52 protein-coding genes and 3 pseudogenes (1 of these 55 only partly in view) are annotated in these 55,919 nt (G+C 70.8%); 25 read left to right on the plus strand and 30 right to left on the minus strand.

All coding sequences use genetic code 11. From position 1 onward, the window contains the following. Window positions 1–31 precede the first annotated feature (31 nt). A complete protein-coding gene (locus AC5L3C_RS06260) occupies window positions 32–1,165 on the minus strand; it encodes a hypothetical protein (RefSeq protein WP_493647478.1) in 1,134 nt (377 codons plus the stop codon). A 227-nt stretch (window positions 1,166–1,392) separates the two neighbouring features. Between AC5L3C_RS06260 and AC5L3C_RS06265 the strand changes: the two genes are divergently transcribed. The 3 genes and pseudogenes from AC5L3C_RS06265 to AC5L3C_RS06275 all read left to right on the plus strand — a co-directional run. Continuing rightward, window positions 1,393–1,704, plus strand: coding sequence for a transposase (locus tag AC5L3C_RS06265; protein ID WP_493647480.1), 312 nt, complete (start codon window positions 1,393–1,395; stop codon window positions 1,702–1,704). Window positions 1,705–1,745: 41 nt separating this feature from the next. After that, window positions 1,746–2,621 (plus strand): IS3 family transposase, encoded by an 876-nt coding sequence (locus AC5L3C_RS06270; protein ID WP_493653755.1) that lies wholly within the window; start codon window positions 1,746–1,748, stop codon window positions 2,619–2,621. Window positions 2,622–2,650: 29 nt separating this feature from the next. Next, a pseudogene (locus AC5L3C_RS06275) lies at window positions 2,651–2,797 on the plus strand (bacteriocin immunity protein); the annotation flags it as partial. Window positions 2,798–2,806: 9 nt separating this feature from the next. Here the strand turns inward: AC5L3C_RS06275 and AC5L3C_RS06280 are convergent. Continuing rightward, a pseudogene (locus AC5L3C_RS06280) lies at window positions 2,807–3,738 on the minus strand (IS5 family transposase). 629 nt (window positions 3,739–4,367) lie between these two features. On the opposite strand from AC5L3C_RS06280, the gene AC5L3C_RS06285 reads away from it, so the two are divergent. Together AC5L3C_RS06285 and AC5L3C_RS06290 are read left to right on the plus strand one after the other, a co-directional pair. Continuing rightward, window positions 4,368–4,817, plus strand: coding sequence for a DUF1931 family protein (locus tag AC5L3C_RS06285; RefSeq protein WP_125503135.1), 450 nt, complete (start codon window positions 4,368–4,370; stop codon window positions 4,815–4,817). 82 nt (window positions 4,818–4,899) lie between these two features. Then, window positions 4,900–6,093, plus strand: a complete 1,194-nt coding sequence (locus tag AC5L3C_RS06290; protein WP_493647482.1) for a PP2C family protein-serine/threonine phosphatase — start codon at window positions 4,900–4,902, stop codon at window positions 6,091–6,093. Here AC5L3C_RS06290 and AC5L3C_RS06295 read toward each other — a convergent pair. From AC5L3C_RS06295 to AC5L3C_RS06355, 13 genes are all read right to left on the minus strand, one after another. Continuing rightward, window positions 6,056–6,544 carry a DUF2267 domain-containing protein gene (locus AC5L3C_RS06295; RefSeq protein WP_125503139.1) on the minus strand — a complete coding sequence of 163 codons (489 nt, stop codon included), beginning with the start codon at window positions 6,542–6,544 and terminating at the stop codon, window positions 6,056–6,058. The genes AC5L3C_RS06290 and AC5L3C_RS06295 overlap by 38 nt on opposite strands. 34 nt (window positions 6,545–6,578) lie before the next feature. After that, window positions 6,579–6,971: a DUF2267 domain-containing protein gene (locus tag AC5L3C_RS06300; protein WP_493647484.1), complete on the minus strand. Its 393-nt coding sequence runs from the start codon at window positions 6,969–6,971 to the stop codon at window positions 6,579–6,581. Window positions 6,972–6,991: 20 nt separating this feature from the next. Continuing rightward, complete coding sequence (locus AC5L3C_RS06305; RefSeq protein WP_125503142.1) at window positions 6,992–8,923, minus strand: MFS transporter; 1,932 nt, start codon at window positions 8,921–8,923, stop codon at window positions 6,992–6,994. Between the two features lie 458 nt (window positions 8,924–9,381). Further along, complete coding sequence (locus AC5L3C_RS06310; RefSeq protein ID WP_411573087.1) at window positions 9,382–9,870, minus strand: Hsp20/alpha crystallin family protein; 489 nt, start codon at window positions 9,868–9,870, stop codon at window positions 9,382–9,384. Between the two features lie 47 nt (window positions 9,871–9,917). After that, window positions 9,918–11,699, minus strand: coding sequence for an FAD-dependent oxidoreductase (locus AC5L3C_RS06315; protein WP_493647486.1), 1,782 nt, complete (start codon window positions 11,697–11,699; stop codon window positions 9,918–9,920). Next, window positions 11,699–11,962: a UBP-type zinc finger domain-containing protein gene (locus AC5L3C_RS06320; RefSeq protein ID WP_125503148.1), complete on the minus strand. Its 264-nt coding sequence runs from the start codon at window positions 11,960–11,962 to the stop codon at window positions 11,699–11,701. The genes AC5L3C_RS06315 and AC5L3C_RS06320 overlap by 1 nt, the downstream gene beginning before the upstream one ends. 6 nt (window positions 11,963–11,968) lie before the next feature. After that, window positions 11,969–12,427, minus strand: a complete 459-nt coding sequence (trxA, locus tag AC5L3C_RS06325) for a thioredoxin (protein WP_125503150.1) — start codon at window positions 12,425–12,427, stop codon at window positions 11,969–11,971. Further along, a complete protein-coding gene (gene clpB, locus AC5L3C_RS06330; protein WP_493647489.1) occupies window positions 12,424–15,063 on the minus strand; it encodes an ATP-dependent chaperone ClpB in 2,640 nt (879 codons plus the stop codon). Before clpB ends, trxA begins: the two co-directional genes overlap by 4 nt. Continuing rightward, complete coding sequence (locus tag AC5L3C_RS06335; protein ID WP_125503154.1) at window positions 15,054–15,461, minus strand: chaperone modulator CbpM; 408 nt, start codon at window positions 15,459–15,461, stop codon at window positions 15,054–15,056. The genes clpB and AC5L3C_RS06335 overlap by 10 nt, the downstream gene beginning before the upstream one ends. Further along, window positions 15,461–16,408 carry a DnaJ C-terminal domain-containing protein gene (locus AC5L3C_RS06340; RefSeq protein ID WP_125503156.1) on the minus strand — a complete coding sequence of 316 codons (948 nt, stop codon included), beginning with the start codon at window positions 16,406–16,408 and terminating at the stop codon, window positions 15,461–15,463. Before AC5L3C_RS06340 ends, AC5L3C_RS06335 begins: the two co-directional genes overlap by 1 nt. A 6-nt stretch (window positions 16,409–16,414) precedes the next feature. Continuing rightward, entirely contained in the window at window positions 16,415–17,032 is a 618-nt protein-coding gene (locus AC5L3C_RS06345) for a nucleotide exchange factor GrpE (RefSeq protein ID WP_125503158.1), read from the minus strand. 9 nt (window positions 17,033–17,041) lie between these two features. Continuing rightward, a complete protein-coding gene (gene dnaK / locus AC5L3C_RS06350; protein WP_125503160.1) occupies window positions 17,042–18,946 on the minus strand; it encodes a molecular chaperone DnaK in 1,905 nt (634 codons plus the stop codon). Window positions 18,947–18,997: 51 nt separating this feature from the next. Continuing rightward, entirely contained in the window at window positions 18,998–19,486 is a 489-nt protein-coding gene (locus AC5L3C_RS06355; protein ID WP_493647491.1) for a YflT domain-containing protein, read from the minus strand. A gap of 222 nt (window positions 19,487–19,708) precedes the next feature. Here AC5L3C_RS06355 and AC5L3C_RS06360 point away from each other — a divergent pair, with 222 nt between their 5' ends. Continuing rightward, window positions 19,709–21,481: a PucR family transcriptional regulator gene (locus AC5L3C_RS06360; protein ID WP_493647493.1), complete on the plus strand. Its 1,773-nt coding sequence runs from the start codon at window positions 19,709–19,711 to the stop codon at window positions 21,479–21,481. A gap of 368 nt (window positions 21,482–21,849) precedes the next feature. Here AC5L3C_RS06360 and AC5L3C_RS06365 read toward each other — a convergent pair whose 3' ends face one another. After that, window positions 21,850–22,422 (minus strand): TetR/AcrR family transcriptional regulator, encoded by a 573-nt coding sequence (locus tag AC5L3C_RS06365; RefSeq protein ID WP_125503166.1) that lies wholly within the window; start codon window positions 22,420–22,422, stop codon window positions 21,850–21,852. 76 nt (window positions 22,423–22,498) lie between these two features. On the opposite strand from AC5L3C_RS06365, the gene AC5L3C_RS06370 reads away from it, so the two are divergent. Continuing rightward, on the plus strand, window positions 22,499–23,194 hold the full coding sequence (locus tag AC5L3C_RS06370; RefSeq protein ID WP_125503168.1) for an alpha/beta fold hydrolase: 696 nt from the start codon (window positions 22,499–22,501) through the stop codon (window positions 23,192–23,194). Window positions 23,195–23,306: 112 nt separating this feature from the next. On the opposite strand, the gene AC5L3C_RS06375 is transcribed toward AC5L3C_RS06370, so the two are convergent. The 3 genes from AC5L3C_RS06375 to AC5L3C_RS06385 are packed head-to-tail and all read right to left on the minus strand — an operon-like array spanning window position 23,307 to window position 25,916. Then, window positions 23,307–24,206 (minus strand): enoyl-CoA hydratase, encoded by a 900-nt coding sequence (locus tag AC5L3C_RS06375; RefSeq protein WP_493647495.1) that lies wholly within the window; start codon window positions 24,204–24,206, stop codon window positions 23,307–23,309. Between the two features lies 1 nt (window position 24,207). Continuing rightward, window positions 24,208–24,858: an FMN reductase gene (gene msuE, locus AC5L3C_RS06380; RefSeq protein WP_493647497.1), complete on the minus strand. Its 651-nt coding sequence runs from the start codon at window positions 24,856–24,858 to the stop codon at window positions 24,208–24,210. Further along, a complete protein-coding gene (locus AC5L3C_RS06385; RefSeq protein ID WP_493647499.1) occupies window positions 24,855–25,916 on the minus strand; it encodes an LLM class flavin-dependent oxidoreductase in 1,062 nt (353 codons plus the stop codon). Before AC5L3C_RS06385 ends, msuE begins: the two co-directional genes overlap by 4 nt. 211 nt (window positions 25,917–26,127) lie before the next feature. On the opposite strand from AC5L3C_RS06385, the gene AC5L3C_RS06390 reads away from it, so the two are divergent. After that, complete coding sequence (locus AC5L3C_RS06390) at window positions 26,128–26,598, plus strand: MarR family winged helix-turn-helix transcriptional regulator (protein WP_493647501.1); 471 nt, start codon at window positions 26,128–26,130, stop codon at window positions 26,596–26,598. Between the two features lie 188 nt (window positions 26,599–26,786). Here the strand turns inward: AC5L3C_RS06390 and AC5L3C_RS06395 are convergent, their stop codons facing one another. Beyond that, window positions 26,787–27,557, minus strand: a complete 771-nt coding sequence (locus AC5L3C_RS06395) for a TetR/AcrR family transcriptional regulator (protein WP_493647502.1) — start codon at window positions 27,555–27,557, stop codon at window positions 26,787–26,789. A 243-nt stretch (window positions 27,558–27,800) separates the two neighbouring features. On the opposite strand from AC5L3C_RS06395, the gene AC5L3C_RS06400 reads away from it, so the two are divergent. The 5 genes and pseudogenes from AC5L3C_RS06400 (at window position 27,801) to AC5L3C_RS06420 (ending at window position 32,831) form a co-directional block, all read left to right on the plus strand. Then, window positions 27,801–28,436 (plus strand): (2Fe-2S)-binding protein, encoded by a 636-nt coding sequence (locus AC5L3C_RS06400; RefSeq protein ID WP_493647504.1) that lies wholly within the window; start codon window positions 27,801–27,803, stop codon window positions 28,434–28,436. Next, window positions 28,433–29,416, plus strand: coding sequence for an FAD binding domain-containing protein (locus AC5L3C_RS06405; RefSeq protein ID WP_493647506.1), 984 nt, complete (start codon window positions 28,433–28,435; stop codon window positions 29,414–29,416). Before AC5L3C_RS06400 ends, AC5L3C_RS06405 begins: the two co-directional genes overlap by 4 nt. Continuing rightward, the gene (locus tag AC5L3C_RS06410) at window positions 29,413–31,623 is read left to right on the plus strand and encodes a xanthine dehydrogenase family protein molybdopterin-binding subunit (RefSeq protein ID WP_493647508.1); all 2,211 of its coding nucleotides are present in this window, start codon (window positions 29,413–29,415) and stop codon (window positions 31,621–31,623) included. Before AC5L3C_RS06405 ends, AC5L3C_RS06410 begins: the two co-directional genes overlap by 4 nt. Window positions 31,624–31,796: 173 nt before the next feature. Next, a pseudogene (locus AC5L3C_RS06415) lies at window positions 31,797–31,874 on the plus strand (hypothetical protein); the annotation flags it as partial. Window positions 31,875–32,216: 342 nt separating this feature from the next. Beyond that, window positions 32,217–32,831, plus strand: a complete 615-nt coding sequence (locus AC5L3C_RS06420) for a hypothetical protein (RefSeq protein ID WP_125503179.1) — start codon at window positions 32,217–32,219, stop codon at window positions 32,829–32,831. A 28-nt stretch (window positions 32,832–32,859) separates the two neighbouring features. On the opposite strand, the gene AC5L3C_RS06425 is transcribed toward AC5L3C_RS06420, so the two are convergent. Beyond that, window positions 32,860–33,669 (minus strand): helix-turn-helix domain-containing protein, encoded by an 810-nt coding sequence (locus tag AC5L3C_RS06425; RefSeq protein ID WP_125503181.1) that lies wholly within the window; start codon window positions 33,667–33,669, stop codon window positions 32,860–32,862. A 110-nt stretch (window positions 33,670–33,779) separates the two neighbouring features. Here AC5L3C_RS06425 and AC5L3C_RS06430 point away from each other — a divergent pair, with 110 nt between their 5' ends. Then, window positions 33,780–34,634: an oxidoreductase gene (locus AC5L3C_RS06430; protein ID WP_125503183.1), complete on the plus strand. Its 855-nt coding sequence runs from the start codon at window positions 33,780–33,782 to the stop codon at window positions 34,632–34,634. A gap of 149 nt (window positions 34,635–34,783) precedes the next feature. On the opposite strand, the gene AC5L3C_RS06435 is transcribed toward AC5L3C_RS06430, so the two are convergent. The 6 genes from AC5L3C_RS06435 to AC5L3C_RS06460 form a co-directional block, all read right to left on the minus strand. Then, window positions 34,784–37,393: a DUF7824 domain-containing protein gene (locus AC5L3C_RS06435; protein WP_125503185.1), complete on the minus strand. Its 2,610-nt coding sequence runs from the start codon at window positions 37,391–37,393 to the stop codon at window positions 34,784–34,786. Next, window positions 37,393–38,805, minus strand: a complete 1,413-nt coding sequence (locus AC5L3C_RS06440; protein ID WP_493647511.1) for an SWIM zinc finger family protein — start codon at window positions 38,803–38,805, stop codon at window positions 37,393–37,395. The genes AC5L3C_RS06435 and AC5L3C_RS06440 overlap by 1 nt, the downstream gene beginning before the upstream one ends. A gap of 230 nt (window positions 38,806–39,035) precedes the next feature. Beyond that, the gene (locus tag AC5L3C_RS06445; protein ID WP_125503187.1) at window positions 39,036–39,656 is read right to left on the minus strand and encodes a DoxX family membrane protein; all 621 of its coding nucleotides are present in this window, start codon (window positions 39,654–39,656) and stop codon (window positions 39,036–39,038) included. A gap of 151 nt (window positions 39,657–39,807) precedes the next feature. Next, the gene (locus AC5L3C_RS06450; RefSeq protein ID WP_185930949.1) at window positions 39,808–40,347 is read right to left on the minus strand and encodes a NifU family protein; all 540 of its coding nucleotides are present in this window, start codon (window positions 40,345–40,347) and stop codon (window positions 39,808–39,810) included. A 6-nt stretch (window positions 40,348–40,353) separates the two neighbouring features. Continuing rightward, entirely contained in the window at window positions 40,354–42,306 is a 1,953-nt protein-coding gene (gene feoB / locus AC5L3C_RS06455) for a ferrous iron transporter B (RefSeq protein WP_493647513.1), read from the minus strand. Next, the gene (locus AC5L3C_RS06460; protein WP_125503192.1) at window positions 42,303–42,617 is read right to left on the minus strand and encodes a FeoA family protein; all 315 of its coding nucleotides are present in this window, start codon (window positions 42,615–42,617) and stop codon (window positions 42,303–42,305) included. The genes feoB and AC5L3C_RS06460 overlap by 4 nt, the downstream gene beginning before the upstream one ends. Window positions 42,618–42,970: 353 nt before the next feature. Between AC5L3C_RS06460 and epsC the strand changes: the two genes are divergently transcribed. From epsC to AC5L3C_RS06485, 5 genes are all read left to right on the plus strand, one after another. Next, the gene (epsC, locus tag AC5L3C_RS06465) at window positions 42,971–43,558 is read left to right on the plus strand and encodes a serine O-acetyltransferase EpsC (RefSeq protein WP_493647515.1); all 588 of its coding nucleotides are present in this window, start codon (window positions 42,971–42,973) and stop codon (window positions 43,556–43,558) included. Then, window positions 43,555–44,493, plus strand: coding sequence for a cysteine synthase A (gene cysK, locus AC5L3C_RS06470; protein WP_125503196.1), 939 nt, complete (start codon window positions 43,555–43,557; stop codon window positions 44,491–44,493). The genes epsC and cysK overlap by 4 nt, the downstream gene beginning before the upstream one ends. Window positions 44,494–44,648: 155 nt before the next feature. After that, the gene (locus tag AC5L3C_RS06475; RefSeq protein WP_493647518.1) at window positions 44,649–45,494 is read left to right on the plus strand and encodes a class I SAM-dependent methyltransferase; all 846 of its coding nucleotides are present in this window, start codon (window positions 44,649–44,651) and stop codon (window positions 45,492–45,494) included. Window positions 45,495–45,628: 134 nt separating this feature from the next. Next, entirely contained in the window at window positions 45,629–46,384 is a 756-nt protein-coding gene (locus tag AC5L3C_RS06480; RefSeq protein ID WP_493647519.1) for a hypothetical protein, read from the plus strand. Window positions 46,385–46,598: 214 nt separating this feature from the next. Further along, window positions 46,599–46,784 carry a hypothetical protein gene (locus AC5L3C_RS06485; protein WP_185930948.1) on the plus strand — a complete coding sequence of 62 codons (186 nt, stop codon included), beginning with the start codon at window positions 46,599–46,601 and terminating at the stop codon, window positions 46,782–46,784. Window positions 46,785–46,819: 35 nt separating this feature from the next. Here AC5L3C_RS06485 and AC5L3C_RS06490 read toward each other — a convergent pair whose 3' ends face one another. Then, complete coding sequence (locus AC5L3C_RS06490; protein ID WP_125509968.1) at window positions 46,820–47,269, minus strand: peptidoglycan-binding domain-containing protein; 450 nt, start codon at window positions 47,267–47,269, stop codon at window positions 46,820–46,822. Between the two features lie 194 nt (window positions 47,270–47,463). Here AC5L3C_RS06490 and AC5L3C_RS06495 point away from each other — a divergent pair, with 194 nt between their 5' ends. After that, window positions 47,464–48,129: a hypothetical protein gene (locus tag AC5L3C_RS06495; protein WP_125503201.1), complete on the plus strand. Its 666-nt coding sequence runs from the start codon at window positions 47,464–47,466 to the stop codon at window positions 48,127–48,129. A gap of 73 nt (window positions 48,130–48,202) precedes the next feature. Here AC5L3C_RS06495 and AC5L3C_RS06500 read toward each other — a convergent pair whose 3' ends face one another. Both AC5L3C_RS06500 and AC5L3C_RS06505 read right to left on the minus strand, forming a co-directional pair. After that, on the minus strand, window positions 48,203–48,385 hold the full coding sequence (locus tag AC5L3C_RS06500; RefSeq protein ID WP_125503203.1) for a hypothetical protein: 183 nt from the start codon (window positions 48,383–48,385) through the stop codon (window positions 48,203–48,205). A 26-nt stretch (window positions 48,386–48,411) separates the two neighbouring features. After that, complete coding sequence (locus AC5L3C_RS06505) at window positions 48,412–49,455, minus strand: LacI family DNA-binding transcriptional regulator (protein WP_125503205.1); 1,044 nt, start codon at window positions 49,453–49,455, stop codon at window positions 48,412–48,414. A gap of 219 nt (window positions 49,456–49,674) precedes the next feature. On the opposite strand from AC5L3C_RS06505, the gene AC5L3C_RS06510 reads away from it, so the two are divergent. The 5 genes in view from AC5L3C_RS06510 to AC5L3C_RS06530 are tightly spaced (at most 39 nt apart) and all read left to right on the plus strand, a layout consistent with a single transcriptional unit that may run on beyond the window. Continuing rightward, window positions 49,675–50,967 (plus strand): ABC transporter substrate-binding protein, encoded by a 1,293-nt coding sequence (locus AC5L3C_RS06510; RefSeq protein WP_125503207.1) that lies wholly within the window; start codon window positions 49,675–49,677, stop codon window positions 50,965–50,967. 6 nt (window positions 50,968–50,973) lie between these two features. Continuing rightward, entirely contained in the window at window positions 50,974–51,876 is a 903-nt protein-coding gene (locus AC5L3C_RS06515) for a carbohydrate ABC transporter permease (RefSeq protein WP_493647521.1), read from the plus strand. Then, window positions 51,873–52,817, plus strand: coding sequence for a carbohydrate ABC transporter permease (locus AC5L3C_RS06520; protein WP_493647523.1), 945 nt, complete (start codon window positions 51,873–51,875; stop codon window positions 52,815–52,817). The genes AC5L3C_RS06515 and AC5L3C_RS06520 overlap by 4 nt, the downstream gene beginning before the upstream one ends. 39 nt (window positions 52,818–52,856) lie before the next feature. Beyond that, entirely contained in the window at window positions 52,857–54,119 is a 1,263-nt protein-coding gene (locus AC5L3C_RS06525) for a glycoside hydrolase 5 family protein (RefSeq protein WP_493647524.1), read from the plus strand. After that, window positions 54,116–55,919, plus strand: the 5' portion of a protein-coding gene (locus AC5L3C_RS06530) for an endo-beta-N-acetylglucosaminidase (RefSeq protein ID WP_493647526.1). It continues 218 nt past the right edge of the window; 1,804 of the gene's 2,022 nt are visible here — the first part of the coding sequence; its start codon is at window positions 54,116–54,118; the stop codon falls past the right edge of the window. Before AC5L3C_RS06525 ends, AC5L3C_RS06530 begins: the two co-directional genes overlap by 4 nt.

Genomic DNA, 55,919 nt, shown 5'->3' on the forward strand with positions numbered 1-55,919 from the left:
CGGTCCGGGAGCCAGTCGTGCCGGTGTCGGTTCACTTCGAGGGCTGGTCACCGCGATCGTTTTGGAGCGTGTGGCGACGTTCCTGTTCACGCTTGGAGTAGGCGGCTGCCCGGATCGCCTCGTCGCTCTCCAAGCCCGATCCCAGCGCGCCGCCCACGGTGGCGACCGAAGCGACGAACCACGACAACGTCAAGTACTCCTCGGCGTGCAGTGGGTTTCGTGTCACGGAAGCGAACACTTGGTCGTTGATGATGAACAGCGCCCACACCCAGTTGATGACCAGCAAACCCACGTAGCAGACGAGCACGCCGATACCCACGGTCACGACCGTCGAGGCGTTGTACAGCCGCGCCCTCTGCCTCGCCTCCGGCGAACTCTCCGTTGATCGATGCCACAGCTCCGCGTCTATGATCAGCCAGCCGCTCATGATCGCGACAGATCCGACCGTGGCAATCACGAGGCGTGGCGTGCTGAGGGACGGGGCCAGGGTCCAGACGGTGGAGTTCACGGTGGCGATTGCTCCCGTGGCGAGTGCGGCCGCCAGGGCTTTCGACAAGCCCGGCACCAGTCGCCACGGCCGGTTGGCGCGGACCATGCCGGCGAGCACCCGCAGGTAACCGCGCGGCCCGCTGACTGCGTACCGAAGATCGTCGGTCTCCTTTTCATCGGTTCGGCCCGGACGAACAGGCGCGAGACGATTGACGAAGGGCCCCGGAAGCGGCTGACTTCGTGGAGATCCTTCAGCCTCAGTGGTTCGCGAACCCGCCAAGCCGAGCACGGCTTCTTCGACGGCCCGCCGGGCCCTCGTCTGCAGCCGCAGGCCTCCCAGCGAAGGGAGAAAGAACAGCGCCAAGCCGTGTTCATGGTTCAGATCCACAGCGAGCTTGCGCCGGTGTGAGTGCAGCGGAAGGTCGGTGAGGGCCACGACGATGTCCCAGTTCTCCGCACTCCCACGGTCCATGATCCGGCGCATCAAAGTGGGCGGGTCCTCCGTCCCGGAGGTGAAGGGCTCACTGACAACCTCGACGTCGAACCGACGCCCTTGGCCCGACTTGTCGGCGAGCCGAGCAGGAAGCGTCCGGGCCATGCGCTGCGCGATCTCCGTCGGCGCGTCCGGATCCGCCAGGAGAGCCACGACCGTAACGCCCTGAGACGACACCCGCATGAGCGGATCCTCCTAGGAGCTGTCCGGGCGATCACGCGTCCCGTTAGGGTGAGTCGGCGGAGGGACGTGATGGGTGCTGTGGAGATGACTCGCGCGGAGGCGGTCGCGCTCGTGCAGCGGATCATGGAAGCGGACTACGCCTCTGACGACGAGGTGGATGAGGTTCCCCCGAGATGCGGCGGATGGTGACAGAGGGTCGGATGGGTCTCATGAGAGGAGCCCATACGATGCCCGCACCGAGGAAATACCCGCTGGAGTTGCGTGAGCGTGCGGTGCGGATGTACCGCGCTTCCGAGCCGAAGCCGGTGATCCGCCGTCTGGCCGAGGAGCTCGGCGTGCACCACGAGGCCCTGCGGGGCTGGATCCGGCAGGCCGAGGCCGATGCCGGTGAGCGGGGCGACCTGCTCACCACTGCCGAGCGGGAAGAGCTGACGGCGCTGCGTAAGGAGAACGCCCAGCTCAAGCGGTCGAACGAGATCCTGAAAGCTGCCTCGGCTTTTTTCGCCCAGGAACTCGACACGACCCGGCGCAGGTACTGACGTTCGTCGACGAACACAGTGACCTCGGTGTCGAGCCCGTCATCCGGGAACTCTCCATCCCCTCGTCCACCTACTACCGCTGGCGCCGCGCGCAGAAGGAGCCGTGCGAGCGCAAACGCCAGGACGCAGAACTGACCGAGAAGATCCGCAAGGTCCACGCCGACTCCGGCGGGATCTACGGATCCCCACGCGTGCATGCCGTCCTCGCACGCGGAGGCGTACGCATCGGCCGCAAACGCGTCGAGCGGCTGATGCGCGAGGCCGATCTGGCCGGCATCAGCCCACGCCGTCCCGGCAAGGGGTTCACCCGCCGCGATCCGGACGCCGCCCTCGCCCCGGACCTGGTGCAGCGCGACTTCACCGCGAGCGAGCCGAACCGGCTGTGGGTCACCGACCTCACCATGATCCCCACACTGGAAGGGCCGCTGTGGCTGTCGGCGATCCGGGACGCCTTCTCCCGCCGGGTGGTGGCCTGGGAGACCTCCGCCCGCGCCGACGCGGACCTGGTCCTCACCACGCTGGAGTACGCCCTCGCGTCCCGCGAGGTCGAACCCGGCACGCTCATTCATCATGCGGACCACGGCTGCCAGTACACGTCCATCAAACTCACCACTCGCTTACTCCGGGCGGGAGTTGAGGCATCCATGGGGTCGGTCGGGGACTCGTTCGACAATGCCCTGGCGGAGAACCTGTGGATGCTGGTGAAGACCGAGTGCATCCGCGGCCGGGTATTCACCACCCGGGCCGAGGCGAACCTCGCGCTCTTCGAGTACCTCGACGGGTTCTACAACCCCCGCCGCATCCAGAAACGACTCGGTTACCTCAGTCCCATCGAGTTCGAGGAAAAGCACTACGCCGATCAGGCAGCGGCCGAACCAGTGAACCTGAAACCCCGCCAACCCCTCCTGACCAGCTAGTCAGCACCTCCCGCACAACGGGGGAAGCTCAGGACGGCTGGTTGGACAGGCTCGACAGAGCCCTGGCATGTCCGTCCGGTTATGTCAGCGACTTGATCTTCTGGCCGCCGGAGCGGGAGCTTTCGGCTGATGAGGTAGTCGGTCAGGCCCTGGCGTACCGGCCGATCGCCTTGTGAGGTCGGGACTCAGCCCCGAAGCCAGATGAGTAGAGCCGCGGTGGTGGCAGTGCCGAGGAAGATGTAGCCGCGCTTGTCATAGCGGGTGGCCACGGCCCGGGACTGTTTCAGCCTGTTGATCGCTCGTTCGACGGTGTTGCGCTTCTTGTACCGCCCTTCGTCGAAGCCGGGTGGCCGTCCGCCGCGTGAGCCTTTGCGCAGGCGAGCAGCCTGGCTGTCGGTCTTCTCCGGGATCGAGTGCCGGATACCACGGCGCCGCAGGTACTCGCGGCACGGGCCGTTGCTGTATCCCTTGTCGGCCGCGAGACTGTCGGGCTTCGTGCGCGGCCGTCCCGAACCGACCCGAGGAACCCGGATCTTGGCCAACACTGCTTGGAACTGGGTGCAGTCCGCCCGCTGTCCGCCAGTGACGACCAAAGACAGCGGGCGGCAGCGGCCGTCGGCGCTCAGGTGGAGTTTGCTGGTGAACCCGCCCCGCGAGCGGCCCAGGCCCTCACCTCCCGCACCACCTCCACCAGCCGGGCGAGCAGGCTCTGCCACGGCGTTTCGCCCTGATGTTCTGCCGCTTCGGCCCCCTTTGACGCGGGTGCCGGCGGCGGTCCGGTCCGGGCACCGGCCGCGTGCTGATGGGCGCGCACGATGGTGGAGTCCACCGAGACGTCCCAGTCGATCTCGCCCGCGATGTCGGCGGCGGCCTGGACCTGCTGCAGCAGACGCTCCCACGTGCCGTCGGCCGACCACAGCCGGTGGCGTTCATAGACGGTCTTCCAGGGGCCAAACCGCTCTGGAAGATCCCGCCATTGCACCCCGGTCCGCACTCGGTACAGAATCCCGTCGATCACCTGTCGGTGATCCCGCCACCGGCCACAACGTCCATTACTCACCGGCAGGAACGGCCGCAGCCGTTCCCACTCCGCATCCGTCAGATCGCCCCGCCCCATGCCCGCAACAACGAACCAGGCACAGAGCGGTCACATGATCGCCCGGACAGCTCCTAGTCGGCTGTCCCGCGGTCCCGAGTGCCCATAGACGCCGCCGAGGTAACGTCGACGCCGCGTGACACGCCTGCCTCCGCCAGCAGGCGGCAGGCAGTACGGCCGGACCGCCTCGTCTTCTCGACACAGGGCCTGCTCCCACCACCGGGCCGGCATCAAGTGTGCCGCCGCGAACACCCGCTCCGGCACGCACTGCACGCCGCACCATCGACCACCCGCTTCTCCGTTCCCGGCCCCGGAGCCGGAGGCCGGCAGAGCCCTGCCACGCGGGAAATCCAGAGCGCCTGCGAGGCACAGCAATACGTCCTGCCCGCTCGGGGCGGCCGGTGGGTGGGATGAGTCAACCTGCCCTGGCTTGCAGCTCACCGGCCTCTCCGGAGCGGGCTCCGACCCTGCGCCGGGTCCGCACGCCCGTCCAACAACCCGGGCTGTCGGACGCCTGGGCCTGGCAGGGCAATACAGGAAGGCTAATTGGGCCCGACATGTGCATGCGTTCGCGTGCCCCCGTCGGCCAGGCTGGCTGGGAAGCCCAGGCGCCGGGAGCCACCCGGCGCCCGCAGCCGGAGGTTACCGTCATGACCGTGATGTCCATCGCCAGGTTCGAGAGGTTCTTCCGTACGGCCGCAGGGCTGGACGTCGACAAGAACGATCTCAAGCGTTACAGCGACTTCGTCGACGCCAAGCTCTACGATCTGCTGACCGTCGCCCAGGCCACGGCCAAGGCCAACGCGCGCGACATCGTCCGAACCTCAGACCTGCCGATCACGAAAGGCCTGCAGGAGAGCATTCATCGCTTCCGGAATATCGACGAGGAAGTAGAACTCAAGCCGATCCTGGAACAGCTCGCCACCCACCCCCCTCTCGACCGCACGCCCGACCCGGACACCGAGGCGGCCTACCCGGAGATCATCGGCGGACTCAGCCTCGCTCTTGCCGAGAGCTTCAAGATTCTCCACCCCGATCTGAAGAACCCCCAGACCCGGCACTGGGACGAAGCCCGAGCTGTCTTCGACCTGCTTCTGTAAGGGGCGGTTGCGACCCCGCCGGCTGCTGCGGCCGACCGGTGTGCGGCTTGCGCGGCTCGTCGTCTCGGGAATCATCGAATGCATGGACAGGAACGCGTCCGTCGGGTCGGCGGAACTGATGCTGGAGGAATTCGTCAGGGCGTCCCAGGCGGCATCACCCGCGGAATTGCCCATCGTCCTGAACCGGTACGCCGAGGCCATGGGCCTGGGGACAGCAGCGATCTATCTGGTCGACCTCCAGCAAAGACTGCTGGTGCCGTTTGTCGAGGGCGAGCCCGATCTGGATCTCGGGACGTCCCTGGCGGGATGGACGTACCGCACCAACTCACTCCGAGTGGAGGAAACCCCGTCCGATGAGCTGAACGTTTGGCTGCCCCTGGCCGACGGAGCGGAGCGGCTGGGCGTTCTGAAATGGACTATGGGCACCCTCGACGGGCTCACATTGCGGCGCTGCCGCACGACGGCGATGCTCCTCGCACTGATCATCACATCCAAGCGCACCTACAGCGACACCATCGCGCAGCGCATGCGTACCAGGCCGATGCATCTGCACACGGAGATGGTGAGAGCCTTTCTCCCTCCCCGGTCGATCGGCACCGGGCGGGTTGTTTCGACGGCGGCTCTCGAGCCTGCGTACGAATTGGGCGGCGATGCCTTCGATCACGTATTCACCGAGGACATCCTGCACACCACCATCCTCGACGGCATGGGGCACGATCTGGCGTCCGGACTGACCACCGCTGTCGCCATGGCGGGCTGCCGTAATGCCCGACGCAGCGGGGCGGGCCTCAACGAACTCGTGGGCACAGTGGACGATGCGCTGGCGAAGTGGCTTCCGGAGCAGTTCTGCACGGGTGTCTTCACGCAGTTGCACATGCGCACCGGCGTGCTGACATGGTGCAACTGCGGTCATCCAGCTCCGTTGCTCATCCGTCACCACCGTCTGCTCGACAAGGCATTGGAGCGGTCGGCTGAGCCTCCGCTGGGGCTGCCTGCGCGTCTCGCCGAGACCGACCGCCAGGTGCACGAGGTCGGCCTCGAACCCGGTGACCGCATACTGCTCTACTCGGACGGCGTCGTGGAGTCACGCAACGAGGCGGGCGAGGAGTTCGGCCTGGAGCGCTTCACCGACTACATCATCCGGTCGACCGCAGCGGGGCAGAACGCCCCGGAAGTGCTGCGCCTGCTGATCCATGCCATCCTCGATCACCGGCACAACAAACTCACCGACGACGCCACTATTCTGATGTTCGAGTGGCAGCCCCCTGATCCGTGACCAGCTCCTCCTCCTTCTCCACGTCGGGCATGAGCGCGCCGAACGAGTCCGGCACCCGGCTTTTGAGGTGCTCCCATTCGCCGGTGCTCACGTGCAGCGCCAGAGTGTGCAGGGTGGTGCGCACCAGCCTCTCGGTGCCACCCACGACCGCATAGGGGAATTCCTGCCGGACTCGTGCGAGGAACTCGTCATTGTGCATCTTTACGGGCACTTCGGCTGGTTTCCAACCGTCGTAGTAGATGCCCCTGATGATGGTCGGCAGCTGGGCGCCGAACTGTACGGCCGTATCCACCGGGAGACGGTCCCGGAGCGGGTGCAGCACGGCCCGCAGCGCCGCGTACGACTGCCTACGCCGTTCCTTGGGCCATCCGAAGGCTTCCTCGATGTCCCTGAGGAGCCGATTGGCCTTGTCCACCATGGTGTCGAACGAGGAGAAACCCGTGTCAACCATTTCTGTGACCTTTCGTTCCAGGTGCCTCACGGCCTCAGTCCGCCAGGTCGGCCTTGCCGAACAGGGCCGCGTAGCCTGAGGGGAGCTGGCTGATGATCTGATTCAGTTCTCCGCCGGTGACAGCGTCGGCAACGGTGGTCAGGACAGCGCTGGCGTCCCACTGCGCCGTACGTGGCCGGGCGTTGGTGCGCTCGGCGACCCGGCGGTAGAATTCTTCGATCCCGAAGCTCTCAGCCTGCGCCGGCCTTGCCCGCAGCAGGACGTCTCCCAACGGGCCGGGCAGCTGGGATGCGAGATCCTCGACCTCGCCCGGGCTGATCCGTTGGGCCAGCACGTCCAGCACGGCGTTGGTGACGCCTTCGGCTTCGTTCCTGTCCTCGTATTCGCCTCGCTCACGTACACGGGCCAGGAATGCGTCGTACTTCATCGCTGTCTCCTTCTGCCCGGTCACCGCTGGTCTCGGGGTCCCTCTTGGGTGCTCTCGGGCCGGTCGGATCCGTCCCCCGGCGCGTACCTGCCGTTCGCAAGGACCTTGACCCGGTGCTCCCGCTCGGACTCACGCAGGGCACGGCGGAAGCGTCCGGGGCCCCAGGAACGGCCGCGCACGGACTGTTCGAGTTGGTCGCGGCTCGTCGGACCGGATTCCCGGAGCGAGTGGGCTATCTCCTCGACCTCGTTGTCGAGGCTTTGGTCGGCCATGGCGGACGTACGGCTTGCCGTGCCCGCGGTGCCGGCCATCCCCGGCGAGTACATCCTGCTGCCCGGTCCGGTGCCCGGACGGTAGCGGCGGGCTCCAGCGCTCTCCCGCTCCCGGCGGCGGGCGGTGCGGTCGTCGATCCGCTGTTTCCGCTCCTCCGCGGCCCGCCGAACGTGCTCGGGCCGGCTTCGGTCCCGTACGTCCTGAGGCGCGGGCTCGTTGCGCCAGGCTGCGTCGGCTTCCTCAGCGGTGAGCGGCCGGGCGATGTTCTCCAGAGACTGCTGTTCGGCCCGGACACCGAAGAAGATCTCGGCCAGCCCACCCAACGCCATGGCTGCCGCTCCGACCAGGAATCCGATGGCCACCAGATCCGCGTTGCCACTGTGAATCAGATGGCCGAACAGCAGCGGGCCGGTGATTCCGCCCACGGCCGTGCCGATCGCGAAGAACAGTGAGATGGACAAGGCCCGGGTCTCCATGGGGAAGACCTCGCTCACCGTCAGGTAGGCCGAGCTCGCTCCCGCGGACGCCACGAAGAAGGTCAGCGAGACCAGCAGGAAGAACCACCATGCCGTCAAGGAGCCGCTGATCAGCAGGATGGCGAGGAGGGTCGCCACGACTGCCGAGCCCAAGTAGGTGCCCGTGATCATCGGCTTCCTGCCCACGGTGTCGAACAGCCGACCGAGAAGGAGTGGTCCGAGGAAGTTCGCGATGGCGAAGAGCGTCATGAAGTAGGGGATCGAGCCGGAGCCGATGTCGAAGAAGCCGTTCAGAATCGTGCCCAGGTCGAAGACGATCGCGTTGTAGAGGAACGCCTGTCCGACGAAGAGCGCCAGACCGAGAACGGCGCGACGCGGGTACCGCCGCAGAGCCGTGCCGGCGATCTCCCTGAACGGGATGACGTCGCGCTGCCGTACGGTCACCGCCTCGCCCGGTTCCGGCAACTCGCGGCCGGTCTCCTGGTGCACCTCGGCCTCGATCCGGTCGACGATGCGTTCCGCCTCGTCTTCACGCCCGTGGATGAACAGCCAGCGTGGGCTCTCCGGCACATGACGGCGTACCAGCATGATGCCCAGGCCCAGGACCCCGCCCAGGCCGAAGGCCAGCCGCCAGCCGAGGTCGGCTGCCAGCAGACTCTCGTTGAGAAGCAGCACGGCGACCAGGCTGCCGAGCGCCGCACCGACCCAGTAGCTGCCGTTGATGGCCAGATCCACCTGCCCGCGGTTGCGGGCCGGAATCAGTTCGTCGATGGCCGAGTTGATCGCCGCGTACTCTCCGCCGATGCCCATCCCGGTGATGAAGCGGGCGAGATAGAGGTACCAGGCGTCGTGGGCGAACGCTGTCGCGACGGTGGCGAGGATGTAGATGCCGAGCGTGAGCATGAACAGCTTCTTGCGCCCGTAGCGGTCGGTGAGCCTCCCGAACAGGAGAGCGCCCGCACATGCGCCTGCCACGTAGATGGCTGCGGCAGTCCCTATTTGGGCGCTGGTCAGGCTGATGCCGCTGCCCGGCTCGGTCATGCGGGCGGCGACTGCCCCTACGATCGTGACTTCGAGTCCGTCCAGAATCCAGACGGTGCCCAGACCGATGACGATCCGCCAGTGGAATCGGGACCACGGCAGCCGGTCAAGCCGGGCGGGGACCTTGGTGGTGACGACACCAAGCTCGGCGGTGGTGGTCATGCCATGCCTCCTCGTTCAGCGCCACGGGCTGTTGCCGGGAGTGGAGCAGAACAGGCCGGAGTGGGCCGGTCCGTCTAGGGTGTCTTCTGTGCTGCGCTGCCGCCTTCTCGGACACCGTTATCGCTTTCTCAACGAGGGCGACACGATGGTCTGGCACTGCGCGCGGGAGTGCGGAGCCAAGGGAAGCAAGCGGTATCCCACGCCCCAGGACGCCGAGCGTTACGCACGGGCATTCGACCGCGAGGATTTGGCGGACCTGGGCCGGCGAGCACCGCTGGGCCTGCTCCCCCTCCGGCTGGTGCGCGCCTGGCGCCTGCGGCACCGCAAGCGGGCCGGTGGCGCATCTCCACCGCGTGAGGGCTCCTGACACAGGACGTCATGCACGACTCACCCCGGATGTCGCGGCCCGCCGGCCCGGCCGCGGTTCCGGACGGGTGTCCGGAACCGCGGCGTGCGCGTCAGCCGCTGCGTTCGCTCGTCTCGCTGATCTCGACGTGCCGGGGCCTTGCGACCTCGGCCTTGGGGACGGTGATGGTGAGCACCCCGTCCGACATCTGCGCATTGATCTTGTCCGTGTCGACCTCTCCGGGCAGCCGCAGCCGGTACTCGAAGGCCCCGGTGCGGCGGGTGCTCCGGCGCAGGACGCCTTTGCGTTCCTTCTCCTTGATCTCTCCGGTGACCACCAGTTCCTGGCCGCTCGCCTCGACGTCGATGTCCTTGCTCTTGACGCCGGGGAGCTCGATCTCGACGTGGAAGGCGTCGTCGGACTCCGTGACATCCGCCAGGGGTGTCCACGCGACTGCGGGCGCCGTACCTCCCACCGTGGATTCGATCAGCCCGCTCATCTCGTTGAGCAGTTGGTCGAACTCCGTCAGCGGATTGCGTGCCCAGCCGAGCGGCCCGGCCGGCGTTACGGCACCTCGGTGGTGCAGGACGGGAGTGGCCATTCCCATCGCCTCCTTCTCCTTCTCGTGATCTCGTCGTCCCCTTGGTGTCATGCGAGCCAAGCGGACTCCTTCGGACGGGTGCGCGGTGAGCTGTCGGTGCCGCCGGGCGCGGCCGTGTGGCCCAGGTAGCGATGCACGAAGTGGATGCTCATCGAGCCTTCGCCGACCGCGGAGGCCACGCGTTTCACCGAGCCGCTGCGGACGTCGCCGACGGCGAAGACGCCAGGCAGGCTGGTCTCCAACGTCAGGCAGTCGCGGCCCTGGCTCTGCCACAGCCCGGGGACGGAACAGGCCTGCGCCTCCGCGCCGGTGAGCACGAAGCCGCGCGCGTCGAGGGCGAGCGCGTCGGACAGCCACTCGGTGTGGGGGTCGGCGCCGGTGAAGACGAACAGGGCCCGCACCACGAGCCGGCGGTGCTCGCCCGTGCGGTGGTCGACCACGGTGACCGCCTCCAGCGCCTTGTCGCCGAATGCCTCGGTCATCTCGGTGTGCAGCAGCACGCGCACCCGCGGGTGGCGCTCGATCTGATCGATCAGGTATCGGGACATGTGCGCCTCGAGACTCGGCCCACGGACGAGCAGATACACCTGCGGTGCGTACCCGGCCAGGAAGAGCACGGCCTGGCCCGCGGAGTTGCCCCCGCCCACGACGGCCACCGGGTCGGTGCGGCACTGCTGGGCCTCGTAGACGGTCGCCGAGTAGTGGACGCTCGTTCCCTCCAGGCGTTCGATGCCGGGCACCTGGAGGCGGCGGTAGCGAGCGCCGGTGGCCAGGACGACGGTGCGGGCGGTGATCTCGCTGCCGTCGGCGAACCCGACGGCGTAGTGCCCGTCCCGCGGTTCGAGCCGAGCCGCCTCCACCGGGACGCTGATCCTGGCGCCGAACTTCTCGGCCTGGAGCACAGCGCGTTCGGTGAGTTCGGCGCCGGAGATGCCGGAGGGGAAGCCGAGCAGATTCTCGATGAGGGACGACGTGGCGGCCTGGCCGCCGGTGGCCATGGCCTCGACCACGGTCGTGCCGAGACCCTCCGAGGCGGCGTTCACCGCGGCGGCGAAACCAGCGGGTCCGGAACCGACGATCAGGAGATCGCCGTGATGGTTTCCGGCAGGCAGCGACGGCAGGCCCAGGAGCCGGGCCAGTTCCGCGTTGCTGGGGTTGCGCAACAGAGTGGTGTCCCGCCAGATGACGAGCGGTGTCTGAGCCGGGCCGACGCCGAAGCGGCGCAGCAGGGCCTCGGCCTCCTCGTCGGTCTCCAGATCGATCCAGCGGTGCGGCAACCGGTTGCGGGCGGCGAACTCGCGCAGCCGCCGGGTGTCGGGCGAATAGCGCGAGCCGATGATGCGGAAACCGGCGCCCTGCCCGACGAGCAGAGCACGGCGGCCCAGGCAGGCGCGCAGCACCACATCGCCGAGGGCGGAGTCCCGGGCCACCAGGTCTCGCAGTTGATCCATGGACAGGGCGAGGACCTCACCGGGCTCCCTGGTCACGGCGGTGTAGAAGGCCACCTGCCCATTCCGGAGACCGAGTTCCCCGATGAAGCGGCCGGGGCCGTGCACACGCAGCAGGCGTTCACCGGTCGTGCCGTAGCCCTCGACGATGGCGACCGAACCACTGAGGACGACGTAGAACGTCTCGCACGGCTCCCCCTCCCGGATCAGCACATCACCGGCGTCAACAGCGCGCCGCCGACCGTGCTGCGCCAAACGGGCCATCTGGTCATCCGGCAGGCGGGGATAGGCGCCGTAGAGGTCAGCTGTCTCGAAGGGGACGCTCTCCTCCACGTCGTCCGGCACAGGCGCTGCGCCCGGCCGCGTCTCGTCGCCGGCCATCACACGAACGCCTCGTGGGCGAAGCACCACCGCCAGTCCTCGCCGGGCTCCAGCGACGCCACGATCGGATGACCGTCGGCGGCGGCGTGACGGCGCGCGTGCCGGTTGGGCGAGGAATCGCAGCAGCCGACGTGGCCGCAGCTCAGGCAGAGCCTGAGGTGGACCCACGGGGAGCCGAGCAGCAGACACTCTTGACACCCTTCACGGGTCAGTGGCTGGACCGGCCGGACAAGCGCGAGGTGGGGGTCGGTTCCTACGGTCATGGCTGATCATCCTTTCCCGGCCGGTTCGCGTCCCGCGATCGACTGCTCCACCCACCGCTGCAGGGCAGGGGCAGGTGCGGCACCCGCCTGCCGGGCGATAGTCCGTCCTCTGTCGAGGACCAACAGCGTCGGTACCGCCTGGACCTCGAACCGCTGCGCCAGCCGCGGGTTCTTGTCGATGTCGACCTTGACCAGCTTGATCTTTCCCGCGAGATCGGCGGCGACCTTCTCCAGCGCCGGGCTCACCATGCGGCAGGGGCCGCACCAGGTGGCCCACAGGTCGACGACGACGGGCACGGTGGCCTGCTCGACGACCTCGGTGAAGTCGTCGTCGCCGGCGTCGGCCATCCACGGCAGCGGCTGCTTGCAGTTGGCGCACCTGGGGCGGCCCTCGGCGGCCACGGGTACCCGGTTGGTGCGCCCGCAGTGCGGGCAGGTGACGTGGGTGGCCTGCACGGTACTCATGCCGTCCTCGCTCCCTGCACGTCCTCGGGCCGGTCGTAGGTGACGACCAGCTCTCCGTGCTCGGCGTCGACGCGGACCTTCGCGCCGTCCTGGACGTCGCCGCGCAGCAGGGCGCGCCCGACCAGCGTCTCGACCTCGTGGGAGATGTAGCGCCGCAGCGGGCGGGCCCCGTACACCGGGTCGTAGCCCTGGTGGGCGATCAGCTCTCGGGCTGCCCGGGTGAGTTCAACGGTGATGCGGCGCTCGGCGAGGCGGTGGCGCAGCTCGTCGAACTGCAACTCCACGATCCGCTCGATCTGCCGCTCACCGAGCGGCTTGAACAGCACGATGTCGTCGACGCGGTTGAGGAACTCCGGGCGGAAGTGCCCGCGCAGTTCGCCCATCACCAGGGCGCGGGCGTCCGGCTTGATCTCGCCCTCCGCGGTGGCGCCGTCGAGGAGGTGCTCGGAGCCGATGTTGGACGTCATGATGATCACGGTGTTGCGGAAGTCGACCGTGCGGCCCTGGGCGTCGGTGATGCGGCCGTCGTCGAGGATCTGCAGCAGGGTGTTGAAGACATCGGTGTGCGCCTTCTCGATCTCATCGAACAGCACGACCGAGTACGGCTTGCGGCGTACGGCCTCGGTGAGCTGACCGCCCTCCTCGTAGCCGACGTACCCGGGCGGGGCTCCCATCAGCCGGCTGACGGTGTGCCGCTCCTGGTACTCGCTCATGTCGAGGCGGACCATGTTCTCCTCGGAGTCGAACAGAGCCCGGGCGAGGGTCTTGGCCAGCTCGGTCTTCCCGACGCCGGTGGGACCGAGGAAGATGAACGATCCGATGGGGCGGCGAGGGTCGCGGATGCCGGAGCGGGCGCGGATGATGGCGTCGGCGACGAGCTGAACGGCCTCGTCCTGGCCGATGACGCGCTCGCGCAGGATCTCGTCGAGGCGCAGCAGCTTCTCACGCTCGCCCTCTTGGAGGCGGGCGACGAGGATGCCGGTCCAGGCGGCGACGATCTCGGCGATCTCCTCCTCGGTGACGACCTCACGCAGCAGCCGGTTCTCCCCTTGCTTCGCGGCCAGTTGCTCCTCCTCTGCGGCGAGCCGGCGCTCCAGATCCTGGAGGCGGCCGTAGCGGAGTTCGGCGGCGCGGTTGAGGTCGTAGGCGCGTTCTGCCTCCTCCGCCTCGTGGCGGACCTGCTCCAGTTCCTGGCGCAGTTCCTGCACGCGGCGGATCGCCTGCCGTTCGGCCTTCCACTGGGCTTGCTTGGCGTCGGCCTCGCCGCGCAGGTCGGCCAGTTCCCTGCGCAGCTCCTCCAGGCGGGATTTGCTCGCGGGGTCGGTCTCCTTGGAGAGGGCGGCCTCCTCGATCTCCAGGCGGGTGACGCGGCGGGTGATCTCGTCGAGTTCGGCGGGCATCGAGTCGATCTCGGTACGCAGCCGGGCGCACGCTTCGTCGACGAGGTCGATGGCCTTGTCGGGCAGGAACCGATCGGTGATGTAGCGGTGGCTGAGGGTGGCCGCGGATACCAGCGCGGTGTCCTGGATCTTCACGCCGTGGAAGATCTCCAGGCGTTCGCGCAGTCCGCGCAGGATGGAGACGGTGTCCTCCACGCTCGGTTCGTCGACCAGGACCTGCTGGAAGCGGCGTTCGAGGGCGGCGTCCTTCTCGATGTGCTTGCGGTACTCGTCGAGGGTGGTGGCACCGATCATGTGGAGTTCGCCGCGGGCGAGCATCGGTTTGAGCATGTTGCCCGCGTCCATGGCTCCTTCGGCGGCGCCCGCGCCTACGACGGTGTGGAGTTCGTCGACGAAGAGCAGGATGTGCCCCTGGGCTGCCTTCACCTCGGACAGCACCGCCTTGAGGCGTTCCTCGAACTCGCCCCGGTACTTCGCCCCGGCCACCAGGGAACCCATGTCGAGTGCGAACACCGTCTTGTCGCGCAGACCCTCGGGGACGTCGCCGCGGACGATGCGCTGGGCCAGGCCTTCGACGATGGCGGTCTTGCCGACGCCGGGATCGCCGATGAGGACCGGGTTGTTCTTGGACTTGCGGCTGAGGATCTGGGTGACGCGGCGGATCTCGGCGTCCCGGCCGATGACCGGGTCGAGTTTGCCGTCCCTGGCCTCGGCGACCAGGTCGCGGCCGTACTTCTCCAGCGCCTCGTAGGCCACTTCGGGGTTTGCCGAGGTCACGCGCTGGTTGCCGCGGACCTGGGTCAGCGCGCTCAGGAACGAGTCCCGGGTGATGCCGTGCTCCTTGAGCAGCCGTCCGGCGGCGGTGGACGAGCCCTCCTCGGCCAGGGCCAGCAGAAGGTGTTCCACGGACACGTACTCGTCCTTGAGGCGCTTGGCCTCCCGCTCGGCCGCATCCAGCAGCCGCGACAGGCGCTGGGTGACGAACACCTGGCCCGGCGCCGCACCCGGGCCGGTCACCTTGGGCCGGCGGGAAAGCTCCTCACGCACAGCCGCACGGAGCTCCCCGGACTCCCTGCCCGCCTGTTGCAGCAGCCGCGGGATCAGGCCGTCCTCCTGGTCGAGGAGCGCGAGCAGCAGATGCTCACCGTCGACCTCCGTCTGGCTCATGCGGACGGCGGCGGTCTGCGCCTCCTGGAGGGCTTCCTGTGACTTCTGGGTGAGACGGTTCATGTCCATGGGGGTGAGTCACTCCTCCTGCCGCGGTCGCGCAGTGCGGCTTCGAGCAGGCTGATGCGGTCGAGCAGGTCGAGCACCAGACCGATGGATGCGTAGTTGAGGCAGAGTCCGGAGCGCAGCCGCTGGACGCGGGCGAGCACCGCCGGGGCCGCGGGGTCGAACACGAGGTGCCCCGCGGCGTCGCGTTCGGCGTCGACCAGGCCGAGGGCGACGAACCGGCGGACCAGGTCGGGGTGGAGGCCCGAGCGGCGGGCCACGGTGTCCAGGGAAAGCCTGGGCACGGGGACGAGCGCGTACCGCACGGCCGTGGACCCGGCGCTCGTCCGTACGGGGCGCCCGCCCGCGTCGGCCCGGGCGGCCTGACCGCCGGTCGCCGCACATGAGGGTCGCTCGCTCATCACGTCCTCCTGGGGTCGTACGAAGAGGTGGCGGCGAGCTCCTCGAACAACTCGCGCTCCCGGTCGCCGAGGGCGGGCGGCACCATGACGCGGAGTTCGGCGTACAGGTCACCGTTCGCGCCGCGCGGGTTCGGCATGCCCTCGCCGCGCAGCCGCAACCGACGGCCGCTGGAGGAGCCCGCGGGCACCGTGACCTTGGCCGTGCCGCCGCCGGGGGTGGGCACCGGCACGGTCGCCCCCAGGGCCGCCTCCCAGGGGGTGACGGGGACCTGTACGTGGACGTCGCGGCCGTCCAGCCGGAACCGGGGGTGGGGCTGGATGCGCACCCGTAGGTACAGGTCACCCGCGGGTGCGTCACCACTGCCCCGGCCGCCCTCGCCCGCGAGCCGGATGCGCTGCCCGTCGGTGACGCCGGGCGGTACGTCGACCTCGTACCGTCGCGGCTGCCCCGCGGGGCCGGCGAGCGTGACGGTGCGGCGGCCGCCCCGATATGCCTCCTCGACGGTGAGCGGCAGCTCGGCCTCCTGGTCGGCCCCCGGTACACCGCCGGGCGCGGCGCCTGCTCCGAAGAGCGAGCCGAGCAGGTCCTCGATGTTGACGCCCCCCGCTGCGAAGTCGTCGCCGAAGCCGGTGTACCGGACGCGGGGACCGCCCGCTCCAGCGGTCCTCCGAGCGCGGAAGCCGCCGCGCGCTCCGGCCGCGACCCGTTCGTCGAAGTCCTCCGGGATCTTGCGGAAGTCGTCTCCGAAGCGGTCGTAACGGGCGCGGGTCTTGGGGTCCGACAGGACGCTGTATGCCTCGTTGAGGTCCTTGAAGCGTTCCTCCGCCCCCGGGTCCGTGTTGACGTCGGGGTGGTACTTGCGGGCGAGTTTGCGATATGCCTGCTGGATCTCGTCCTGGCTCGCGGTCCGTGACACGCCCAGCACCTCGTAGAAGTCCTGTGCCATGACCGGTCACTCCCGCTTCGCCACAGTCACGGCGGCGGGCCTGAGCTGGCGTTCGCCGTCTCCGTATCCCGGGCGCAGCACCTCGACGACCGTGCCCGGTGGGGTGTCGGGGTCCTGGACGACGCCGACCACTTCGTGCCGGGCCGGGTCGAAGGCGACGCCGGTCTCCGCATGCCGTGGGTAGCCGAGCAGTTCGAGGACGTTCACCGCCTGGTCGCGGACCGCCCGGACGCCCTCCACGATCGCGTCGGGGTCGGATCCCGCATGCGTCAGGGCGAGTTCGAGGTTGTCCAGCACGGGAAGGAAGGCGGCGGCCGTGCGGGACCGCTCGACCGTCCGCTCCCGCTCCATTTCCCTGGTATGGCGCTTGCGGAGGTTGTCGAGGTCGGCGAGCGCGCGCCGCCAGCGGTCCTCGAGTTCCCTGAGCTCGGCCGTGTGCTGGTCCTCGTACGGTGCCGGACCCCCGGCCGCGTCGGGGCCGGGTTCCTCGTCGGTGTCGGACCCCGGCCCGGTCGGCGGGCTCGAGCGCGGAAGATCCCCTCGGGGAGGGCGTACGGCGCCCTCCGGAGCCGGGTCGGCGGGGTCCGGCACGGCCGGGTCGGATTCCCTGGGGTGGATCGGCATGGCGGTTCCCTAGTCCTTGTCGAACTCGGCGTCGATGACGTCGTCGTCACCGCCACTCGGGCCGCCACCGGTCGCGCCGTCACCGGTGGTGTTCTGGTCGGTACCGCCCGTGGTGGCGCCGGCCTGATGCGCCGTCAGCCCCGCCAGCACCTGCTGGAGTTCGGAGGTCAGGGGGCGCACCCGCTCCACGCCTGCCTCCTCCTTGACCGCCGCCCGGGCGTCCGACACCAGCATCTCGGCGCGCGACTTCTCGTGCGCGGGTGCGGCGTCGCCCAGCTCGGCGAGGCGCTTTTCGACCTGGTAGGCGATGGCGTCGAGTTCGTTGCGGGCGTCGACGGCCTCGCGCAGGGCCTTGTCCTGGCCCTGGTTGCGCTCGGCCTCCTGAACCATGCGTTCGACTTCGCCACGGTCGAGGTTGGAGCTCTCGGTGATGGTGATGCCCTGTTCCTTGCCGGTGTCCCGGTCTCGGGCCTTGACGTTGAGAATGCCGTTGGCGTCGATGTCGAAAGTGACCTCGATCTGCGGTTCGCCGCGCGGCGCCGGGCGGATGTCGGTGAGCTGGAAGCGGCCGAGCACCCGGTTGTCGGCGGCCCGTTCACGCTCGCCCTGCAGGACGACGATGTCGACGGCGGGCTGGTTGTCCTCAGCGGTGGAGAAGGTCTCGGTGCGGCGTACGGGGATGGTGGTGTTCCGTTCGATGATCTTCGTCATCACGCCGCCGCGTGTCTCGACACCCAAGGACAGGGGTGTGACGTCGAGCAGCAGGACGTCCTTGACCTCGCCCTTGAGCACCCCGGCCTGGATAGCGGCACCCAGGGCCACGACCTCGTCGGGGTTGACGCTCATGTTGGGTTCCTTGCCGCCGGTCAGCCGGCGCACCAGGGACTGGACGGCGGGGATGCGGGTGGAGCCGCCGACGAGGATCACCTCGTCGATGTCGCTCTCGCCGACCTTGGCGTCGGCCAGGGCCTGCTGGACCGGTTCCAGGCACCGCTCCACCAGGTCACTGGTGATCTGATCGAACGTGGACCGCATGACCGAGTCGGTGAGGTGCTTGGGCCCCGAGGCATCGGCCGTGATGAACGGCAGGCTGACCTGCGTCTGCGTCACCGAACTCAGCTCGGTCTTGGCCTTCTCCGCCGCCTCGAACAGGCGCTGCAGGGCCTGCGGGTCCTTGCGCAGATCGATGCCGTTCTCCTTCTGGAAGTCGTCCGCGAGGTAATCCACCAGACGCCGGTCGAAGTCGTCACCGCCCAGATGACTGTCGCCTGCCGTGGAACGCACCTCCACTACGCCGTCGCCCACGTCGAGGATGCTCACATCGAACGTGCCGCCGCCGAGGTCGAAGACCAGCACCGTCTCGTGCTGCTTCTTGTCCATGCCGTACGCCAGCGCGGCCGCGGTCGGCTCGTTGATGATCCGCAGCACCTCCAGTCCCGCGATCCGCCCGGCGTCCTTGGTGGCGGTGCGCTGGGCGTCATTGAAGTAGGCGGGCACGGTGATGACCGCCTCCGTGACCCGTTCCCCGAGCTGCTTGGAGGCGTCGTCGGCGAGTTTGCGCAGTACCTGGGCACTGATCTCCTCGGGCGCGTGGAGCTTGTCGCGCACCTTGAAGCGGGCGACGCCGCCCGGGCCCTCGACGACGTCGTACGCCACCGCCCTGGCCTCGTCCGGGATCTCGTCGAAGTGCCGGCCGATGAACCGCTTGGCCGAGTAGATGGTGCCCTTGGGGTTGAGGATCGCCTGGCGTCGGGCCAGCTGGCCCACCAGCCGTTCCCCGGTGTCGGTGAAGGCCACCACGGACGGTGTCGTACGGTTGCCCTCGGTGTTGGGCACGACGGAGGCTTCGCCGCCCTCCCACACGGCGATCACCGAGTTCGTGGTGCCCAGGTCGATGCCCACTGCCTTGGCCATGAGGAACTCCTTCTGTGCGGCGGCAAGCGCCGGCACTGCGGATCCGATCGTTCAGGTACGGGCGGGACGTCCACCGGCACCGGCGGTCCGCAACCCGCCGAGCAGCCGTACCGCCTCGTCGGCGACCGCTTCGTCCACGACGACGTCATACCGGCTGGGCTGCATCGAGCGGACGGATGCGAAGTCCCGTCGGCCGCCCTGCAGGGCGTACAGCAGCAGGCCGAACAGCGCGCCCACAATCGCTCCGAAAATCAGGCCGTAAAGGGCGACGAGCAGGGTGGATACGAGCGGGTCCACCCAGTCGACCAAGCCGAAGAGCCAGCCGATCAACGCTCCTGGAAGGGCCCCGCTCGCCGCTCCGTACATGGCGGCCCTGCCATAGTCCATACGGCCGACGACCTGCTCGACGAGGCGGACGTCCTGGCCGATGATGGCCACCCTCTCCACGGGAAACCCCTGGTCCGAGAGGTGGTCGACAGCGCTTTCGGCATCCTCGTACGTCTCGTACGTGGCAACGGCCCTACGAGGCTGCTCGCTCATCGCCCAGTCCTTCCTGCCGGTGGCCACGGCGGCCCCCGACACGCCCCAGACTCGCGAACCGATCAGCTCTGCGCCTGCATCCGGCAGGTCAAAGAACAACGGAGTTCGTCCCCCTGCGAGCACGAAGGGGACACTCCAGATATTTCGGGTATTTTGGGTCCGGGGGATGTAGAGGAAGAGGCGTTGTCACCTCTCCGGGGACTCAGGGCAGGGAGGAATCCCATGGCCGGTTTCAGGGGCCGGAGCGTGTACCGACGCCGTCCCGACCGGGAAGGTGGCCTTCCACCGGGCCGCCTGGGACAGCACCCCACGATCTCGCGGCGAGGATCTCGCCGCCCCCTTTCCGCCTTGGCATGCCACAAGTTGCTGGCAGCCTCTCAGGCCCTGTTCGACACTCGCGATGAAAGCGACATCCTGCGCCTGGCCATGGATTACGTGTCGGCCGTCGGCCCGTACAGAGCCGAGGCCGGATACCTGAGGGTGCACGGCCATATGGTCCCCGGCCCGCAGGTCGGGCAGGGGAATGCGTCAGCCGTGGACCGGACGGTGCGAGAGCTGACAGGGCGGGACGTCCCCGTCACCGTTCCCGGCCGGTCCAGGGGGCGTGCCCTGGCCCTGCAGGGACCCGGTGGACTGCACGGCTACCTTGTGGTGACGTCTCGCTCGCGGCCTACCGACGCCCAGCACTTCCTGCTCGCCACGCTCGTACGCCTCACCGCCGCGGCCCTGTCGGTCGCCGTCGCGCACCACCGCCGGCGAGAAGACGCCCTGGAGTTGCACCGACTGCGACGGGAACGGGCAGGCTTCCAACAGCGGCTGATCACTCTCGTGGTCGAGCTGGGATATCAACGGGCCGTGCACGAAACCTTCGCCGAGGTCGCTGCCTCGGGCGGCGGCGAGGAGGCCGTCACCAGCGCACTGCATGGGCTCATCGGATTTCCCGTGCTGGTGGAGGACCGCTTCGGCCGACTACGGTCCTGGACCGGTCCCGGCCGGCCCGACCCCTATCCGGATCCGGACCCCGCACGCCATGAGGAGATGCTCCAGGGGATCGCCCGGAGAGACGGACCCGTGCGCATCAACGACAGGCTGCTCTCCCTGATACGCCCCCGCGGTGAGATCCTCGGAGTACTGGCCCTGGTCGATCCGGAGGGCGACGCCGACGAGTACACCGTGTGCGCGCTGAAGCACGCCGCCACGTCACTCGCCGTGGAACTGTCGCATCTGCGCCATCTGGCGGAGGCCGAGCTGCGGCTACGCCGCGAACTGGTCGACGATCTCCTGGGGGGCACGGACGAGGCAAGCGCCTACGCCCGGTCCGAGGCGTTCGGACACGACCTGCACCGCATCCAGTACGTGGTCGTCGTGCAGTGGAGGAACCGGGCCGCGGACGACGCTTTCGCGCGGACCGTGGGCCGTGCGGCGTCGGCCGTGGGCATGCCGTCGCTGGTGACTCGGCGTTCCGACCACGTGGTCCTGGTCGCCGAGGGCAGCCCCCACGACCACGCCTTGTACGAGACGCTCGCCCGGGAGACCGGAACACCGGACGGGACGATCGGGGTGAGCGCCCGCTGTGACACCCCGGACGGTATCCCCGGCCACTACCAGGAAGCACTGCGCGCTCTGGAGGTACGCCGCCGGTCCCGGAGGCGATACGGCACGACGTTCTTCGACGATCTGGGCCTCTACCGCATCCTGGGGCCCGGAAACGAATACCAGGAGCTGGAGGCGTTCGTTCGGGAATGGCTCGGCCCCCTCGTCGACTACGACGGCCGGCACCGTACAGCGCTCGTGGAGACCCTGTCCCGGTACTTCGACTGCGGTGGCAACTACGCCGAGACCGCCGAATCCCTGGCGATCCACCGCAGCACGCTGCGCTACCGGCTCCAGCGCATCCGTGAGATAAGCGGCCATGACCTCACGAGTGTGGAGGACCGCCTCAACCTGCAGGTCGCGACCCGGGTGTGGAAGATCATGCTGGGCGGACCGGGTTAAGAGGCCCACGCACCGCGGGGCCGGCTCCACTTTCCCGATCGCCATGGGAGCAGGCATCCCCTCCGCCGAATCGGCTCGTCAGGTATCACCAGACGGTCTTCAGCGGCTCGAAGGCGCCCTTGCCGCCCGGCGCCGCTTCGACCGAGCGGGACTCGTCGGACATGGCCACGGGCAGGGCAGCGACGGTGGCCACACCGCAGGGTGGCCCCGCCGTCCTGCAGATCGGTGGCGGCCGAAGGCGTCCGGTGTGCACGCTGGTGCCAGAGGCATCCCCGTTCATCCTGCGGCCGGCCGAGCATCAGCCGCAGGGCCTGGTGGAGGTCCGCCCCGTCGCAGACTCGGGTTTCACCCTGCTGGAGGCGCTACGTCTAGGTGGTGGAGCGGCCGTCGCCGGGCAGGTGCTCGACTGCGGCGAGGAAGTCGCGGAAGGCCCGGTCGGTGCGCGTGGTGTCGGCGGTGGCGTCGAGGTCCATGAGGAGACCACGTATGACGGCGAGGACCAGCGTCGCCAGCTCCGGCCGGCCGATGCTGCGCAGGCCCTCCTCGAGCGGTCCGAGCCAGTCGGTCGTGGCGACGCGTCGGAAGTCGGGCCACAACCGTTGCGTTGCGTCCTCGCGCAGCTGGCCGAACATCCGCAGGTACGGCCGCCCGTCCGGGCCCGTGATCGAGGTCCAGGCGCGATCCAGGGTGGTGGTGTAGGGCTCGTCGGGTCGCACCCGCAGGAGGTCGCCGAAGGTGTCGAGCTGGCGTTGGCGTGCGTGCCTGAGGACGGCCCGCAACAGGGCGTCGCGGGTGCCGAAGTGATAGATCAGCATGCGGGCCGAGGTGCCGGTGGCGGTGGTCAGCGGCCCGAGCCGGTCGGGGAGGCCGTGCTCGAGGGCGTAATCGGTGCAGGCGTCGAGCAGCCGGTGCTTGATGTCTGGCTGCGGCCGTCTACCCATATCGAACACATTTTCACGTAACAGTCGCTACGTCTACCGTTGGTCGAAGGCGGTCGAGGCGGACGTGGAGGTAGCGATGAGGGTCGTGTTCGTGCATGGGGCGTGCGTGCGGGACGGGGCGTGGTGGTGGCACCGCACCGCCGGGCTGCTGCGGGAGCGAGGGGTGCGGAGCGTGGCCCCCGCGCTGCCGAGCTGCGGCGAGGCGGGCCTGCCCGCGGGCGCCGGCGGCCCGGGGCTGTCCGAGGACGTCGCGGCGGTGCGGCAGACGCTGCGGGACAGCGACGAGCCGACCGTCGTGGTCGCCCACAGCTACGGCGGCATCGTCACCGCGGAAGCCGCCGCGGGCGTCAGGTCCGTACGCCACCTGGTGCTGGTCTCCAGCTATCTGCCCGAGGCCGGGCAGAGCCTGTCGGATTTCGGGGACGGTGGCCCCGCACCGTTCCTCGACGTCGACCCCGACGCCGGCACCTTCGGGGTCCGCCCCGAGCTGCTCGTGGACACATTCCTGCAGGACTGCGACCACGAGATCCAGGCGCGGGCGGCGGACCACCTCGCCCGGCAGAGCGTGCGGGTGACCGGGCAGCCCGTCGGGGCGGCCGCATGGCAGCAGGTGCCCTCGACCTACCTCGTCTGCGCCCAGGACCGGGGCACCCCTGCGCGCCTGCAGCACGAGTTCGCCCGCCGGGCCGACCGCGTCGTCGAACTCGACGCCGGCCACCACCCCTTCCTGTCCCGGCCCGCCGAGGTCGGGGACCTGCTGCTGAGCCTGTGACGGCATCCGCGGACGGGCCGGGACCGTCTCTTCCCCGCAGCGGGGCTGAAGCAGTCGAACACGAGGACGCGGTCCGTACGGTGCGCGCGCGGCCGGGGCGAGTGGCGCGGTGTCAGGAGTCGTCTTCCGAGTCCTCCCATTCCTTCGGCAGGTCCCAGATGTCGGCGACCAGTGGGAAGCCGGCGGGGTCGATGTAGGAGCCGTCGTGCGCGATCCGGTTGTGGGCGTGGCCGAGGGTGTGCAGTCCGAAGGCTGCCTGCAACGCGTTCCACTGGCCCTGTATCTCCAGGGTCTGGTTCACAGCCTTCTTGGCCATCTTCAGGCCGGCGGTGGGACGGGTCGCGATCCGCTCGGCGAGGGCCAGCGTGGCCGATTCCAGGTCGGCCCGGGGGACGACCCTGCTGACCATGCCCAGCTCCTTGGCTTCCGGTGCCGTGAGGATGTTCCCGGTGAACAGCAACTCCTTCGCACGCCGGGGACCGAACTCCCACGGGTGCATGAACAACTCGACCGCACTGATGCCGAACGCCGTGACCGGATCGGCGAATTGAGCATCATCGCTGGCCACGATGAGGTCAGTGGGCCACATGAGCATCATGCCGCCGGCGAACACTCGCCCCTGAACCGCCGAAAGGGCCGGCTTGGGGAAGTTGCGCCAGCGCCAGTGCAGTTGCAGGAAGACCTCGTTCTCCCAGGCCATGTCGCCCTCGACACCACCGAGGTTCAAGCCGCCCTCCAGCGTCACCTGGTTCATCCCGTCGGTGCTGAACAGCGAGTCGACGTCGTGCCCGAGCGAGAAGTCATCGCCCTCCGCGGCGAGCACGAACACGGAGATCGAGTCGTCCGCCGCGGCACGCCGGTACGCGGCATCGAGTTCGTAGAAGAGGTGGACATCCGCCAGGTTGCCGGCCTCGGACCGGGTGAGCGTCGCCCGGGCCACCCGCTCAACAGGTACGTCGTAGGTCACGCGCTCGCCGAGCTTCACCGGCTGAGGCACAGGGTTGTGCGTCATTTCAGCCTTCTTTCACGATGTCGTGGGTGCCCGCCTCCGTGTCGTGCGTCCTCGCCCGGGAGCCCGTAGCCCGCGACTTGAGGAGGTCCACCACGTCGGCGAGTCCGACCTCGATGCGTCCGTGGACGCGGGGGTTGAGCAGAGTCGTACCGTCGAAGTCACCGGACGAGGCGTAGAACGCCACCGGGATAGTCAACGCCTGGAAGAAGCCGAACAGCGGCCGCAGCGCGTGTTCCAGGACGAGCGCGTGATGGTCGCCCCCGCCCGTCGCGGCGAGGAGGACGGGCTTGTTCGCGAGCGCGTACTGGTCGATCAGGTCGAAGAAGTGCTTGAACAGGCCGGGGTAGGAGCCGCGGTAGACCGGAGCGGCCGCGATGAGCAGATCGGCTTCCTCGACGAGGCGGAGCGTTGCCCGCACCTCCTCCGGAGCCTCGTCGCGCTCGACCGTGCCGGTGAATGCCGCGCCCAGGTGATACACATCGATCTGGGACGTCTCGACCGGAAGCACCTCACCGAGTGTGTCGAGGATCACGCGGACGAGCCCCATGGTCCTGGACGGCCGGCTGGGGCTGCCGTTGACGACCACGACGCGCAGCGCCGGGCCGGTGGTGCGGGTGGCACCCGTTGTCTCGCTGCCAAGCAGTGTGGTCATGACACAGCCCCTTCTCGGGTCGCGGTCTCCCGGCGCACGACAGGTGCGACCTCGGTGCCGAGCAGCTCTATCGCCTCCAGGTGTTCCTTCTGCGGCATCCCGCCGAAGCCCATCTGGATGATGGCGCGGTTCAGGCCGTACACCTCGTGGTAGGTGAGGAGCTTGTCGATCATTTCCTGCGGGCTGCCGACCAGCAGCCCTGCCGCCGGTGACGACTGCGCGTCGAACACGGCTCGGGAGAGGGGGAAACCGGCTCCGCGCTGGTGGTTGTTCTCCATCATGCCGTTGGCGAAATAGGGATACATGGTGTCCCGCGCGCCCTGGCTGGTACGTCCGACATACCCGTGCGCGTTGATGCTGATCGGCAGCGCGGTCACGTCGTGACCTGCTTCCGCTGCGGCCATCCGGTACAGGTCGGCGGTCTCCCTGTGGGAGACCAGCGGGCCGAGCAGCAGCGCCATCGCCATCGGCAGGCCGAGCCGGCCGGTGCTGATGGCCGATGCGGGCGATCTGCCGACACCGACCCAGACCGGGATGGTGTCGCCGTCGGCGCGCGGTGCGATGTCCGCGTCCACCAGGGGAGCGCGGAAGCGGCCCTGCCAGGTCAGAGGGTTCTGCCCGCGTATCTTGAGCAGGAGGTCGAGCTTCTCGCGGAAGAGGTCCGCGTAGTCCTTGAGGTCGTAGCCGAACAGCGGGAAGGACTCGGTGTAGGAGCCGCGTCCGGCGATGATCTCGGCACGCCCGGCGGACAGCAGGTCAATGGTGGCGAACTGTTCCCAGACGCGCACCGGGTCTTCGGAACTGAGCACGGTGACCGAACTCGTGAGCCTGATGTTCTCGGTCTTCGCCGCGGCGGCTGCCAGCAGGACGGCCGGCGCCGATCCGACGAAGTCGGTGCGGTGGTGCTCGCCGACGCCGAACACGTCCAGCCCGACCTGGTCGGCCACCTGCGCCTGCTCGATGGTCTCGCGGACGCGCTGTCGCGGGGACGGGAGGACGCCGGTGGCCGGGTCCTTCGTGACCTCGACAAAGGTCATGACCCCGATCTCGAACGACATGGGGAGGTTCCTCTCTTTGCGGTCGGTGGCGCCCGGCGCCGCCGGCAGGGGGTTCGTCCACACTCAGTAACCTGCCTGCGCAGATAATTATTCCATTGCGTGCCGGACCCTTGGTCCGCGTCGGTGGCGTCGGTCCGACGCCCAGGTCAGTGCGTGCGCAGGCAGGAACTTCGCTTGGTTCCCGAGCCGTGCTCCCGCTACCGTGCTGCTCATGGCGAGCGACAAGCTGAGCGAGCTTGAATACGCGGCGTGGCAGGGGTTCCTGCTCACCCATGATCGAATCTGGCGCGCGATCGAGGCCGGGCTCGCTCCGCTGAACGTGAGCATGGCCGAGTACGGCGTACTGGCGCTGCTCGGCGAGGCCGGTCGCAAGGGGATGCGGATGTCGGACCTCGCCCAGCGAAGTCTGATGACCAGCGGCGGGTTCACGCGGCTCGCCGACCGGCTCGAGCGTCGCGGACTGATCGAGCGGCGGCGGTCGGCCGATGACGGCCGCGGTTTCGAGGCTGTCCTGACCCGGGAGGGAAAGACGCTGTTGCGCAAGGCGTGGCGCCAGCAGTACGGCGATCTGCGCACCCTCTTCTTCGACCGGCTCACCGACGAGGACCTGCGCAACCTCACCGAGGTCTGGACACGGCTCGACCCGGCAGCCGGTACGGAACACGATGAGGGCTCCGCATAGCCGTCCGGGAACGCCGGCTCGGAGGATCCGCTCGGACGGTTCGCGCCGGCCCCTCGTGAGCCGCTGTGGCCCGGGGGCGCCGGGATGCCCGTCCACGGCCGCCGCGCCTCGTCACACGCCGCACCAGGCGGCGGTGACAGCTGCCCCGTCCGTGGAGGACGACGGCAGCGGACCTCGGCCGCGCCGTCTCAGCTGCCGAACTCCGTGGCGGAGTCGTTCTCCGCACCGTCCGCGGCCGCGGTGGCGAGCCGCGTGAGCAGCTCGCCCAGCAGCGCGTACTCCCCCGGCGTGAAGGGCTGCTCCCCGTCGTCGAGCAGGGCCTTGAGGGCGACGGCGTGCCGGGCGCGGCGCGCGGCGCGTGTGCCCTCGGCCGGGCCGTCGTCGGGGTCGGTGACGAGTGCCCCGAACACGGCCTCGCGTGTGCGCTCCGCAAGGCCCTCGTGGTCGGCGAGCCGGCCCGCGGCGTCGGCTTTGATCAGCGTGAGCGTGACCCCGACACCCGCGGCGTGGATCATCGCCGCCGCCTCCTCGACCCCCGTCCGCAGCCTGCCGGCCTCGGCGACCCGGGTGACGAGCCGCAGGAGCAGGCTGCCGGCCTCGCTGTTCACCTTGGTCTCCGCGCCCGGACGCGGGTCGGTGTTGAGCAGCCGGTAGAGAGCCGGGTTGGCGAGCCCGAAGGACACATGCATCGACCAGCCGCGCCGCAGCTGGTCGACGGGGTCACCGGTGGTGAGGTTGTCCTGCTTGGCGGCCAGGTAGGACGCGTATCCCCGGCGGGCCACTTCGTCGAGCAGTCCCTGCATGTCTCCGAAGTGCCGGTAGATCGTCTGCGCCTGGACGTTCGCGGCCGCGCTGACCGCGCGGGTCGAGACCGCCTCACGTCCTCCGCTCGCGAGCAGGTTTGCCGCCGCCTGGAGGATGCGCTCGCGCGGGTGGGCTGTCGTGTCGGAGGCCGTCATGCGATCGATGATAACACTTGACCCACATCGCTGTGATGTTATCGTCGATGTAGCAAGTTTGTCATCGGTGATGCATCACGGGTGGTCCGCGTGCTTTTCAGGTCGCGCCACCGCATCCCCTTCCCCCGCGCAGGAGCACAGCTCCCCCCTGTCCAAGCCCTGATCACCGAGCCGCACCGAGCCGCACCGAGCCGAGGAACGCAGACCCTTTCCGTCCCACTTCCCGCCAGGAGACACAGACGTATGCCGGACACCGACGATCACGACCACACAGCCGAGGAACACAGCCGCCGCACCGTGCTCAAGGCGGGTGCCGTCGGCGCCGTCGCCGTCGCCGCCTCGGGCGGCATGGAGAGCATCGCGGCAGGCAGCCCCGCCGACGTGCGGAGCGCACCGCCGGCCCAGGCCCCGACGGCCGACATCACACTCCGCGTCAACGGCGTGGAGCGCTCCCTCACGGTCGAGTCCCGGGTCACCCTGCTGGACGCGCTGCGTGAGCGTGTCGGGCTGACGGGGACGAAGAAGGGCTGCGACCGCGGTGAGTGCGGCGCCTGCACCGTCCTCGTCGAGGGCGAGCGGGTGAAATCGTGCATGGCCCTCGCCGTCATGGAGGACGGGCGGGAGATCACCACGGTCGAGGGCCTGGCCCGTGGGGACGAACTGCACCCCGTACAGGCGGCCTTCATCCGACGGGACGCCTTCCAGTGCGGGTTCTGCACATCGGGGCAGATCATGTCGGCCGTCGCCTGCATCCAGGAGGGCCACGCCGGATCGGACGCCGAAGTCCGTGAGTGGATGAGCGGCAACCTGTGCCGGTGCGGCTGTTATCCGAACATCGTCGACGCGGTGCGCGACGCGGCGAAGGGACACAGGAAGTGAAACTCTTCGACTACACACGCGTCTCGCGTGCCTCCGACGCCGTCGACCTGGTCGCGGGACGTCCCGGTGGCACGTTCATCGGCGGCGGGACCGAACTGACGAATCTGATGAAGGACGGCGTCCTCGCCCCGGACCTCGTGGTGGACGTCAGCCGGCTGGACCTGTCGGACATACGGGTGAGCAGGGGCCGGCTGCACATCGGGGCCACGGCCCGGATGGGGGACGTCGCCGATCATCCGGTGGTCCGCGAGCGGTTCCCCGTCGTCTCCGAGGCCCTGCTGGCCTCCGCGTCCCCCCAGGTGCGCAACAGGGCCACCATCGGCGGGAACCTCATGCAGCGGACCCGCTGCTGGTACTACCGGGACCCCGGCAGTGCCTGCAACAAGCGTGAGCCCGGCAGCGGCTGCCCGGCCCTCGACGGGCAGAACCGATGGCACGCGATCCACGGCGGCAGCGATCACTGCATCGCCGTCCACCTGTCGGACCTGGCCGTCTCGCTGACCGCCCTGGACGCCACGGTGGCCGTCCTCGGACCGGACGGCCACCGCTCCGTCCCCTTCGGGGACTTCTACCGCCTGCCCGGTTCCACCCCGGACAAGGAGAACGCGCTGCGGCACGGTGAGCTCATCACCGGTGTCGAGATCCCGCAAAGCCCCCTTGCGGCCGGCTCGCGCTACCTCAAGCTGCGCGACCGTGCCTCGTTCGAGTTCGCCGTGGTCTCCGTGGCCGCCGCCCTCACGCGGGAACGGGGACGGGTCGGCGATGTGCGGCTCGCCTTCGGCGGCATCGCGCCCAGGCCGTGGCGTTCACCCGAGGCCGAGGACGCCCTGCGCGGGCGCCGTCTGACCCGGACCACCATCGCCGCGGCCGGCCGGGCCCTCGTCGAGGGCGCCCGGCCCCGCGAACACAACGCGTTCAAGGTCGAGCTGGTGCAGCGTGCCCTGGCCGACGTTCTCCAGGACCTGGGAGGCCTGAAATGAGCCCGATCGTCGGCAGCCCTCTCGCCCGGATCGACGGGCGCGCCAAGGTCACCGGCGCGGCCACCTACACCGCGGACACCGAGGTCCGCGGGGCGCTGCACGGCTTCCTCGCGCTGAGCACCGTTGCCGGCGGGCGCATCACCGGCATCGACGTGCGGGACGCCGAGCGTTCACCCGGGGTGGTCGCCGTCTTCACCCACCGGAACATGCCCGAGCTGGTGGTCCCCACGGGGCAGGGGACGGCCTACTGGAAACGGGTCATTCCCCTTCAGAACGCGGACATCCACCACAGCGGCCAGCCCGTGGCCTACCTCGTGGCGGAGAGCGCGGAGCAGGCCCGGCACGCGGCCTCACTCGTCAAGGTCACCTACGATGCCCGTACCCCCCGGGCCGGCCTGACCGAAGCCATGGACGAGGCCTATGTCCCCGAGCCGGGGCTGAAGGGTCCCAACGACATCACCCGGGGTGATCCCGGGGCGGGCCTGGCGCAGGCCGACGTACGCATCGACGTCAGCTACACCACACCCATGCACCACCACAACGCCCTGGAGCCGTCGGCGACGACCGCGGTCTGGGACGACGGGAAGCTGACGGTGTACGAGACCGCGCAGGGCATCAACGCCACCAAGGCCACCCTGGCCGAGGCGCTCGAGGTGCCCCCCGCCGACGTGCGGGTGATCTCCCGGTTCCTGGGCGGGGGCTTCGGAGCGAAGGGCCCGGTGTGGCCGCACACCCTCATCACCGCCGCCATCGCCCGCGAGCTGGGACGCCCGGTCAAACTGGTGCTCTCGCGCGCACACACCTACACCTCCCACGGCCACCGCCCCGAGACCCACCAGCGCCTCCGGATCGGAGCCAAGCGGGACGGAACCCTCACCGCCATCGAGCACGTCACCACATCCCAGGTCAGCCGTACCGAGGATCTGCTGTTCAACACCAGCGAGCCGACCCGCATGCTGTACGCCTGCCCCAACCTGCGGGTGACGCAGCGGGCCGTGCAGCTCGACCTGCCCGCCCCGAGCATGATGCGGTCACCGGAGGTCGTCGCCTCCCACGGCCTGGAAACGGCGCTCGACGAACTGAGCTACGAACTCGGTATGGACCCCATCGAGCTGCGGCTGCGCAACTACACCGCGGACAACCCCGACGCCGACGGCGCCCCCTTCGGCAGCAAGCACCTGAAGGAGTGCTACCGCCGGGGCGCGGACGCGTTCGGCTGGAACAAACGTGATCCACGCCCGCGGTCGATGCGCGACGGCGACACCCTGATCGGCTGGGGCATGGCGACCGCCGCGCACACGGCCGGCGGACGGCCCGGAGCCGGCGCCCGCGTGTTGATCTCCGCCGAGGGGAAGGCCACGGTCCAGGTCGCCACCCACGACATCGGCACCGGCACCTACACCGTGATGTCGCAAGTGGCCGCACAGAGCCTGGGCCTGGACCTCGCGCACGTACGCTTCGAACTCGGGGACTCGGACTACCCGTTCGCCTTCGTCTCCGCCGCGTCCGCCACGGTTCCCGGTGTCGGCGCCGCCGTCAACCGAGCCTGCACCGCGGCCCGCCGGACCCTGATCGACATCACCGTCGCCGACCCCCGCTCCCCCCTGCACGGCATCCCGGCCGACCGGATCGCCGTCGAGGACGGGACCCTCTACGACACCGACCGGCGGGCGCGCCGTGACACCGTCCGCGCGGTCGTCGCCCGACACGGGGAACCCGTCGAGGCCACCACCGAACCGGTCTTCATCCCCCCGGGTTACTCCACCGGGGCGTGCTTCGCCGAAGTCCGCGTCGACCCCGGCCTCGGACAGGTCCGCGTCACCCGCATGCACGGGTTCTTCGACGCCGGCCGGGTGTTCAACCGCAGGACCCTGCGCAGTCAGGGGATCGGCGGCGCGGTCTGGGCCGTCGGCTTCACCCTGTCCGAGCACACCCTGGTCGACCGGCGCCTGGGGCGGATCGTCAACCCCAATCTGTCGGGCTACCTGGTACCGGTCAACGCCGACATCCCCGAGGTACACATGGGCTTCGTGGACAAGCCCGACCCGGCCAACCCCGACTCCCTCGGCGCGCGGGGCTTCGGCGAGACCCCGATGACGGGAATGACCGCCGCCATCGGCAACGCCGTCTACCACGCCACCGGGCGCCGGATCCGCGACCTGCCCATCACCCAGGACAAGATCATCGGAGCGGCGGAGGACCGGTGAACGACCTGTGGGAGCAGCTCCACCGCTGGTGGGAGGCCGGCACACCGTGCGGACTCGCGACGGTCGTATCGGCGTACGGCTCGGCTCCCCCCGGCGGCCCGGGGCACTCATGATCTGACGGCGTCCCGGTGCTCGAACGCTTCGACGGGCCCCCGCTGCGGGCCGCGCTGGAGATGGACCTCGCCTACGTCGGTGCCCTGGGCTCACGCCGAACGGCCGGGCAGCGCAGGGTGTCGCTGCGGGCCGCGACGGTGCGGGACGACCGGCCGGCACGGCTCTGTTCCCCCGCGGGGCCCGACCTGGGGAGGCGGTGCCGGCCCGGCGGAGACGGCTGTGTCGATCGCCTCCGGGACACTCCTGCGCCGCCACGCCGGGACGGGCCGGCGGCTCGCGGAGACCGAGGGGGCCATCCACCGGATGTCACCGACGCCGGAGGCCTGACGGCTCGCGGCACGCCGAGCGGCGTGCCGTCGGCCGCGGACCGCCCCGACAGCAGCGCCGTGCCGGCTCCGTGGGTGCGGCGCCGTAGACACAGCCCGTTCGCAGTCCCGTCGGCGGCCGGCCGACGTCCACGCCCCACGAGGAGTCCTGCCGTGCGCGCCCTTCGTCTTCTCTTCGTCGCCCTGCTGCTGCCGGCGTGCGTCTTCACCCTGGCGGTCCTGTTCGACCCGGCCCAGCGGCCCGCCCCCGCCACCGCCGTGCTCACCGCGGTGGTGGTCCTGCCGCTGTGGTACACCGCCGGGTTCCTCACCCTCGTGTCCGGCCTGGCCGCCGGCCGCCGACGGCGCACGGAGGCCGCCCTGTTCTGCGTCGTGCTGGCGGTTCCCGCGCTGGCCGTGGCAGGGGGGTGGCGGGCCCTGCACGCGTGGCATCCCGGACCTGTCCCGCTGGACGGCTTCCGCACACTGTCGTTCCTGCTCACCGGCGGGGCCCTGGCGTGGTGCTGTGCGCTCTTCGCCACGGCGGCCGGCCCGCCCGGCCGGGTGCCGAGTCCCGCGGCGGTCTTCTTCATACCGCTGTGGCTGGGCATCTGCCTGGTCAACGCCGTCCTCGGTGTGCGGGAGGGGTACGCGGTGGCAGAGGAAGCCGCGCTGGCCCTCGTCAATGTCCTTCCCCCCGCGGTGCTTTCGGTGCTCGCGGGGCATTCGTCTCACCGCCGCGCGCCGGACGGCCGGTCTTCACGGTCCCGCCGTCGAGAGGATCGGTGACGGCCCGCTCGAACGGGGCCTGCCCCTGTCATGCGGCGAGGCCGCGCAGGGCTTCGTCGTCCGAGGTGCCGGGCCCCGGGAAGTACACGTACAGCACCTGCCCCTCCGGCCCGGCGAGGGCGAAGGTCTCAAAGCTGAGACGGAGGACACCGATGTCCTCGACGGCGATCCGCTTCTCACCCACGACGCGTTCCTGCACGTCGTGGGAGTCCCACAGCGCGCGAAACGCCTCGCTGCGCTCGCGCATCCCCGTCACGAAGGCGTCGAGTTCCGCGTGGTGCGCGACCGCGGTGGCACGCAGACCCGTGACCGCTTGCAGAGCGATCTCGTCCCAGTCGGGGTAGACCTTCGGTGCCCGGGGGTCGAGGAAGGTGAACTCGATCAGGTTGGCCCCCGGAGTCCATGCCGGGTTGACCCTGGCAGCGAGCTCGGTGGCGGCCAGCACATCGCGGCGGGGGGAGACGACGAACGCGGGCAGGTCGGACCAGCGCTCCAACAGGTGCAGCACCCCCCGCCGCACGGTGCGGGCGGGCTGGGCCTCCTGGCCGGCCGGGCCCGGCGTCGGCACCGCCAGCGACCACAGATAGGCCCGCTCGGTGTCGTCCAGGCGCAGTGCACGGGCGAGTGCTTCGAGGATCTCGTGGGAGGGGCGGCGGTCGCGGCCCTGCTCGAGCCGGGTGTAGTACGACGGGCTGAGCCCGGCGAGCAGCGCGAGTTCCTCGCGGCGCAGCCCCTTGACCCTTCGCCGCCGCGTGTCGACGACGCCCGCGGAGGCCGGGTCCGCCTTCTCCCTGCGGGAGCGCAGGAAGGAGCCGAGCCGGTTGTCGTCAGGTGCCATGTGTGCAGATTAGCCTCTGCTCGCGGGGTCCTGCCGCTCGTGCGTGGCCCTGCGAGAGCCACCCTCAAGGGGGCGTGGCACATGAGCCGGCGGTCTGGTGGCATGAAGGCATGTCGAACGAAGTGAATGCGTCCCCGGTGTGGCTGATCACCGGATGCTCCAGCGGTCTGGGCCGTGCCCTGGCCGAGCACGCCCTCGAGCGGGGTGACCGGGTGGCCGTGACCGCCCGCAACCCGGCATCGGTCACCGATCTGGCCGCCAAGTACGGCGAACGCGCGCTGGCTCTCCGGCTGGACGTGACCGATCCCGGGTCGGTCACCGCTGCCGTGCAGGCGTGCGAGGCGGCGTTCGGGCGTATCGACGTCCTGGTCAACAACGCGGGATACGGTTACCTGGCCGCTGTGGAAGAGGGTGAGGACGCCGCGGTCCGTGCCCTGTACGACACCAACGTGCACGGCGTCGTGACGGTCCTCAAGGCCGTGCTTCCCGGCATGCGGGCACGCCGCTCGGGACGCGTCGTCAACGTCTCCTCCTTCGGCGGCCTGGCGGCGTTCGCCGCGACGGGTTACTACCACGCCACGAAGTTCGCGCTGGAGGGTCTGTCCGAGTCGCTGGCCGCGGAACTCGCCCCGCTCGGCATCTCCGTGACCATCGCGGAACCCGGCGGCCTGCGCACCCAGTGGGCGGGAACGTCGATGCAGCAGTCCCCGACGCGCATGGAGGACTACGAGCAGACCGCGGGCAAGCGCCGTGACGCCACGCTGGGCGTGTCCGGCCGCCAGCCCGGTGACCCGGTACGGGCCGCCGCGGCCATCGCCACGGCCGTGGACGCCGGCACCCCGCCGCTGCGACTGCTGCTCGGCTCCGACGCGCTCGCCGGAGCACGCGCCCGTCTGGACCGGCTGCGCCACGAGATCGACGCCAACGAGGCACTGACCAGGAGCGCGGACCTGGCGAGCGCCTGAAGCGCGCCGGCCCCCTTGTGGTGGCGTAGTCGGCACATACCAGGTGCACACCGAGCCCGGCGGCTTTCACCCGCCGGGCTCGGCTCACGACATCGGCACTCCACCGGACCTGCGGCGACGCCGTGCGGGCCGGGCCCCACGGCATGAGCTCAGCGCAGGACGTCTCGCAGCAGCCTGGCGTGCTTCACCGTCTGGCTCGATCCGGTGCGCGCGGCCACCGCCTCGACCTCGGGAATCACGCCCTTGGCCGCGCAGCGCGAAGCGCACTCGACCGCGACGGCGAGGAACGCCCCGGCATCCCGGACCGGTGTGCCGCGCAGCAGCGCGGGCAGGGCGGCCTCGAGTACGGACCAGACCGTGGCGTACGCGCCGGTCCGGGCCGCCGCGCGCAGTCCGTCGACGACTCGCCTCGGTGAGCTCCGTCCATCGCGTATCAACGCCTGCAACTGACCCGCGAGCAGCCGGCCGTCCAGCTGTCCCCGGGCGGCGAGCACGAGCAGGGCGTCCACCGCGGCATCACGGTCGTCGTCCATGTTCCGGGCGATCTGCCAGTGCAGTGCGTATCCCGCCGGCCCGCCCGCCTCGGCCAGCCGCGCGAGCATGCGGGCGTTCACCGAGTCCTTGGCACGTGCGGCCACCTCGTCGCGGTGGTGTGGCAGTTGAGCCACCCAATACGGCGCGGCGTATGTGTCGTAGAGGATGTAGCCGCCGGTGCGGGACGCGTCACCATCGTATGTGCCGAACACGGCCGCGGCGACCGGCGGAAGGCGGAGGTCCTGGCGCGATCCGGGGACCGCGGGCTCCCACATTCCGGGCGGGGCGTCGGCCGGATCGGCGGCCGGCCATGTGTCCGGAGTCGAGTCCTGGTGGGGCAGACCGGCCTCGTTCAGCCAGCGCGCCAGCCGCCGACCGGCGTCCGACCGCAGGTCACCGGCGGCGCGGCGCACCTGCTCATCCTCTGTGGGGGTCACCCGCAACAAGGCCTGCGCCAGATCGACCGGTGCCGGTTCGGCCTGCATACGTTCCAGCTCGGCGATGCGCTCCACCAGTTCGCCCGCGTCCACCGCGCCGGTGACGTGGGTCGGCAGAGCCAGCAGGAAGGGCTGGGTGCCGGACTCGATCACCTGGAGGGCCTCCCTCAGGCGCGCCATGAGCAACTTGCCGGGCGGGGAGACGGCCTCGCCGTGGCTGATCCGGCGGTAGGGGCGACCGTACAGGGTCCTCGGCTCGTCACCGCGCATGGCCGCCGCCACGTCGTACAGATCGCTCTGCCCGCAGTCGCGATGTACGCCCGGTTGCCTGCGCATGACCGGTTCGAGCGCCCGGCACAGCGCCGCACGGTCGAGTCGGGCTTGGCGGACCAGCCCGTCCAGCCCGCGTTCGAACGCCATCACGTCGTCGTCCGTGAGGACCACCGCCAGTTCCTGGGCCACCTCGACGGCGGTCTCGACGGGGCCCGGTGCCGGCCGGTGCGGGGGCAGCGAGGGGAGGGTCTCGGGCTCTGCGACGCGCTCCGTGCGCGTGTCGTCCTCTGTGCCGAGCAGCTCCGCGGCGCGTGCGGACAGTCCCGGTCCGAGCGACGCGGCAGCCGTCCGGAGTTCCGCCCGCACCTGGCCGTCCGTGTTCTTCAGATGGCGGGCGACGAGCTTGAGGGCGCGCTCCTGCACGGACATGTCCGGGTGGCCGAAGGCGAGTGCCGCGTCGGTCAGTAGCCGGCTCGTGCGCGTCGGCTCCCGCCGTGCCACCAGGTCGAGCCAGGAGAGCTGCGCGCGTACCAGTTTCTTCTCGGGGCGCAGGAGGACGCGTTCGCTTGCCTCGCTCAGCACGTCCTCCTCCAGCAGCCCGGCCTCGTCCAGTTCGCGCAGGACCTCCTGTCCGTAGGACGCCACCGGGGACGACAGGTCGAGCATGGCCACGTGGTCCCGGAGGAAGGGGGCGTTTTCGGCCGGGGTCAGGGCCAGAGCCCGCAGGAACGTCATGACCGGGTTGAGCGTCTTGGGGGTGCCGTCCTGGAGAAGACGTGCGAGCAGCTTCGCGGCCAGGGCAGTGCGTTCGGGCGCGGTTCGGGCGTGCTCGTCGGCAGTGAGGGGGACGGCCTGCCAGTAGTGGATGGCGGCGGCCGGATGCTGGTCGGCCACGATCGCGAAGACGCGGCGGACGAGCGCGGCACGGTCCACGACCCCCTCGGCGGCGAAGGTGCACAGCACGGACAGTACTGTGCTGGTGAGGGACGACTGTTCCATGGCCAGGGGGAGGAGCCTGGGAGTCAGCGGGTCCGCGCGCAGCTGGTCCAGGAGACCGTCCGCCGGGCCGTAGGAGTGCTTGCTCAGCCAGCCTTGGACGAAGTAGTCGGATTCCGGCATCGGGCAGCCGGTGGTGCGGACGATGTGGTCGACGACGAGGTGGAGGCGTTGTGAACCGCTGCGCTTGCGCACCTCCTCGTCGAGCCGCGCCACGAGTTCGGTCCGCCATGCGACGGGGAACAGGTCGACGACGTCGATCATCCAGTCGTCGTGCGGGGGTCCGTAGCGATAGCCCGAGTGGAGGTAGCGGGCTGCGGCGTCCGGGGTCACCTGGCAGCCCAACCGTGCGCCGGCCAGGGCCACGAACTGTTCGTCGGTGAGTTCCCTCCAGCCGGAGAGGCCCATCTCCTCGTAGCGGGCGTTCAGTTCCGGCAAGTGGGCCGCGCGCTGCTCCGCGCCGAGTTCGCCCAGTGCCCGGAGCACGCCCGGGACGTCACCTGCCTCTACGAGTGCCATCAACTCCACCGCGCCGACTCCTTCTCCGTGTTCCGGACCATGCGGGTGGCGAGTACGTGTTTGCACGGACCGCGACCACCGCGGTACTTCGCCCACCACAAGCAGGTGCAGCTCATGCGTTCGCCGTCCTCGATGCGGACCAGGTAGGCGTGCTCACCCTTCCCCACCCACGCCAGTGCGCCGTCGATGCGGATCGCGCCCTGTGCGACCAGGGCCTTGGCTCCGCGCAGCCGCGGATTGCGGATGTCGGCGGCGCCCGCGGCGTAGGGCAGGTGCCGGTGGTAGTGCGCCTCTTCCGCGAGGTCGTAGCCGATCTGCCCGGACGTCCCCAGCATCGTCAGGGCCGCGCGGACCCGTCCGGGCCGGAGGCCGGACTGCGCGGACAGGTCGGCCACGTCGATCTTCGGCTCCCAGGCCAGCAGTTCCGCCACTTGGTCCGCGTCCCGGGCCACCGGTCCGCCGGCGAGGTCGTCGAGCACGCCCCCCTCGCCGGAGAAGCCGCGCGAGGCATGCGAGGAGAGCAGGAGCGTCAGCCGCATGCCGGGCAGCGAGGCCTCCCACGCGACGGGCGCGGCCGGGTCCTGCCGGCTCCGGCTCCACTCGTCATGACTCCGCTCCGGGTCCGGGGCGTACACCCGCACCGTCGACGCGTGGCGCAGTACCTGCTGGAGACTTCGCAGTCGCTCGCAGCCGGGCAGGCACACGGCACCGGGCGACGGCCTGGACGCCGGGCGCAGGGTGCGGCCCGAGGGAACCACCCAGCGTGTGGTGTGCGCGCCGGACCGCTGGGTGGGCCGCGGCAACGACCGCAGGACGGCGGCCGCCTCCGCGGCGGGTATCTCGGCGCGCGGGACGAGGCCGGCCGCGATCACCTGGGCCTCGGCGAAGCCGCGCAGCCAGCGCTCCGGCAGCGGGACCTTCTTCTCCACGAACCGGCCGTCGAAGGTGGTGGCTTCCAGACCGTCCGGTCCCACCCGCAGGTGCAACGGGTCCAGGCCGCCGATCCTGGCGAGTGCCAGTCGCAGTGGCGGGTTGATGTCGACGTTGGTGGTGCCGTGGCCGACGTCGTCACCGTCCAGGCCGGGGGCCAGGACGTCGAGGCGCGCGTGGACTCCGCAGCAGGCGGAGAAGGACTCCAGCCGCAAACGGTCGCCGCCGGCCGTGATGACCGGGTCGAGAAAGGCTGACGGCCGCGGCCGGTAGTAGCGGCTGGCGGCGACGTCGGCGACCGCGAGCAGCGCTGTCGCCGCGGCGGCCGGCGCGGTCAGGAACCCGTCGAAGAACCGCGGATTCGCCGCTTCGCCGACCGGGGTGGCACCGCCGGATGTTTCCAGAACGAGGCAGCGTCCGGTCGGAGTGGTGCGCACGACGGACTCGTGCATGTAGGCATAGGACTGGGTCGTTGAACTCACATGCGAAGGCTAGGGGCCGGCACCGACACCGGCCCTCCTCACCGAACTCCACGAACGCGGCTGCGCCGTCGGCCCCGGTGGAGCGTGGTCGTCCGGCATGCCGTGCCGAGGCACGGTCACTTCTTGTCGCGGACGGCGGCCACCGCCGGTCGGGCGCCTCGGCCGGCGGTGATGAGGGCGGGGTGCCCTCGCCGACGGCGGGGGCACCCCGGTGCGACGAGCCGCCGCGCTCACAGCAGCCAGCGGTTGCGGTTCACGAAGGGCAGCCGTGCCCAGGCCCTGCCCAGCCCCCAGGTGGCGCCGGCGCCCGCGGCGGCGAGAGCGACGAGGACCACGGCGTAGACCAGGTGGTAGTCGGCGAACGGGTTCGTCGACATGCTCGGCGCACCGTCCGACAGGTGCTTGGCCGGCGGCCATTCCGCGATCCACATCAGCGCCATCATGACGGTGCCCGCGACCGCGGCGAGCCTGAGGCCGATGCCCGCGGTCAGGGCGAGACCGATGCCGAGCAGGCCGAGCATGAACAGCCAGTCGGCCCAGGCGGCTCCCGCCCAGTCGTGGAAGGTGGACTCCATCGGGCCGACCGTCACGCCGCTGAGGAAGCCCCTCGTCGGCGAGCCGCCGTCGATCCAGCCCTTGCCGGACGGCGTGGCGTAGCCGAAGCCGAACGTCTTGTCGAGGAAGGCCCACAGGAAGACGAACCCGGTCAGCAGCCGCAGCCCGGCCAGCGCGTGGGCACCGGCCGCCGTCGCGGTCATGGTCGCCTCGTCGGAGGCGGGAGCCGTCCCCGCCCTGTGCAGGGACGGGAGGCGGAGTCTCGGTTGCCGGTGGGAGTGGTCGTGCACTGCCATGGTGCTCATCCCCTTCGAGGGAGTGCGACGCGCAGAATGCGGACGACTTTCGTTGCTCCCTCACTGTCCCGCGTCGTCACCCACGGGCAGAGGGGCTGCACGGCCCGGGAGGCGGGCCGAACGGCCTTCTCGCGCGGCCGGCGGAACGGGCTCACCGGGAGGCGGTGTTGCGGACCTCCCGCAGACCGGGATGGCGTCGCCGCAGATGGCGTTCCAGGCGTTGGTGGAGCGTGATCCAGGAGGCGGGGCAGCCGCGGCAGGCGCCGCCGAGGCGGACGGTGACGACGCCGTCGCGCACGTCGACGAGGTCGATGACGCCGCCGTGGGACCGGGCGAAGTCGCCCACCTCTCCGGCGAGTACCTCGCGTGCCACGTCGTGGAGCAGCGTGTCGTCGGAGTGGTCGGTGGCGGTGACCGGGATCCATCCGGCGGGTCGGCCGAGGGCGGCGTGCAGCGCGCTGCGCACCCGGGCGCCTTCCTCGGCCCAGGTGCGGTCCGGGCCGAGGCAGGTGACGACGGCCGCGCGTTCCGCCGTGATCCGGGCAAGGGTGCCGTCGGCCAGCAGGGCGGCCAGCGGTGCGGGCACCTCGGCGAGCGGGCCGGTGCCGGTGAGGATTCCGGCGGGGATGATCCAGCGCAGCCGGTCGGGCCGGCCGGGAACCCGCTGAGGGTGCACAGGGATCGCCGTCACGGCGGTTCACCCGCCCAGCAGGACGGTGACCGTCCGCGCCAGATACGCCATCAGCCAGGCCAGGACCGTCAGATAGCCGAAGGCGATCGCCGGCCATCGCCAGGTGCCGGTCTCCCGGCGCAGGACCGCCACCGTGGCCATGCACTGCAACGCGTACACGAAGTAGACCAGCAGTGCGGCGACGGTGGGCGCGGTGAACACCGCCTCCCCGGCATGGGGTCCGTCGGGGTACGTCATGGCCGCCAGCGCCTGTTCCGGCCGTTCGGGATCCTCCGCGGCGGCCACCTGGCCGAGGGTGGCGACGAAGGTCTCCCGGGCGCCCTGGGCCGACAGCACACCGACGTTGACGCGCCAGTCGAAGCCGAGCGGGTCGAAGACCGGCGCGACCAGCCGGCCGAGGCCGGCGGCGTAACTGTGGTCGACGGTGTAGGCGGACACGGCGACGGGGTCGGTGCTGTCGACGCCTGCCGCACGCAGGTGCGCGTCCGTGTGCGGCGGCAGGTTCAGCAGCAGCCACAGCACGGTGCTGGTCGCGACGATGACGGTCGAGCACTTGCGCAGGAAGGCGCGCGCGGAGGACCACATCGCCACCAGCACCGCGCGCGGGGCGGGCAGCCGGTAGGGCGGCAGCTCCATGAAGAACGGCACCGGCCGGCCGCGGCGGTCGCCGAGCTTCTTGAACGCCCAGGCGGCGAGCATCGCCGAGACGGCGCCCAGCAGATACAGGCCGAACATGACCAGACCCTGTGCGCGGAACGGGCCCGCCTTCGCGGCCGGGTCGACCAGCAGGCCGATGAGCAGCACGTAGACCGGCAGCCGGGCCGAGCAGGTCATCAGCGGGGCGGCCATCATCGTGGCCAGACGGTCCTTGGCCGAGGGGAGGGTGCGGGTGGCCATGATGCCGGGAACCGCGCAGGCGAAGGACGACAGCAGGGCCACGAAGGCGCGTCCCTCCAGGCCGAAGCGGGCCATGACCCTGTCCATCAGGAAGGCCGCCCGCGCCAGGTACCCGACCCCCTCCAGCAGGGCCAGGAGCAGAAACAGCAGCATGATCTGCGGGACGAACACCAGCACGCCGCCGACCCCGCCGATCAGGGCGTCCCCCAGCAGCCCGGACAGCCACGGATGGCCGACATGGGCGTCCACCCGGTCTGACAGCCACGCGAACAGCGTCTCCACCCGGCCCTGGAGCGGGGCGGCCAGGGTGAAGACGGTCTGGAAGAACAGCACCATCACCGCGAAGAACACCGCCGTTCCCCACACCGGATGCAGCAGGATCCCGTCCACGCGCCGGGTGGTCCGGTGACGCTCCGGGGGCCGGTAGCCGGCGAAGGCCAGCACCGATTCCGCCCAGGCGTCCCGCTCCTCCCCCGCCTCGGCGGGCGGCGCCACGACCGGGGCGGGCCATGTGTGCCAGGTGGCGAGCCGCTCGCGCAGCCGCGCGACACCCAGCTTCCGGTGGCCGACCACGGGCAGCACCGGCACGCCGAGTGCCTGCGCGAACGCGTCGATGTCCAGTCGGCCCCGGCGGCGGGCCAGTTCGTCGGTGAAGGTCACCACCACACAGGCCGGCAGTCCGCGGGCCAGGACCTGGGCGACGAACGCCAGTGAGCGCCGCAGGGTGGTGGCGTCCACGACCAGCAGCAGCGCGTCGGGCCGGCCGGTGCCTTCCCGCCGGCCGTCCAGCACATCGACGGTGATCTGCTCGTCGGGGCTGACCGGCTCCAGGCTGTAGGTGCCCGGCAGATCCTCGACCAGGTGGCGGTGGCGGCCCGTTACGGCTGTCCCGACGGAGCGGGAGACGGTCACGCCGGGATAGTTGCCGGTCTTGGCCCGCAGGCCCGTGAGGGCGTTGAAGACGCTGGTCTTGCCCGAGTTGGGGGCGCCCACCAGGGCGATCCTCGGCGCCTCGGGCGGGGTCGCGCCGGCGCCGGCGGCGTCATGGCAGCCCGCGCTCACCGCTGCGCCTCGCCGACCAGCACGCACCGCGCCTGCGCCCGGCGCAGGCACACCTCGTAGTCCCTGACCCGGTAGAGGACGGGGTCTCGCAGAGGCGCCCGGCGCACCACCTCCACGACCGTGCCGGGGCTGAATCCGAGGTCGTGCAGCCGCCGGACGACGGCGGGCTCCCCGTCGGTGACGATCCGGATCACCCGGGCGCGGGCGCCGGGAGCCAGGTCCGCCAACGGGCGCGGCGGCGTGTCGACGACGGTGGTCCCCCGGCCGTCCGTCTTCTCGGACGCCTCGAACGCCCCATCGGTGCGGCTCATATGCCTCTCCCCCCATCGCGCCGGGTACATCGGCCCGGCGATGGACCACCAGCAAGGTGAGGCAAGCCTTACCCGTCGTGCGGGCCGGGGCGCGGGGCGTGCGGTCCTCGGGCATGGGCCCCCCGGCCCCATCGGTCCGGGCCGTACGGCCCCCTCACACCAGGCGCTTCGGACCGGGCGCCGCCCGGGGAGCGGCCCGTAGCGTGCACTGCCATGGACAGCGGCGCCGGTACGGCGGCTTCGGGAGGTTCCCGGCGCGGAGGATGCCGGCTCCGTGTCGAGCCCGGTGTGCCCGTGGCCGTGGCCCCACGCCCACCGGTTCCCTGCCGCGACCGGCCCACAGAGAGACGCGCATGATCTTCGAGGATCTCCGGACGGCCTGCCGCAAGGACCCCGCCCTGCACGGTGTCCACGTGATCGAGGCGCTGCTGTATCCCGGGCTCTGGGCGGTCTGGACCCACCGGGTCACCCATCGGCTGCACCACCTCGGTGTGCCGCTGCTGCCCCGGCTGCTGTCCCAGCTCGCCCGCGCCCTGACCGGCATCGAGATCCACCCGGGCGCGGTCATCGGCCGGCGCTGCTTCATCGACCACGGCATGGGCGTGGTCATCGGCGAGACCGCCGTCCTGGGCGACGATGTGATGCTGTACCACCGCGTCACCCTGGGCGGCACGGGCTGGTGGTCCGACACGGCGGGCGCCAGGCGGCACCCCACCGTCGGCGACCGGGTCGTCCTCGGAGTCGGCGCCACCGTGCTCGGCCCGGTCCACGTCGGCCACGACACGGTCATCGGCGCGCACGCCCTCGTCCTGCGCGACGTCCCCGCCCGCTCCCGCGTCCACGCCCCACAGGCGGCGCCCGTCGCCCGCCCTCCCGGGCCGGCAACGGCGGCCGACGGCAGGATCCTCACCCCCGCAGACGAAAAGGAACGACCGGCATGACGGCGATACGCCCCTCGATCGCGCCCTCGATCACGGCGCTGATAGGCCGCACCCCTCTGGTGGCGCTGCACCGCTACGGCGCGGACCTGCCCGTGCGTCTGGCCGTCAAGCTGGAGTCCGCCAACCCGGGCGGCAGCGTCAAGGACCGCATCGCTCTCGCGATGATCGAGGAGGCCCAGGCCTCCGGCGCGCTCCGGCCCGGCACCCGCCTCATCGAGCCCACCAGCGGCAACACCGGCATCGGCCTGGCGATGGTGGCGGCGGCCCGGGGCTACCCGGTCACCTTCACCATGCCGGAGAGCATGAGCACCGAGCGGCGCGCTCTGCTGCGCGCCTACGGCGCCGAACTGATTCTCACCCCGGCCGCCGAGGGCATGACCGGCGCCGTCGCCCGGGCCACCGAACTGGCCGAGCGGCACGGCTGGTTCATGCCGCAGCAGTTCCGCAACCCGGCCAACCCCGACGTCCACCGCCGTACCACCGCGCAGGAGATCTGGCAGGACACCGCCGGACAGGTCGACGTCCTGGTGGCCGGTGTCGGCACCGGCGGCACCGTGACCGGCGTAGGACAGGTCCTCAGGGAGAAGAACCCCGGCATCACCGTGGTGGCCGTCGAACCGGCGGAGTCGGCCGTCCTGTCCGGCGGCTCCCCCGGCCCGCACCGTATCCAGGGCCTCGGCGCCGGCTTCGTCCCCGACGTCCTCGACACCGACGCCTACGACACCGTCTGCCGCGTCTCCCTGACCGAGGCCAGGACACAGGCCCGCCGCCTGGCCCGCACCGAGGGCATCCTCGCCGGAGTCTCCGGCGGAGCCGCCCTCCACGCGGCCACCGCCCTTGCCCGCCTCCCCCGGCACGAGGGCGCCCTGTTCGTCGTCGTCCTGCCCGACACCGGGGAGCGCTACCTCAGCACGGGCCTGTTTCAGGAGGCCTGACCGGACGGCGCGGATCACAGGGAGCCCACTCCCCCGGCGCCCCCGGCGGGCCGACCGGCCCCGCGGTCGGGACGTTCGGCCCCCCGCACCCGGCCACCTCGCGGAGTTAGGTTCACCTAAGTGACATCTGCGCAGGCGGAGAGCGAGGTACGAGCATGGCACCGACGGACCCACCGGCCCCGCGGACGAGCATTCCGCTCCCCGGCGACGGGCTGGACGCCGCGCGCATGCCCGGCCACTGGCTGCTGGCCCGCCTGGGCAAGCGGGTGCTGCGCCCCGGCGGCGTGGAGCTGACCCGGTGGATGCTGGACGCGCTGGACGTGGACCCGCGGGACCGGGTGGTGGAACTGGCCGCCGGCCTCGGGGCCACGGCCCGGCTGACCCTCACCCGTCACCCGGCCGCCTACACCGCCGTCGACCGGGACCCCGCCGCGGTGGCCGCGCTCAGCGCCCTGGCCGCCCCGGGCCCGACCGTCGTGCGTGCCGTGCGCTCGGACGCCGCGGACACCGGGCTGCCGGACGGCGGCGCCACGGTCGTGTACGGCGAGGCGATGCTGACGATGCAGCCGGAAACGGCCAAGCGGCGCGTCGTACGGGAAGCACGCCGGCTCCTCGACGACTCCACCGGCCGGTACGCCATCCACGAACTGTGCCTGCTGCCCGACGGCCTCGACCCGGCCCTGGCCGACCGGATCACCGCCGACCTCGGGGACTCCATCCACGTCGGTGCCCGCCCCCTGACACCCACCGGCTGGGACGGACTCCTCGCCGGCGAGGGCTTCACCGTCGCCTCCCGCGCGACAGCACCGATGGCGCTGCTCGAACCGCGCCGGCTCATCGACGACGAAGGTCTGCTGCCCGCCCTGCGCATCGCCGGCCGGGCCTTGCGGGACCGGGCCGCCCTGCGCCGCGTGCTGCACATGCGCCGTGTCTTCCACCGCCATCGCGCCCGCCTCGGCGCGATCAGCCTGATCGCCGTCCCCACGCCGGTCGACTCCTGAGGAAGACCCCATGACCGCCACCGTGATCGCCCGCCCGCCGCCCGTTGCGGGGAGGTTCGGTGAAACCCGGCCGGCTGCGGCATGGTTCACGGCAGTCTTGGGCTGTCGCCGCAGACCGCCGAAGGAGCCTCTCCGTGACCGACGTGTCCGACCCCCTGTGCGTGCGGTGCGGTGAAGGCCGGTACGGGCGGCAGTACGCGTTCCGGGTCGGTGTGCCGCGGTCGATGTCGAACATGGTGAACGATCCCTACAAGGACACCGTCACGACGTTCGAGATCCTCGGCACGGAGTCCGGTTTCCTGTGCGACCGGTGCGCCTGGCGCCACGTCGTCCCGCGGGGCCCGCTGCCGTTGCTGGCATGCCTGGTCATCGAGGCCGTGCTGTACGCGGGGCTGCCGTTCGACGGCGTTCACGTGCCGCGACCCGTGCGGCTGATCCTCGTCCTCACCCTGGTGGTGTTCGCGCTGTTCGCGGGCCGGGCGACACGCAACGCGCTCGGGCTGGTCGGCGCCGGCCGGCGAGGGGTCCTGAAGAGGGCCTGGCTGCCGCTCTCCTGGGTGCTCCTGGTGATCGCCCACGTGGTGGGCCCGTTCCTGGTGGGCATCATCGTCGACGGCCTGGACGAGCCGGGTCAGCATGCCGTACTCGAAGCGCATCCGGCGACCGACGGGGTCACCTTCGTGACGGCCGTCTTCGGGGTCACCGCGGGGCTCCACCTCCTTCTGCTGCTGGCGTCCTGGTTCGGCCGGCGGGACTCGCTGGAGAGGCTGGTCTGGAAGCACCGCGCATCCGAACTGCGCGGGAGGTGGCCAGGGCTGAGCGGATTCAGCAGTGCCGAGTACGACGCCCTCGCCCCCACACGCACCTGGCACCGGACTCCACGCCCGTGAACCCGTCAGCCGAAGGCCGCGGCAACGGCGTCCGCGCATCGCGCCGGTGAGACCGGCGGGGCGGCGCCCTGGTCGGGGCGCCGAGTGGGTGCGTGCGAGGCCGTGAGGCCGGCTCGCGCGCGAGCGAACTCACCGGCGGCGGTGACTCGGCGCGGGCGGGCCCGGTCGCGGCCTTCGACCGCGGGAAGGTCGCGACAGGGCGGGGCTCGCCCGCATGCGGGAACGGGGCGAGCCGAGCGAGCGCGCCGACCCCGACGCGCTCGCCACCGCCCTGCCGGCCACCGTCGTGCGCGGCCTCCGGGGCGGCATGCCGCTGTCCCGGGTCCGCCGCTCGAGCACCGCCTGCCGACGGGCCGTGTCAGCGGTCACCGAGCACATCGAGAGCCACCTCGTCCGCTGACGGCCCGGGTGGGCCGGCTCGCAGCGGTGCTGGGGTCAGCAGAGCTCGACGGCCTTGTTGGCGAACCGCTTGAACGCTGCCCGGGTGCCGTCTCCGGCAATTCCGTCGATCGGGCCGGTGTAGCCGTAGGCGCTCTTCAGCAGGCGCTGCAACGCCTTGATCGTGTTGGGCCCGGGGATGCCGTCGATCGAGTCGTTGTAGTCCCAGTACCTGGCGAGGGCCCGCTGGAGCGCCTTCCAGCTGTTGGTGCCGAGCAGTCCGTCGATCGCGCCGTTGTAGTCGTACTCCGCCGCGAGGCAGCGCTGGACGCCCTTGGCCTGGTTGCTGCTGAGGCCGAAGTTGTACACGGCGAGCGTGCTGAACTCACCGGCCGGCTCCGCCTGCCGCACGGTCGTCGCGGGTGCCGCGGAGCTGACGGTCGCGCCCGCGAGCGTACCGGCGGCGATGCCCGCCGCGGTGACGACGCTGACGACGGTCCGCTTCATGGTGGTCGGTCGCACATTTCCCCCTCTGTCGACGGAGCAGCTTCTGGTACGACTGCCGGAACTGCCCCGGGAAGTCCGGCCGCGTCCACGTTCACAGGAAAGGGCTCCCCCCGGAACCTGGAACGTTATAGGGCATCACGCGCCGGGCGGCGCGGAGCCGTCCACCGGAACTACGGAACCCTGAGGACCGACACATGATCAGCCTCGAACGAGCAGCGGAGTTGGCCCGGACGTTCGTGGACGAGGATCCGCGCACCTCCCAGGTGGACCTGATCCCGATCGACGGGGAAGCGGCCGTCGTCGACGGCGCCGCGTACTTCGGCTACCAGAACCGGGGCTACCTGGAGACCGGCGACCCCTCCCGGATGACCATCGGCATCGGCCCTGTCCGCGTCGACCTGACGACGGGCGCATGCAGAATGCTCGGCGCTGTCGAAGCCGGTCGACTGGGTCTGTTCGAGGCCGATGAGCGCGCCCTTCCCGGCCCGGGTGACTGGAGGCTCGTCGGGCCCGAGCTCCTGGACGCCTGGCGGGCCGCCTTCGACGCGGAGCCGGCCGCGGCCGACCTCTCGGCCCCCTGCCCGCGATGCGGTGCCAGGGATCTCCACCGCTGGTACCGCGTGGACGACCCGCTGGACTTGGACGGCACTTTCGACGGAGTCCGCGCGGCGGCCCACGGCTGGCTGACCGAGTGGTGCGCCGCGTGCCACCTCTGCCACGAGGACGGTGACACCTTCGTGCCGGACCACTGGCGGTCTCCGTACGACGTGCCCGAGGCGTTCGAGATGAAGTTCGCCCCGCGCCACGTCGAGGCCGCTCGCCGGGCCGGGCTCGAAGCCGGCAGCGGGCGGTACGAGTGAGCCCGTCGACCGGGCACGCCCTGCTCCGCCGAGCAGGGCGACGGTGCTCCGGCGTCCTGGGAATCCCCGTTCCTCACCGGCGCGCCGCGATGCCGCCGAGGGCAGCCGGGGTACGGCCGGACGCGACCGGCCCGAGCCGCTCGCGGTGCCGGGCGCCTCCGTTGCGACCGCCGTCGCGGGCACGGCCCTGCGCACCACCGGTACGACCGGCCTCCGTCCGGACCGGCACGGGTCCGAAGGTGGTCGACGCGCTCACCCAGCGGGAGAACTCCCCCTTCTGAGTCAGCCGCGCGTCACCCCCGTGCTGTCGCGGACCAGCAGCCGCGGTACCGGTACGCGTACCGTGCGGGCCGGACCGCCGTCCAGGAGGGCCGTCAGTTCGGCGGCCGCGGTGCGGCCGAAGGCCACGCTGTCCCGGGACAGGGCCGACAGCCACGGCTTGACCATGCTGCACAGCGCCGAGTCCTCCCAGGCGACCACCGAGACGTCCCCGGGCACCGCGAAGCCCAGTTCCTTCGCGGCGGCGACCCCGGCGACGGCCATCACGTCGTTGTCGTAGATCAGCGCCGTGGGAGGGGCGGCGGCGCCGAGCAGCCGGCGGGTGACGGCCGTGCTCTCCGTGTCCGAGTAGTCCGTGGCCACGGACTCCACGCCGGTCAGCCCGTGCCGCTCGGCCTCGGCGCGCAGCGCGCGGACGCGGCGCTCGGTGTGGGCCAGCTCCGGCAGCCCTGCGATGTGCGCGATCCGCCGGTGGCCGAGCGCGTACAGCTCCGCCACCAGCGCGGCCATCGCGCCCGCGTCGTCCGCCCACACCGTCGAAAGGCCCGGGTGGGGCGCGTCGGGCGTGCCGCCGATCACCACGGCGGGCAGGCCGAGTTCGTCCAACAGGCCCGGCCGCGGGTCGTCGGTGCGGGGGTCGACGACGAGGACGCCGTCCACCCGGTGCTCCGCCCACCAGCGGCGGTAGACCGCGCACTCGGCCTCCACGTCCTCCACCACCTGAAACAGCAGGCCCAGATGACGCTCCGCCAGCACTTCCTGGATGCCGGAGATGAGCTGGAGGAAGAAGGAGTCCACGCCCAGCGTGTCGGCGGGGCGGGCCAGCACGAAGCCGACCGTGGCCGTGCCCTCGCCCGAGAGCTGGCGCGCCGCCGTGCTGGGCCGCCAGCCGAGCTGCTCGGCGACCCGGCGCACCCGGTCGCGGGTCACCTCGGAGACGCCGGGGCGGCCGTTGAGGGCGAAGGAGACCGCACTCTCGGAGACCCCTGCCCGCCGGGCGATGTCCTTCATCGTCGGCCGGCGCGCCGGGGACCGCTTGGCGGGCATGGTGGCCCCTTTCCTCAGCGAGGCAGCTAATGCGCTTGAGTGACCGAAGCCTAAAGCGCATTAGTGGTATGTGGCAAGCTTTTCTTTGCACTGCCTCTGACCTGCACTAATGCTAGGCGTGACGTCTTTAGCTGAGCCAATCCATTGACTTTTGCCGAACGGCCCGTGCATGGTCGCTGGCATCTCAGCCGCCGACGCCGTCGAGGGAGACGTGTCACCGTGCCCATAACCCGCAGAACCCTCACCGCCGCTGCCGTCGCAGCCCTCCTGGTACCGCTCGCCGCCTGCGGCTCCGGAGACGGCGACGGCGGCTCCTCCGACGCCTCCGGCAAGGTCGAGGGGGAGATCACCTTCCAGACCTGGAACCTGCGCGCCAACTACAAGGACTACTTCGAGGACCTGATCGCGGACTTCGAGAAGGAGTACCCCGGGACCGAGGTGAAGTGGGTCGACCAGCCCGCCGAGGGGTACGCCGACAAGATCAGCGCCGACGCCGCGGGCGGCACCCTGCCGGACGTCGTCAACGTCTCCCCGGACCTGGTCGCCCCGCTCGCCAAGGCGGGCCTCGCGCTCGACCTCGACAAGGACGCCGCGAAGTACCGGGAGGAGTACCTGGAGGGCGCCTGGGCCAGCCATCAGATCCCGGGCATGGAGGGGACGTACGCCTTCCCCTGGTACCTCAACACCGGTCCGCTGTTCTACAACAAGTCCCTCTTCGAGAAGGCCGGGCTCGACCCGGAGAAGCCGCCGCGGACGTACGACGAGCTCTTCGACACCGCGCTGGAGCTCGCCGAGCAGAGCGACGGCGAGGTCGCCACCCTCGCCCAGGTGCCCACCATCGAGGACTTCGGCCGCTACGGCGTCCAGCTGATGAACGAGAAGGGCGACGCCTTCACCTTCAACGACGCCAAGGGCGTCGACATGCTCACCAAGTACAAGGAGTTGTACGACGCGGGGGCACTCGACCGGCAGGCGCTGACCGCCACCCCCGAGTCGACGGGCAAGAAGTTCCTCACCGGGGCCGTCGCCATGAACCCCGGCAGCGCCTTCGACCTCGGCAACTTCAAGAAGCAGGCGCCGAACCTGTACGAGAACATCGGCATCACCGACCAGATCACCAGCACCGGGCACGTCAACATGTACGTGATGGGTGTGATGGTCAACGCCAACACCAGCAAGAAGCCCGCGGCGATCGCCTTCGCCCACTACGTCACCGACGCCGAGCACCAGATGTCGTTCGCCAAGAAGGTCGCCATCTTCCCCAGCACCGCCGGCTCGCTCGACGACCCGTACTTCACCAAGGAGGACGACACCGACGAGACCCGGGTCCGGGTCGCCTCCGCCAAGGCCCTGAAGGACGCCGTCAACTACACGCCCGTGCTGTTCAGCGAGCAGATGAAGACGGCGCTGCGCAACCAGGTCGCCAAGGCGCTCCAGGGCAAGGAGAGCCCGAAGGAAGCCCTGGACAACGCTGTCAACGAGTGCAACCAGCTCCTCCGGCAGCAGGGCTGACCCGACATGGCGAGCTCCACCGCTCCGACCGGCTCCCGGGTGCGGCGTCAACTGCCCACCAGTCCGTGGCTGTTCGCCGCGCCCGGGTTGCTGGTCATCGGCGCGTTCATCCTGTACCCGTTCGTCTCCACACTGGTCAACGCCTTCACCGACCGGCGCACGCTGGTCGAGGGCGAGTTCGTCGGGCTCGCCAACTTCCGCGAGCTGCTCCACGACGACATGTTCTGGATCGGCCTGCGCAACAGCACGCTCTACGTCCTCGGGGTCGTCCCCGCGCTCGTGATCCTGCCCCTGCTGCTGGCGCTGCTCGTGCAGAAGAACATCCCCGGCATCGCCTTCTTCCGCTCCGCCTTCTACACCCCTGTCGTCGCCTCGATCGTCGTCGTCGGTCTGATCTGGGTGTGGCTGCTCGACGAGCGCGGACTGGTGAACTCCCTGCTGGAGATCATCGGTGTCGGCCGCGTCGGCTTCCTCAGCGACCAGTGGCTGCTGCTGCTCAGCGCGATGGCCGTGACGGTGTGGAAGGGCCTCGGCTACTACATGATCATCTATCTGGCCGCGCTGGGGAACGTCCCGCGCGAGCTGCACGAGGCCGCCGCCGTGGACGGCGCGGGAGCGGTGCGCCGTTTCCTGACCGTCACCGTGCCCGCCGTCCGCTCCACCATGGTCCTGGTCGGCGCCCTGTCCTCGGTCGCCGCCTTCAAGGTGTTCTCGGAGGTGTACCTGATGGCCGGGCCCAGCGGCGGACCGGCCGGTGAGGACACCACGCTCGTGATGCTCGTGCAGCGCACCGGCACCGGGCTGACCGGCCGGGTGGGCTACGCCTCCGCGATCTCGGTCGTCGTCTTCGTCGTCACCGTCGCCCTGATGCTGCTCGTGCTGCGCGCCGACCGCCGGGAGGAGTCATGAGCCTCGCCGAGAAGAGCCTCGGGAAGCCCCTCGGCAAGACCCGCGGGCAGGACCGCCCGGCCGCGTCGTCGCCGGCCGCGAGGCGCCGGCACCGCGTCACCGACGAGCACGGCCGCCCCGTCCGCGTCTGGGAACTCCTGCTGCGCTACGTGCTGCTGCTCGCCGTGCTCGCGCTGACCATCGGCCCGTTCCTGTGGCAGCTGTCCACCTCGCTGAAGGGCCCCACCGAGGACATCTTCAGCTCGCCGCCCCGGTTCCTGCCCTCCGACCCGACCCTGCACAACTACGAGCGGGTCGCCGAGACCATCCCGGTGTGGGACTACGCCCTCAACTCGCTGAAGGTCGCCGCCGCCAACGTCGTCACCAACTGCGTCGGCGCCGCCCTGGCCGGCTACGCCCTGGCGCGGCTGCGCTACCGGGGCCGGCGCGCCACCACGCTCGCCTTCGTCCTGGCCATGCTGGTGCCCGTGGAGGGCATCATCATCGCCCAGTTCACCACCATGCGGGAGCTGGGCCTGAACAACACCCTGCTCGGCGTCCTGCTGCCCGGCTGCGTCAGCGCCCTGAACGTCCTGCTGATGCGCAACGCCTTCCTCAACCTGCCCTACGAGATCGAGGAGGCCGCCTACGTCGACGGCGCCAACGTCTGGCAGCGGTTCCTGCGGATCGCGGTGCCGTCGGTCAAGGGCACCCTCGCCGTCGTCGCGATCTTCGCCTTCATGGGCGCCTGGGACGACTTCCTCTGGCCGCTCATCGTGCTGAGCGACCCCGACAAGTTCACCCTGACCATCGGCCTCAACTACCTGCACGGCACCTTCGCCAACGACGAACGTCTCGTCGCCGCGGGCACGATCATCGCCGTGGCTCCGCTGATCGCCCTCTTCGCCTTCCTCCAGCGGTACTTCTTCCGCGGCGTCGGCGAGGGCGCCGTCAAGGGCTGAACGCCTCCCCCACGTACGTACGACAGAACCAGGATCTCCATGTCTCCTGCCGTGCGCTTCGGCGTCAACTACACCCCGAGCGAAGGATGGTTCCACCACTGGCTCGACTTCGACCTCGACTCCGTGAAGGCCGACCTCGACTCGGTCGCCGCGCTCGACGCCGACCACATCCGGGTCTTCCCGCTGTGGCCCTACTTCCAGCCCAACCGCGCACTGATCCGGCCCCGCGCCGTCGAACACCTCCTCCAGCTCGTCGACGCCGCCGCCGAACGCGGGCTCGACGTCAACGTGGACGGCCTCCAGGGCCATCTGAGCAGCTTCGACTTCCTGCCCGCCTGGACCCGCACCTGGCACCGCCGCAATCTGTTCACCGACCCCGACGTGCTCGACGGCCAGGCGGACTACCTCCGCACACTGGCCGCCGCCCTCGCCACACGCCCCAACTTCCTCGGCATGACGCTCGGCAACGAGGTCAACCAGTTCTCGGCCGGCCCGCATCCCGACCCCGACCGCGCCACCCCCGGCGAGATCGACGCCTGGCTCACCCGCATGCTCGCCGCCTGCGAGGACGGCGCCCCCGGCCGCCTCCATCTGCACGCCGAGTACGACGCCACCTGGTACCAGGACGACCAGCCCTTCACCCCCGCCCAGGCCGCCGGCCACGGCGCCCTCACCGCCGTGCACTCCTGGGTGTTCAACGGCACCGCCCAGCGCCACGGCCGCGCCTCCGTGCCCTCCGAGCACCACGCCGCCTACCTCGTCGAGCTCGCCAAGGCCTGGGCCGGCGACCCGCACCGGCCGGTCTGGCTCCAGGAGGTCGGCGCCCCCGCCCCGCTGGTCCCGCCGGAGGACGCGGCCGAGTTCACCGCCGCGACCGTCGCGCACGCCCTGGACTGCCCCGGACTGTGGGGCGTCACCTGGTGGTGCTCGCACGACGTCTCCCGCGACCTCGCCGACTTCCCCGAACTCGAATACGGGCTCGGCCTGCTGACCAACGACCGCAAACCCAAGGACAGCGCCCTGGAGTTCGCCCGCGCGGCCCGCGAGGCCCGTACGGCCGCGCCGCCGCCCCCGCGCACCACGGCCCTGGTCGTGCCCGCCGCCCCCGGCGTCCGCTCCCGGTGCGCGCCCGGCGGGCCCGTCTTCGACGCCTTCTTCCGGCTCACCGCCGACGGCGCCCGCCCCACCACCGTCCTCGACACCCGCGCCGGCGACGCGGATCACCTCGCCGCCCGCGGCATCACCGAGGTCGTCACCCCCGGACAGGTACTCCCCACTCCCCAAGGAGGCACCCGCTCGTGAAACCCACCAGACGCACCGTGCTGCTCGCCGGGACGGCCGCCGCCCTCACCCCCGCCCTGCCGTCCGCGGCGGCCGCCGCGGCAGCGGCGCCCCGTGCCGCCGCCGACGCCGCACCGCCGTACGCCTCGTACTGGTACCCCGACTCCCTGCCCGCCGGCAGCCCCGGTGCCGGCATCACCTGGCGCAGCCTGAAGTCCTGGAGCGCGGACACCGACGCCGATCTCGCCTTCAACGCCTCCACCGTGCCCCTGGCCGCGCGCTTCACCCCCACCCCCGTCAACTCCACCGCCCGCGCCGGGCAGGCCCGCGTCCAGTCGCTGGTGTCGTTCGCGCCGACCGCCTCCAACCCCTCCCAGGGCTCGGCCACCGCCGACTACTACGCGCTCACCCACTGGGCGTACATCGACGAGCTGGTCTTCTGGGGCGGCTCCTCCGCCGAGGGCCTGATCCTCGCCCCCAACGCGCCGATCGTCGACGCCGCCCACCGCCACGGCGTCCCCGTCCTCGGCAACATCTTCCTCCCGCCCACCGTCTACGGCGGACAGCTCCAGTGGACCCGCGACCTGGTCCAGCGGGACTCCGCCGGGCGCTACCCGCTGGCCGAGCGACTGGTCGCGGTCGCCGACGCGTACGGCTTCGACGGCTGGTTCGTCAACGCCGAGACCGAGGGCGGCAACGGCGCCCTGGGCGCGGCCATGCTGGGCTTCCTCACCGAGCTGAAGTCCCTCGCCGCCGCCAAGGGGCAGCGGGTCACCTGGTACGACGCCATGACCGTCAACGGATCGGTGAGCTGGCAGGGGGCGCTCAACAACCAGAACCAGCCCTTCTTCCAGTCCGCCGACGACATGTTCGTCGACTTCCGCTGGACGCCCTCCCGGCTGGCCACCTCCGGCGACCTCGCCGACCGCCTGGACCGCAGCCGCTACGAGCTGCTGGCCGGCGTCAACGTCGAGTCGAACGGCTGGAACACCTCGGTGAACTGGGACGCCATCGTCCCCGCCGACCGGTCCCACATCACCTCCTTCGGCTTCTACCGGCCCGAGTGGACCCGCCACCAGCTGCCCGCCGACCGCCGCGCCCCAGGCGACTTCCACGCCGCCGACGACCGCTTCTGGACCGGCCGCTCCCTCGACCCGTCCCGCCCCGACGGCACCGACCGCTGGCGCGCCCCGGCCGTCTCCGTCGCCGACCGCTCGACCGTGACGGAGGTGCCCTTCGCCAGCGTCTTCAACACCGGCCACGGACTGCGCTGGTACGAGGACGGCGAGATCACCTCGGACACCGAGTGGAACCACCTCGGGCTCCAGGACCGGCTGCCGTCCCGGCGCTGGGTGGTGCGCACCGAGGGCCGCCGCCCGGAGGTGACGTTCGACTTCGCGGACGCCTGGCGCGGCGGCAGCAGCGTCCTGGTCGACGGGCGGCTCGACGCGCCCGCCGTCCTCGACCTGTACGCCACCCGGCTCCCGCTCACCGGGGACACCGTCGTCGAGCTGACCCACCGCACCGGCCGGGGCCGCGTGCGGATCGACCTCGCCGTCGCCACCGACGACGCCTCCGCCCCGGGCGAGGCGCCCCCGTACACGTACTTCCCCGTCACCACGTCCCCCCGCTGGCACACCAGCACCGTGCGCCTCACCGGGCTCACGGGCCGCATCCGCGCGATCGGGGTACGGCTGCGGGGCACGGGCGGGACCCTGCGGTGGCGCCTGGGCGGCCTCGCCGTCCGGGAAGCGGCGGCCACGGCACCCGCGCGGCCCACCGGCTTCCGCGTCACCGGAGCCTCGGGCGGCGACCTGCGGC

This window comes from Streptomyces speibonae, assembly GCF_984686075.1.

Coding starts and splice junctions, on each gene's coding strand:
- AC5L3C_RS06260 (WP_493647478.1), bottom strand. CDS start 1,165: ATGCGGGTGTCGTCTCAGGGCGTTACGGTCGTGGCTCTCCTGGCGGAT.
- AC5L3C_RS06265 (WP_493647480.1), top strand. CDS start 1,393: ATGCCCGCACCGAGGAAATACCCGCTGGAGTTGCGTGAGCGTGCGGTG.
- AC5L3C_RS06285 (WP_125503135.1), top strand. CDS start 4,368: ATGACCGTGATGTCCATCGCCAGGTTCGAGAGGTTCTTCCGTACGGCC.
- AC5L3C_RS06290 (WP_493647482.1), top strand. CDS start 4,900: ATGGACAGGAACGCGTCCGTCGGGTCGGCGGAACTGATGCTGGAGGAA.
- AC5L3C_RS06295 (WP_125503139.1), bottom strand. CDS start 6,544: ATGGTTGACACGGGTTTCTCCTCGTTCGACACCATGGTGGACAAGGCC.
- AC5L3C_RS06300 (WP_493647484.1), bottom strand. CDS start 6,971: ATGAAGTACGACGCATTCCTGGCCCGTGTACGTGAGCGAGGCGAATAC.
- AC5L3C_RS06305 (WP_125503142.1), bottom strand. CDS start 8,923: ATGACCACCACCGCCGAGCTTGGTGTCGTCACCACCAAGGTCCCCGCC.
- AC5L3C_RS06310 (WP_411573087.1), bottom strand. CDS start 9,870: ATGGCCACTCCCGTCCTGCACCACCGAGGTGCCGTAACGCCGGCCGGG.
- AC5L3C_RS06315 (WP_493647486.1), bottom strand. CDS start 11,699: ATGGCCGGCGACGAGACGCGGCCGGGCGCAGCGCCTGTGCCGGACGAC.
- AC5L3C_RS06320 (WP_125503148.1), bottom strand. CDS start 11,962: ATGACCGTAGGAACCGACCCCCACCTCGCGCTTGTCCGGCCGGTCCAG.
- trxA (WP_125503150.1), bottom strand. CDS start 12,427: ATGAGTACCGTGCAGGCCACCCACGTCACCTGCCCGCACTGCGGGCGC.
- clpB (WP_493647489.1), bottom strand. CDS start 15,063: ATGGACATGAACCGTCTCACCCAGAAGTCACAGGAAGCCCTCCAGGAG.
- AC5L3C_RS06335 (WP_125503154.1), bottom strand. CDS start 15,461: ATGAGCGAGCGACCCTCATGTGCGGCGACCGGCGGTCAGGCCGCCCGG.
- AC5L3C_RS06340 (WP_125503156.1), bottom strand. CDS start 16,408: ATGGCACAGGACTTCTACGAGGTGCTGGGCGTGTCACGGACCGCGAGC.
- AC5L3C_RS06345 (WP_125503158.1), bottom strand. CDS start 17,032: ATGCCGATCCACCCCAGGGAATCCGACCCGGCCGTGCCGGACCCCGCC.
- dnaK (WP_125503160.1), bottom strand. CDS start 18,946: ATGGCCAAGGCAGTGGGCATCGACCTGGGCACCACGAACTCGGTGATC.
- AC5L3C_RS06355 (WP_493647491.1), bottom strand. CDS start 19,486: ATGAGCGAGCAGCCTCGTAGGGCCGTTGCCACGTACGAGACGTACGAG.
- AC5L3C_RS06360 (WP_493647493.1), top strand. CDS start 19,709: ATGGCCGGTTTCAGGGGCCGGAGCGTGTACCGACGCCGTCCCGACCGG.
- AC5L3C_RS06365 (WP_125503166.1), bottom strand. CDS start 22,422: ATGGGTAGACGGCCGCAGCCAGACATCAAGCACCGGCTGCTCGACGCC.
- AC5L3C_RS06370 (WP_125503168.1), top strand. CDS start 22,499: ATGAGGGTCGTGTTCGTGCATGGGGCGTGCGTGCGGGACGGGGCGTGG.
- AC5L3C_RS06375 (WP_493647495.1), bottom strand. CDS start 24,206: ATGACGCACAACCCTGTGCCTCAGCCGGTGAAGCTCGGCGAGCGCGTG.
- msuE (WP_493647497.1), bottom strand. CDS start 24,858: ATGACCACACTGCTTGGCAGCGAGACAACGGGTGCCACCCGCACCACC.
- AC5L3C_RS06385 (WP_493647499.1), bottom strand. CDS start 25,916: ATGTCGTTCGAGATCGGGGTCATGACCTTTGTCGAGGTCACGAAGGAC.
- AC5L3C_RS06390 (WP_493647501.1), top strand. CDS start 26,128: ATGGCGAGCGACAAGCTGAGCGAGCTTGAATACGCGGCGTGGCAGGGG.
- AC5L3C_RS06395 (WP_493647502.1), bottom strand. CDS start 27,557: ATGACGGCCTCCGACACGACAGCCCACCCGCGCGAGCGCATCCTCCAG.
- AC5L3C_RS06400 (WP_493647504.1), top strand. CDS start 27,801: ATGCCGGACACCGACGATCACGACCACACAGCCGAGGAACACAGCCGC.
- AC5L3C_RS06410 (WP_493647508.1), top strand. CDS start 29,413: ATGAGCCCGATCGTCGGCAGCCCTCTCGCCCGGATCGACGGGCGCGCC.
- AC5L3C_RS06425 (WP_125503181.1), bottom strand. CDS start 33,669: ATGGCACCTGACGACAACCGGCTCGGCTCCTTCCTGCGCTCCCGCAGG.
- AC5L3C_RS06430 (WP_125503183.1), top strand. CDS start 33,780: ATGTCGAACGAAGTGAATGCGTCCCCGGTGTGGCTGATCACCGGATGC.
- AC5L3C_RS06435 (WP_125503185.1), bottom strand. CDS start 37,393: ATGGCACTCGTAGAGGCAGGTGACGTCCCGGGCGTGCTCCGGGCACTG.
- AC5L3C_RS06445 (WP_125503187.1), bottom strand. CDS start 39,656: ATGGCAGTGCACGACCACTCCCACCGGCAACCGAGACTCCGCCTCCCG.
- AC5L3C_RS06460 (WP_125503192.1), bottom strand. CDS start 42,617: ATGAGCCGCACCGATGGGGCGTTCGAGGCGTCCGAGAAGACGGACGGC.
- epsC (WP_493647515.1), top strand. CDS start 42,971: ATGATCTTCGAGGATCTCCGGACGGCCTGCCGCAAGGACCCCGCCCTG.
- cysK (WP_125503196.1), top strand. CDS start 43,555: ATGACGGCGATACGCCCCTCGATCGCGCCCTCGATCACGGCGCTGATA.
- AC5L3C_RS06475 (WP_493647518.1), top strand. CDS start 44,649: ATGGCACCGACGGACCCACCGGCCCCGCGGACGAGCATTCCGCTCCCC.
- AC5L3C_RS06485 (WP_185930948.1), top strand. CDS start 46,599: ATGCGGGAACGGGGCGAGCCGAGCGAGCGCGCCGACCCCGACGCGCTC.
- AC5L3C_RS06490 (WP_125509968.1), bottom strand. CDS start 47,269: ATGAAGCGGACCGTCGTCAGCGTCGTCACCGCGGCGGGCATCGCCGCC.
- AC5L3C_RS06495 (WP_125503201.1), top strand. CDS start 47,464: ATGATCAGCCTCGAACGAGCAGCGGAGTTGGCCCGGACGTTCGTGGAC.
- AC5L3C_RS06505 (WP_125503205.1), bottom strand. CDS start 49,455: ATGCCCGCCAAGCGGTCCCCGGCGCGCCGGCCGACGATGAAGGACATC.
- AC5L3C_RS06515 (WP_493647521.1), top strand. CDS start 50,974: ATGGCGAGCTCCACCGCTCCGACCGGCTCCCGGGTGCGGCGTCAACTG.
- AC5L3C_RS06520 (WP_493647523.1), top strand. CDS start 51,873: ATGAGCCTCGCCGAGAAGAGCCTCGGGAAGCCCCTCGGCAAGACCCGC.
- AC5L3C_RS06525 (WP_493647524.1), top strand. CDS start 52,857: ATGTCTCCTGCCGTGCGCTTCGGCGTCAACTACACCCCGAGCGAAGGA.